General features: G+C 60.6%; 60 protein-coding genes (2 of these 60 running past the window's edge). 21 read left to right on the top strand and 39 right to left on the bottom strand.

Annotation, left to right across the window (positions count from 1 at the left end; genetic code table 11):
- The 3 genes in view from sdhA to sdhC are tightly spaced (at most 3 nt apart) and all read right to left on the bottom strand, a layout consistent with a single transcriptional unit that may run on beyond the window.
- Positions 1 to 1,577, bottom strand: the 5' portion of a protein-coding gene (gene sdhA / locus HB680_RS27375; RefSeq protein WP_213941503.1) for a succinate dehydrogenase flavoprotein subunit. It extends 199 nt beyond the left edge of the window; only the first 1,577 of its 1,776 coding nucleotides appear in the window; it begins with the start codon at positions 1,575 to 1,577; its stop codon lies beyond the left edge, outside the window.
- Positions 1,578 to 1,580: 3 nt separating this feature from the next.
- Positions 1,581 to 1,949: a succinate dehydrogenase, hydrophobic membrane anchor protein gene (gene sdhD, locus HB680_RS27370; RefSeq protein ID WP_054049453.1), complete on the bottom strand. Its 369-nt coding sequence runs from the start codon at positions 1,947 to 1,949 to the stop codon at positions 1,581 to 1,583.
- Positions 1,943 to 2,329: a succinate dehydrogenase, cytochrome b556 subunit gene (gene sdhC, locus HB680_RS27365; protein WP_178076575.1), complete on the bottom strand. Its 387-nt coding sequence runs from the start codon at positions 2,327 to 2,329 to the stop codon at positions 1,943 to 1,945. The genes sdhD and sdhC overlap by 7 nt, the downstream gene beginning before the upstream one ends.
- 349 nt (positions 2,330 to 2,678) lie before the next feature.
- Here sdhC and gltA point away from each other — a divergent pair, with 349 nt between their 5' ends.
- Positions 2,679 to 3,968, top strand: a complete 1,290-nt coding sequence (gene gltA, locus HB680_RS27360) for a citrate synthase (protein ID WP_213941502.1) — start codon at positions 2,679 to 2,681, stop codon at positions 3,966 to 3,968.
- A gap of 1,121 nt (positions 3,969 to 5,089) precedes the next feature.
- Here the strand turns inward: gltA and HB680_RS27355 are convergent.
- The 3 genes from HB680_RS27355 to HB680_RS27345 all read right to left on the bottom strand — a co-directional run bounded on the left by HB680_RS27355 (position 5,090) and on the right by HB680_RS27345 (position 8,202).
- Positions 5,090 to 6,748: a cation acetate symporter gene (locus HB680_RS27355; protein ID WP_213941501.1), complete on the bottom strand. Its 1,659-nt coding sequence runs from the start codon at positions 6,746 to 6,748 to the stop codon at positions 5,090 to 5,092.
- A complete protein-coding gene (locus tag HB680_RS27350; protein WP_213941500.1) occupies positions 6,745 to 7,056 on the bottom strand; it encodes a DUF485 domain-containing protein in 312 nt (103 codons plus the stop codon). The genes HB680_RS27355 and HB680_RS27350 overlap by 4 nt, the downstream gene beginning before the upstream one ends.
- A gap of 294 nt (positions 7,057 to 7,350) precedes the next feature.
- Positions 7,351 to 8,202 (bottom strand): glycine betaine ABC transporter substrate-binding protein, encoded by an 852-nt coding sequence (locus HB680_RS27345; protein WP_163909103.1) that lies wholly within the window; start codon positions 8,200 to 8,202, stop codon positions 7,351 to 7,353.
- Positions 8,203 to 8,489: 287 nt separating this feature from the next.
- On the opposite strand from HB680_RS27345, the gene HB680_RS27340 reads away from it, so the two are divergent.
- Entirely contained in the window at positions 8,490 to 10,085 is a 1,596-nt protein-coding gene (locus tag HB680_RS27340; RefSeq protein ID WP_213941519.1) for a beta (1-6) glucans synthase, read from the top strand.
- A gap of 95 nt (positions 10,086 to 10,180) precedes the next feature.
- Here HB680_RS27340 and HB680_RS27335 read toward each other — a convergent pair whose 3' ends face one another.
- Positions 10,181 to 10,549 (bottom strand): hypothetical protein, encoded by a 369-nt coding sequence (locus HB680_RS27335; RefSeq protein ID WP_213941499.1) that lies wholly within the window; start codon positions 10,547 to 10,549, stop codon positions 10,181 to 10,183.
- A 224-nt stretch (positions 10,550 to 10,773) separates the two neighbouring features.
- Between HB680_RS27335 and HB680_RS27330 the strand changes: the two genes are divergently transcribed.
- A complete protein-coding gene (locus HB680_RS27330) occupies positions 10,774 to 12,072 on the top strand; it encodes a serine/threonine protein kinase (protein ID WP_213941498.1) in 1,299 nt (432 codons plus the stop codon).
- Positions 12,065 to 12,853, top strand: coding sequence for an MlaA family lipoprotein (locus HB680_RS27325; RefSeq protein WP_213941497.1), 789 nt, complete (start codon positions 12,065 to 12,067; stop codon positions 12,851 to 12,853). Before HB680_RS27330 ends, HB680_RS27325 begins: the two co-directional genes overlap by 8 nt.
- Before the next feature lie 184 nt (positions 12,854 to 13,037).
- Here the strand turns inward: HB680_RS27325 and HB680_RS27320 are convergent, their stop codons facing one another.
- A complete protein-coding gene (locus HB680_RS27320; protein ID WP_213941496.1) occupies positions 13,038 to 13,952 on the bottom strand; it encodes a DUF808 domain-containing protein in 915 nt (304 codons plus the stop codon).
- A 134-nt stretch (positions 13,953 to 14,086) separates the two neighbouring features.
- On the opposite strand from HB680_RS27320, the gene HB680_RS27315 reads away from it, so the two are divergent.
- Entirely contained in the window at positions 14,087 to 14,692 is a 606-nt protein-coding gene (locus HB680_RS27315) for a TetR/AcrR family transcriptional regulator (protein WP_123409110.1), read from the top strand.
- A 115-nt stretch (positions 14,693 to 14,807) separates the two neighbouring features.
- Here the strand turns inward: HB680_RS27315 and HB680_RS27310 are convergent, their stop codons facing one another.
- Complete coding sequence (locus tag HB680_RS27310) at positions 14,808 to 15,266, bottom strand: transposase (RefSeq protein ID WP_213941495.1); 459 nt, start codon at positions 15,264 to 15,266, stop codon at positions 14,808 to 14,810.
- 216 nt (positions 15,267 to 15,482) lie between these two features.
- Positions 15,483 to 15,923 carry a heme-binding protein gene (locus HB680_RS27305; protein ID WP_213941494.1) on the bottom strand — a complete coding sequence of 147 codons (441 nt, stop codon included), beginning with the start codon at positions 15,921 to 15,923 and terminating at the stop codon, positions 15,483 to 15,485.
- Between the two features lie 268 nt (positions 15,924 to 16,191).
- Between HB680_RS27305 and gcl the strand changes: the two genes are divergently transcribed.
- From gcl to HB680_RS27265, 8 genes are all read left to right on the top strand, one after another.
- On the top strand, positions 16,192 to 17,967 hold the full coding sequence (gcl, locus tag HB680_RS27300; RefSeq protein WP_054049424.1) for a glyoxylate carboligase: 1,776 nt from the start codon (positions 16,192 to 16,194) through the stop codon (positions 17,965 to 17,967).
- Between the two features lie 157 nt (positions 17,968 to 18,124).
- A complete protein-coding gene (hyi, locus tag HB680_RS27295; RefSeq protein ID WP_054049422.1) occupies positions 18,125 to 18,907 on the top strand; it encodes a hydroxypyruvate isomerase in 783 nt (260 codons plus the stop codon).
- Positions 18,908 to 19,055: 148 nt separating this feature from the next.
- Positions 19,056 to 19,949, top strand: a complete 894-nt coding sequence (locus HB680_RS27290) for a 2-hydroxy-3-oxopropionate reductase (RefSeq protein WP_213941493.1) — start codon at positions 19,056 to 19,058, stop codon at positions 19,947 to 19,949.
- A 152-nt stretch (positions 19,950 to 20,101) separates the two neighbouring features.
- Entirely contained in the window at positions 20,102 to 21,382 is a 1,281-nt protein-coding gene (locus tag HB680_RS27285; protein ID WP_213941492.1) for a glycerate kinase, read from the top strand.
- Positions 21,372 to 22,787: a pyruvate kinase gene (pyk, locus tag HB680_RS27280; protein WP_213941491.1), complete on the top strand. Its 1,416-nt coding sequence runs from the start codon at positions 21,372 to 21,374 to the stop codon at positions 22,785 to 22,787. Before HB680_RS27285 ends, pyk begins: the two co-directional genes overlap by 11 nt.
- Before the next feature lie 120 nt (positions 22,788 to 22,907).
- On the top strand, positions 22,908 to 23,822 hold the full coding sequence (locus tag HB680_RS27275; RefSeq protein ID WP_213941490.1) for an urea transporter: 915 nt from the start codon (positions 22,908 to 22,910) through the stop codon (positions 23,820 to 23,822).
- Between the two features lie 21 nt (positions 23,823 to 23,843).
- Positions 23,844 to 24,668, top strand: a complete 825-nt coding sequence (locus tag HB680_RS27270) for an ion transporter (RefSeq protein ID WP_213941489.1) — start codon at positions 23,844 to 23,846, stop codon at positions 24,666 to 24,668.
- Between the two features lie 208 nt (positions 24,669 to 24,876).
- Entirely contained in the window at positions 24,877 to 25,872 is a 996-nt protein-coding gene (locus tag HB680_RS27265) for a sulfate ABC transporter substrate-binding protein (RefSeq protein ID WP_054049411.1), read from the top strand.
- A 196-nt stretch (positions 25,873 to 26,068) separates the two neighbouring features.
- On the opposite strand, the gene HB680_RS27260 is transcribed toward HB680_RS27265, so the two are convergent.
- Entirely contained in the window at positions 26,069 to 26,698 is a 630-nt protein-coding gene (locus HB680_RS27260) for a DUF5666 domain-containing protein (RefSeq protein WP_213941488.1), read from the bottom strand.
- 235 nt (positions 26,699 to 26,933) lie between these two features.
- Between HB680_RS27260 and HB680_RS27255 the strand changes: the two genes are divergently transcribed.
- Together HB680_RS27255 and HB680_RS27250 are read left to right on the top strand one after the other, a co-directional pair.
- On the top strand, positions 26,934 to 28,139 hold the full coding sequence (locus HB680_RS27255; RefSeq protein WP_213941487.1) for an MFS transporter: 1,206 nt from the start codon (positions 26,934 to 26,936) through the stop codon (positions 28,137 to 28,139).
- 30 nt (positions 28,140 to 28,169) lie between these two features.
- Positions 28,170 to 29,009, top strand: coding sequence for a hypothetical protein (locus HB680_RS27250; protein ID WP_213941486.1), 840 nt, complete (start codon positions 28,170 to 28,172; stop codon positions 29,007 to 29,009).
- Positions 29,010 to 29,068: 59 nt separating this feature from the next.
- Here HB680_RS27250 and HB680_RS27245 read toward each other — a convergent pair whose 3' ends face one another.
- Together HB680_RS27245 and HB680_RS27240 are read right to left on the bottom strand one after the other, a co-directional pair.
- Positions 29,069 to 29,473, bottom strand: a complete 405-nt coding sequence (locus HB680_RS27245; RefSeq protein WP_213941485.1) for a type II toxin-antitoxin system HicB family antitoxin — start codon at positions 29,471 to 29,473, stop codon at positions 29,069 to 29,071.
- Positions 29,473 to 29,685, bottom strand: a complete 213-nt coding sequence (locus HB680_RS27240) for a type II toxin-antitoxin system HicA family toxin (protein ID WP_163909086.1) — start codon at positions 29,683 to 29,685, stop codon at positions 29,473 to 29,475. Before HB680_RS27240 ends, HB680_RS27245 begins: the two co-directional genes overlap by 1 nt.
- Before the next feature lie 222 nt (positions 29,686 to 29,907).
- On the opposite strand from HB680_RS27240, the gene HB680_RS27235 reads away from it, so the two are divergent.
- From HB680_RS27235 to HB680_RS27220, 4 genes are all read left to right on the top strand, one after another.
- Positions 29,908 to 30,564 (top strand): peroxiredoxin-like family protein, encoded by a 657-nt coding sequence (locus HB680_RS27235; protein ID WP_213941484.1) that lies wholly within the window; start codon positions 29,908 to 29,910, stop codon positions 30,562 to 30,564.
- Between the two features lie 48 nt (positions 30,565 to 30,612).
- Positions 30,613 to 31,332 carry an SDR family oxidoreductase gene (locus HB680_RS27230; RefSeq protein WP_213941483.1) on the top strand — a complete coding sequence of 240 codons (720 nt, stop codon included), beginning with the start codon at positions 30,613 to 30,615 and terminating at the stop codon, positions 31,330 to 31,332.
- 158 nt (positions 31,333 to 31,490) lie between these two features.
- The gene (locus HB680_RS27225; RefSeq protein WP_213941482.1) at positions 31,491 to 32,378 is read left to right on the top strand and encodes a LysR family transcriptional regulator; all 888 of its coding nucleotides are present in this window, start codon (positions 31,491 to 31,493) and stop codon (positions 32,376 to 32,378) included.
- Positions 32,379 to 32,462: 84 nt separating this feature from the next.
- Positions 32,463 to 32,930, top strand: coding sequence for a helix-turn-helix domain-containing protein (locus tag HB680_RS27220; RefSeq protein WP_133839097.1), 468 nt, complete (start codon positions 32,463 to 32,465; stop codon positions 32,928 to 32,930).
- A gap of 12 nt (positions 32,931 to 32,942) precedes the next feature.
- Here the strand turns inward: HB680_RS27220 and phnP are convergent, their stop codons facing one another.
- The 23 genes from phnP to ccmA all read right to left on the bottom strand — a co-directional run bounded on the left by phnP (position 32,943) and on the right by ccmA (position 51,250).
- Positions 32,943 to 33,692 (bottom strand): phosphonate metabolism protein PhnP, encoded by a 750-nt coding sequence (gene phnP, locus HB680_RS27215; RefSeq protein ID WP_213941481.1) that lies wholly within the window; start codon positions 33,690 to 33,692, stop codon positions 32,943 to 32,945.
- The gene (phnN, locus tag HB680_RS27210) at positions 33,683 to 34,252 is read right to left on the bottom strand and encodes a phosphonate metabolism protein/1,5-bisphosphokinase (PRPP-forming) PhnN (protein WP_213941480.1); all 570 of its coding nucleotides are present in this window, start codon (positions 34,250 to 34,252) and stop codon (positions 33,683 to 33,685) included. Before phnN ends, phnP begins: the two co-directional genes overlap by 10 nt.
- Entirely contained in the window at positions 34,252 to 35,397 is a 1,146-nt protein-coding gene (locus tag HB680_RS27205) for an alpha-D-ribose 1-methylphosphonate 5-triphosphate diphosphatase (RefSeq protein WP_213941479.1), read from the bottom strand. The genes phnN and HB680_RS27205 overlap by 1 nt, the downstream gene beginning before the upstream one ends.
- The gene (gene phnL / locus HB680_RS27200) at positions 35,387 to 36,106 is read right to left on the bottom strand and encodes a phosphonate C-P lyase system protein PhnL (RefSeq protein WP_213941478.1); all 720 of its coding nucleotides are present in this window, start codon (positions 36,104 to 36,106) and stop codon (positions 35,387 to 35,389) included. The genes HB680_RS27205 and phnL overlap by 11 nt, the downstream gene beginning before the upstream one ends.
- A gap of 29 nt (positions 36,107 to 36,135) precedes the next feature.
- On the bottom strand, positions 36,136 to 36,945 hold the full coding sequence (gene phnK / locus HB680_RS27195; RefSeq protein ID WP_213941477.1) for a phosphonate C-P lyase system protein PhnK: 810 nt from the start codon (positions 36,943 to 36,945) through the stop codon (positions 36,136 to 36,138).
- Positions 36,942 to 37,808, bottom strand: a complete 867-nt coding sequence (locus HB680_RS27190; RefSeq protein ID WP_213941518.1) for an alpha-D-ribose 1-methylphosphonate 5-phosphate C-P-lyase PhnJ — start codon at positions 37,806 to 37,808, stop codon at positions 36,942 to 36,944. The genes phnK and HB680_RS27190 overlap by 4 nt, the downstream gene beginning before the upstream one ends.
- A gap of 13 nt (positions 37,809 to 37,821) precedes the next feature.
- Complete coding sequence (locus tag HB680_RS27185) at positions 37,822 to 38,898, bottom strand: carbon-phosphorus lyase complex subunit PhnI (RefSeq protein ID WP_213941476.1); 1,077 nt, start codon at positions 38,896 to 38,898, stop codon at positions 37,822 to 37,824.
- Positions 38,898 to 39,488: a phosphonate C-P lyase system protein PhnH gene (gene phnH, locus HB680_RS27180; RefSeq protein WP_213941475.1), complete on the bottom strand. Its 591-nt coding sequence runs from the start codon at positions 39,486 to 39,488 to the stop codon at positions 38,898 to 38,900. Before phnH ends, HB680_RS27185 begins: the two co-directional genes overlap by 1 nt.
- Entirely contained in the window at positions 39,488 to 39,934 is a 447-nt protein-coding gene (gene phnG, locus HB680_RS27175; RefSeq protein WP_213941474.1) for a phosphonate C-P lyase system protein PhnG, read from the bottom strand. Before phnG ends, phnH begins: the two co-directional genes overlap by 1 nt.
- Before the next feature lie 14 nt (positions 39,935 to 39,948).
- On the bottom strand, positions 39,949 to 40,653 hold the full coding sequence (phnF, locus tag HB680_RS27170; RefSeq protein WP_213941473.1) for a phosphonate metabolism transcriptional regulator PhnF: 705 nt from the start codon (positions 40,651 to 40,653) through the stop codon (positions 39,949 to 39,951).
- A 36-nt stretch (positions 40,654 to 40,689) separates the two neighbouring features.
- Positions 40,690 to 41,472 carry a phosphonate ABC transporter, permease protein PhnE gene (gene phnE, locus HB680_RS27165; protein WP_123510473.1) on the bottom strand — a complete coding sequence of 261 codons (783 nt, stop codon included), beginning with the start codon at positions 41,470 to 41,472 and terminating at the stop codon, positions 40,690 to 40,692.
- A 161-nt stretch (positions 41,473 to 41,633) separates the two neighbouring features.
- On the bottom strand, positions 41,634 to 42,644 hold the full coding sequence (phnD, locus tag HB680_RS27160; RefSeq protein ID WP_213941472.1) for a phosphonate ABC transporter substrate-binding protein: 1,011 nt from the start codon (positions 42,642 to 42,644) through the stop codon (positions 41,634 to 41,636).
- A gap of 43 nt (positions 42,645 to 42,687) precedes the next feature.
- Complete coding sequence (phnC, locus tag HB680_RS27155) at positions 42,688 to 43,521, bottom strand: phosphonate ABC transporter ATP-binding protein (RefSeq protein WP_213941471.1); 834 nt, start codon at positions 43,519 to 43,521, stop codon at positions 42,688 to 42,690.
- Between the two features lie 368 nt (positions 43,522 to 43,889).
- Positions 43,890 to 44,294, bottom strand: coding sequence for a hypothetical protein (locus HB680_RS27150; protein WP_213941470.1), 405 nt, complete (start codon positions 44,292 to 44,294; stop codon positions 43,890 to 43,892).
- Between the two features lie 14 nt (positions 44,295 to 44,308).
- A complete protein-coding gene (gene ccmI / locus HB680_RS27145) occupies positions 44,309 to 45,508 on the bottom strand; it encodes a c-type cytochrome biogenesis protein CcmI (protein WP_213941469.1) in 1,200 nt (399 codons plus the stop codon).
- Positions 45,505 to 45,975 (bottom strand): cytochrome c-type biogenesis protein, encoded by a 471-nt coding sequence (locus HB680_RS27140; RefSeq protein WP_123409143.1) that lies wholly within the window; start codon positions 45,973 to 45,975, stop codon positions 45,505 to 45,507. The genes ccmI and HB680_RS27140 overlap by 4 nt, the downstream gene beginning before the upstream one ends.
- Entirely contained in the window at positions 45,972 to 46,508 is a 537-nt protein-coding gene (locus HB680_RS27135) for a DsbE family thiol:disulfide interchange protein (RefSeq protein ID WP_213941468.1), read from the bottom strand. Before HB680_RS27135 ends, HB680_RS27140 begins: the two co-directional genes overlap by 4 nt.
- Positions 46,505 to 48,493, bottom strand: coding sequence for a heme lyase CcmF/NrfE family subunit (locus HB680_RS27130; RefSeq protein WP_213941467.1), 1,989 nt, complete (start codon positions 48,491 to 48,493; stop codon positions 46,505 to 46,507). The genes HB680_RS27135 and HB680_RS27130 overlap by 4 nt, the downstream gene beginning before the upstream one ends.
- A 3-nt stretch (positions 48,494 to 48,496) precedes the next feature.
- Positions 48,497 to 48,952, bottom strand: a complete 456-nt coding sequence (ccmE, locus tag HB680_RS27125; protein WP_054615744.1) for a cytochrome c maturation protein CcmE — start codon at positions 48,950 to 48,952, stop codon at positions 48,497 to 48,499.
- Positions 48,949 to 49,125, bottom strand: coding sequence for a heme exporter protein CcmD (gene ccmD / locus HB680_RS27120; protein ID WP_010456915.1), 177 nt, complete (start codon positions 49,123 to 49,125; stop codon positions 48,949 to 48,951). The genes ccmE and ccmD overlap by 4 nt, the downstream gene beginning before the upstream one ends.
- A complete protein-coding gene (locus HB680_RS27115; protein WP_133839105.1) occupies positions 49,122 to 49,877 on the bottom strand; it encodes a heme ABC transporter permease in 756 nt (251 codons plus the stop codon). Before HB680_RS27115 ends, ccmD begins: the two co-directional genes overlap by 4 nt.
- Positions 49,878 to 49,949: 72 nt before the next feature.
- Positions 49,950 to 50,618: a heme exporter protein CcmB gene (gene ccmB, locus HB680_RS27110; RefSeq protein ID WP_007980754.1), complete on the bottom strand. Its 669-nt coding sequence runs from the start codon at positions 50,616 to 50,618 to the stop codon at positions 49,950 to 49,952.
- Positions 50,615 to 51,250, bottom strand: coding sequence for a cytochrome c biogenesis heme-transporting ATPase CcmA (gene ccmA, locus HB680_RS27105; RefSeq protein ID WP_213941466.1), 636 nt, complete (start codon positions 51,248 to 51,250; stop codon positions 50,615 to 50,617). The genes ccmB and ccmA overlap by 4 nt, the downstream gene beginning before the upstream one ends.
- 210 nt (positions 51,251 to 51,460) lie before the next feature.
- On the opposite strand from ccmA, the gene HB680_RS27100 reads away from it, so the two are divergent.
- Both HB680_RS27100 and HB680_RS27095 read left to right on the top strand, forming a co-directional pair.
- Positions 51,461 to 53,026, top strand: coding sequence for a flagellar hook-length control protein FliK (locus HB680_RS27100; protein WP_213941465.1), 1,566 nt, complete (start codon positions 51,461 to 51,463; stop codon positions 53,024 to 53,026).
- A complete protein-coding gene (locus HB680_RS27095) occupies positions 53,023 to 53,352 on the top strand; it encodes an EscU/YscU/HrcU family type III secretion system export apparatus switch protein (protein WP_213941464.1) in 330 nt (109 codons plus the stop codon). Before HB680_RS27100 ends, HB680_RS27095 begins: the two co-directional genes overlap by 4 nt.
- A gap of 116 nt (positions 53,353 to 53,468) precedes the next feature.
- Here HB680_RS27095 and HB680_RS27090 read toward each other — a convergent pair whose 3' ends face one another.
- The 3 genes from HB680_RS27090 to HB680_RS27080 all read right to left on the bottom strand — a co-directional run.
- Entirely contained in the window at positions 53,469 to 53,861 is a 393-nt protein-coding gene (locus HB680_RS27090) for a DUF2802 domain-containing protein (protein ID WP_213941463.1), read from the bottom strand.
- Positions 53,862 to 54,347, bottom strand: a complete 486-nt coding sequence (locus tag HB680_RS27085; RefSeq protein WP_008155806.1) for a chemotaxis protein CheW — start codon at positions 54,345 to 54,347, stop codon at positions 53,862 to 53,864.
- Positions 54,348 to 54,435: 88 nt separating this feature from the next.
- On the bottom strand, positions 54,436 to 55,248 hold the 3' portion of the coding sequence (locus tag HB680_RS27080; RefSeq protein WP_213941462.1) for a CheW domain-containing protein. The gene runs 75 nt beyond the window's last position; only the last 813 of its 888 coding nucleotides appear in the window; its start codon lies beyond the right edge, outside the window; its stop codon occupies positions 54,436 to 54,438.

Here is a 55,248-nt window from a genome sequence, read left to right as displayed (position 1 = left end):
GCCACTTCCAGCAGGTTTTGCAGTTCCAGGGCTTCGATACGAGCGGTGTTGAACGCCTGGCTCTTGTCGTTGATCTTGACGTTGGCGATACGGCCACGCAGGTCAGCGAGCTGGGCAATACCCTTCTGCATGTATTCGCCGGTACGGAACACACCGAAGTAGTTCTGCATGCAGCTTTGCAGTTCTTTACGCAGGGTGGCGACGTCTTCGCCTTCGGTCCGCGCGTTCAGGCCATCGAGACGTGCCAGGGCAGCGTCGATGTCGGACTGGCGTGGGCGAGCGTAGTCGACGCCTTCTTTCAGGGTCTGTTCCAGGAACAGGCCGGCGGCACGACCGAATACCACGAGGTCGAGCAGCGAGTTGCCGCCCAGACGGTTGGCACCGTGAACCGATACGCAAGCCACTTCGCCTACAGCGAACAGGCCTGGAATGATCTGGTCGACGCCTTCAGCGTCCTGAGTGATGGCCTGACCATGAATGTTGGTCGGCACGCCGCCCATCATATAGTGGCAGGTTGGAACGACCGGGATCGGCGACACGGCTGGATCGACGTGGGCGAAGGTCTTGGACAGTTCCATGATGCCTGGCAGACGGCTGTGCAGAACTTCTTCACCGAGGTGATCGAGTTTCAGCATTACGTGGTCGCCATCCGGACCGCAACCGTTGCCGGCGATGATTTCTTTAACCATCGAGCGAGCAACCACGTCACGACCTGCAAGGTCTTTGGCGTTCGGAGCATAACGCTCCATGAAACGCTCGCCGTGCTTGTTGATCAGGTAACCGCCTTCACCGCGGCAACCTTCTGTAACCAGTACACCGGCGCCGGCGATGCCGGTCGGGTGGAACTGCCACATTTCAATGTCTTGTACCGGCACGCCAGCACGCAGGGCCATGCCGACGCCGTCACCGGTGTTGATCAGGGCATTGGTGGTGGACGAGTAGATACGGCCTGCACCGCCGGTCGCCAATACGGTGGCGTTCGCGCGGACGTAGGAGGTTTCGCCGGTTTCGATACAGATGACGATCATGCCGACAAAGGCACCGTCTTCGTTCTTCACCAGATCGACGCCGTAGTATTCGTTGAGGAATACGGTGCCGGCCTTCAGGTTGGCCTGGTACAGGGTGTGCAGCAGTGCGTGACCGGTACGGTCGGCAGCGGCGCAGGTACGGGCAGCCTGGCCACCTTTACCGAAGTCTTTCGACTGACCGCCGAACGGACGCTGATAAATGCGGCCCTGTTCGGTACGGGAGAACGGCAAGCCCATGTGCTCGAGCTCGAAAACCGCTTCCGGGCCTACGGAACACATGTATTCGATAGCGTCCTGGTCACCGATATAGTCGGAACCCTTGACGGTATCGTACATGTGCCAGCGCCAGTCATCGTTCGGATCTGCAGAAGCGATGGCGCAGGTGATGCCACCCTGGGCGGATACGGTGTGCGAGCGAGTCGGGAAAACCTTGGTAACGACGGCAGTCTTGTGACCGCCCTGTGCCAGCTGCAGGGCAGCGCGCATGCCGGCACCGCCGCCGCCAACGATGATGGCGTCGAACGAAAGCGTATTAACTGTAGTAGACATGAATCAGATACCCCAAAGAATCTGCACACCCCAGACGAAGTAGGCGAACATCGCAACGCCGCATACTGCCTGGAAGAGGAAACGTACTGCAGTCGCGGACTTGCCCAGCGCCATCGGCGTCAGGTAGTCGGTCGCGATGGTCCACATGCCAACCCAGGCGTGAGCGCCCAGGGCCACCAGGGCCAGCAGACTGAAGATACGCATCCCGTTGCTTGCAAACAGTTCGTGCCATTGGGCGTAGCCAATGCCAGGGTGCGTAGCGAGGTATCCGATCAGGAAGATGAAATAAGCCGCGAGAACAACCGCAGACACACGCTGGGCCATCCAGTCATAGAGGCCCGAACGCGACAGGTTCGTAACGCTGGTTACCATATCCAAACTCCCGCCAGAACGATCAACACCGCAGACACGGCGATAATGATTTTCGAGCCCAGCTTGCCGCCTTCCAGCGTCTCACCGATGCCCATGTCCATGATCAAATGGCGCACACCGGCTACCAGGTGATACAGCAGAGCGGACAGGAGGCCCCATGCTACGAACTTGGCCAGCGGGCTGGTCAAGGTTGCCTTCACGTCGGCAAAACCTTCCTCGGAACCCAAGGATTTGCTCAATGCGTACAGCATGAAGCCAATGCCCAGGAAGAGGATGATGCCGGAAACACGGTGAAGAAACGACGTAACGCCGGTGATGGGGAGTTTGATGGTCCTTAGGTCTAGGTTTACAGGTCGTTGGCTTTTCACGGCTTTTTTCACACTGAAGAGCCCCTAACAATCAGGGCAAAGTTGTTGGGGAGTGCACTGGTCAGGTAACCACCACCCAGGGATGCGACCCCCAGCAAAGCAGGCCCAAAAGCCCCTGGCGGTCGGTGGCCGAGTATAGACAGTTAGGCTACTAATGACAACGCAATCACCTTCCCCTAATAGCTCATTGCACAAGTCGGATAAAAGGCGTAAATGGCAGGTAATTTCGAGGAAAAAGTCCGGTTAAAGCCTTCTGGAGCAAGACTTTAGGCAAATTGACATTCGAATTTATCTCACTATAGTGGTGCGGGCCCTGCGTGGGGGGTCTGTCTGATGATTTCAAGCATAAATAGGAGGCCACATGGCTGACAAAAAAGCGCAGTTGATCATCGAGGGCGCAGCCCCCGTCGAGCTGCCCATTTTAACCGGCACCGTTGGTCCCGATGTTATTGATGTTCGGGGCCTGACGGCCACGGGCCGTTTCACCTTTGACCCTGGCTTCATGTCGACCGCTTCCTGCGAGTCGAAGATCACCTATATCGACGGCGACAACGGCATCCTGCTGCACCGCGGCTACCCGATCGAACAGCTGGCTGAAAAGTCGGACTACCTGGAAACCTGCTATCTGCTGCTCAACGGCGAACTGCCGACCGCAGACCAGAAGGCCCAGTTCGTCAGCACCGTGAAGAACCACACCATGGTCCACGAGCAGTTGAAGACGTTCTTCAACGGCTTCCGTCGCGATGCCCACCCAATGGCCGTCATGTGCGGTGTAGTCGGCGCCCTCTCGGCCTTCTACCACGACTCCCTCGACATCAATAACCCGCAGCATCGCGAAATTTCCGCGATCCGTCTGGTTGCCAAGATGCCGACCCTGGCAGCGATGGTTTACAAGTACTCCATGGGTCAACCCATGATGTACCCGCGCAACGACCTGACGTACGCGGAAAACTTCCTGCACATGATGTTCAACACCCCGTGCGAGATCAAACCGATCAGCCCGGTACTCGCCAAGGCCATGGACCGGATCTTCATCCTCCATGCCGACCACGAGCAAAACGCTTCGACGTCGACCGTACGCCTGGCAGGTTCTTCGGGTGCCAACCCGTTCGCCTGTATCGCCGCCGGTATCGCTGCACTGTGGGGCCCTGCCCACGGCGGCGCGAACGAAGCGGTCCTGACCATGCTGGACGAAATTGGCGATGTATCGAACATCGACAAGTTCATCGCCAAGGCCAAGGACAAGAACGATCCGTTCAAACTGATGGGCTTCGGTCACCGGGTTTACAAAAACCGCGACCCACGCGCTACCGTCATGAAGCAGACCTGCGACGAAGTACTGAAGGAACTGGGGATCAACAACGATCCGCAACTCGAACTGGCCATGCGCCTGGAAGAGATCGCCCTGACCGATCCGTACTTCATTGAGCGCTCGCTGTACCCGAACGTCGACTTCTACTCGGGGATTATCCTCAAGGCGATCGGCATTCCAACCAGCATGTTCACCGTGATCTTCGCCCTGGCACGGACTGTCGGCTGGATCTCTCACTGGAAAGAAATGCTCTCCAGCCCGTATAAAATTGGCCGTCCGCGCCAGTTGTACACTGGCTATGAGTCGCGTGACATTACCAAGCTGGAAGATCGTAAATAAGACCTGTCTTGCGATAACGTCTTACGCTTTACCGGGAACGGCCTCTTTATAGAGGCCGTTTTTGTTTGTGCTTGCTGGGTACATATCCGTTGCTGCGGTGATGGCGGCTTATGGTTCCGCCCTTACGGCGGGTCACTTTCGAAAAGCGCGAAAGTAACCAAAGCGCTTTTGCCCCTTTCGTTCGGTGCCTCGCTGAGGCTCGGCATGCCCGCGCTCCGGTCCTGCTCCGTGGGCCCGCCGCCATCGGCCATCCATGGCCGGGGGCGGCTAACCCGGCATCCATGCCGGGTTGCCCACTGCGCAGAACCTCCACTCGGCCTCTCGAGGGGGCGTGCATCGCACGGCGAGGCGGCCTGCCGGCCGGCCTGAGTTCCGGTTTTTTGCGCGTACACCCAGCCACCGATCGTTAATGGCCCAATGGACGCTCCACGCTTACTTCCGGGAAGCAGAGCGTATCGGGCTGTATTACCACGCGAAGCATAGGAATGATCGATGCCCCCCCTGTAGGAGCGAGGCTTGCCCGCAAAGCTGTTGATCTTGCCGTGTCGTTGCCGTTGCCGTTGCCTTTGCCGTTGCTTTGGCTTTGGCTTTTGATCTTGACCTTGACCTTGATCTGCCCCGTCGGAAGGCCGAACGCAGATTCTGCGCAGTGGGCACCGCGGCAGGGATGCCGCGGTAGCCGCCCCCGGCCATGGATGGCCGATGGCGGCGGGCCCACGGAGCAGGACCGGAGTGAGGGCATGCCGAGCCTGGGCGAGGCACCGTACGTCAGGGGCGAAAAGCGTTTGGTTACTTTGCGCTTTTCAAAGTGACCCGCTGTAAGAGCGGAACCATAAGAGGCCGTTACCGCAAAAACGGATATGTACCCAATCCAAAAAATAGGCCGATCCAACTGCCCTCATCGCGAGCAAGCTCGCTCCCACAGTTTGATCGGTGTACATCCGCGAAAGACAGGTCGGCTATAAGGCCGCCTTCGCAGGCAAGCCAGCTCACACCATTTTGAGTCGTATACATCCCGCAAGAGAGACGCCGCCATCGCAAAGTCCGATAACCGCCCACAAAAAAAATGCCCCGATCTCTCGACCGGGGCATTTCCATTTAGCGCAGCTTATATAAAAGCCTTAGTGCGAAACCGCCCCGCTCGCCCCCAACCCAGTCTGCGAGCGCACAAATTGCGGGAAGAACAACGCCCGCTCATTGTCGGCCGCAGCAGACTTGTCAGTGATCGAGAAGAACCAGATCCCGACAAACGCAATCGCCATCGAGAACAGCGCCGGGTACTCGTACGGGAAGATCGCCTTCTCGTGATGCAGAATCTGCACCCAGATGGTCGGCCCAAGCACCATCAAGCCCACAGCACTCACCAGACCCAACCAGCCGCCGATCATCGCGCCACGCGTCGTCAGTTTCTTCCAGTACATGGAAAGCAACAGCACCGGGAAGTTACAGCTCGCCGCGATGGAGAACGCCAGGCCCACCATGAACGCAATGTTCTGGCTTTCGAACAGAATGCCCAGACCAATCGCCAACACGCCCAGGGCAACGGTGGTGATTTTCGACACGCGAATCTCATCCTTGTCGTTGGCCTTGCCCTTCTTGATCACGCTGGCGTACAGGTCGTGAGACACCGCCGTCGCGCCCGCCAGGGTCAGACCGGCAACCACTGCCAGAATGGTCGCGAACGCTACCGCCGAGATGAAGCCCAGGAAAATACTGCCGCCCACCGCGTTGGCCAAGTGCACCGCCGCCATGTTGTTGCCGCCCAACAGCGCGCCGGCCGCGTCTTTGAAGGCCGGGTTGGTGCTGACCAGCAGGATCGCGCCGAAGCCGATGATGAAGGTCAGAATGTAGAAGTAGCCGATGAAGCCAGTGGCATACAGCACGCTTTTACGCGCTTCTTTTGCGTCGCTCACGGTGAAGAAGCGCATCAGAATGTGCGGCAAGCCAGCGGTACCGAACATCAGTGCCAGGCCCAGGGAGAACGCCGAGATCGGATCTTTCACCAGCCCGCCCGGGCTCATGATCGCTTCACCTTTAGGGTGAACCTTGATCGCCTCGGAGAACAGCATGTTGAAATCGAAGTTGACGTGTTTCATCACCATCAGCGCCATGAACGAGGCACCGGACAACAGCAACACAGCCTTGATGATCTGCACCCACGTGGTCGCCAGCATGCCGCCGAACAACACGTACATGCACATCAGGATACCGACCAGGATCACCGCCACGTAGTAGTCGAGGCCGAACAGCAGCTGGATCAGCTTGCCGGCACCGACCATTTGCGCGATCAGGTAGAACGCCACGACCACCAGCGAACCGCAAGCGGACAGCGTGCGGATCTGGGTTTGCCCGAGGCGGTAGGACGCCACGTCGGCAAAGGTGTATTTACCCAGGTTACGCAGGCGTTCGGCGATCAGGAACAGAATGATCGGCCAGCCCACCAGGAAGCCGATCGAGTAGATCAGGCCATCGTAGCCGGAGGTGAACACCAGGGCGGAAATACCCAGGAAGGACGCCGCGGACATGTAGTCACCGGCAATCGCCAGACCGTTCTGGAAACCGGTGATCTTGCCGCCAGCCGCGTAGTAGTCTGCCGCCGAATTGTTGCGTTTGGAGGCCCAGTAGGTGATGCATAGGGTCAAGCCCACGAACGCGACGAACATCAGGATCGCGGACACGTTGAGCGGTTGTTTGTGCACTTCGCCGGTCAGGGCTTCAGCCGCCCAGGCGCCAGGTGCAAAGGCTGCGATGCTCAATAGAGCCATTAGACGCCGGATCATTGCTGAGCCTCCTTGAGAATCGCACTGTTCAGGTCGTCGAATTCGCCATTGGCGCGTCGTACATAGATTGCAGTCAGGATAAAGGCCGAGAGAATCAGCCCGACACCAATCGGTATCCCCCAGGTAATCGAAGACTCAGGACTGATTTTCGCCCCGAGAATATGCGGCCCGTAAGCAATCAAAAGGATGAATCCGGAGTAGAGCCCAAGCATGATCGCCGAAAGAATCCAGGCGAACTTTTCTCGCTTTCTGACCAGCTCCTTGAAGCGCGGGCTGTTTTGAATCGAGAGGTAAATGCTGTCGTTCATTGTTTTTATCCTCGCAGCACAGATTATTGTTAGAACGTAGCCACTTTATGCGGCTGCGGGACGGGTTCCAGACGACCTTAGTATTAGAACGACATGACAGAATCGCCATTTTTCAGCATGCATTAAACAATGTGGGAGCGGGCTTGCTCGCGAAGGCGGTGGGTCAATCAACATCTACGCTGACTGACACGCCGCCTTCGCGAGCAAGCCCGCTCCCACAGGGAAAAACAAAAGGCCCCTTGGCAGTTATGCCAAGGGGCCTTGAGAGGTACGGACTAGACGCTTGCGATCAAATCACTTGATCCATTCGGCAACGCGGTCCGGGTGTTTTGCAACCCAATCCTTGGCAGCGGCTTCAGGTTTGGCACCGTCCTGAATCGCCAACATGACTTCGCCGATTTCGTCTTTCGACGCCCACTGGAAGTTTTTCAGGAACTTGGCCACTTCCGGCGCTTTGGTCGCCAGTTCTTTGCTGCCGATGCTGTTTACAGTTTCAGCTGCGCCATACACGCCTTTCGGATCGTCGAGGAAGCGCAGTTTCCACTTGGCGAACATCCAGTGCGGCACCCAACCGGTGACGGCGATGGATTCGTTTTTCTTCTCGGCACGGGTCAGCTCGGCGATCATGCCGGCGCCAGAACTGGCCTTGAGGGTGTAGTTGGTCAAGCCGTAGTCCTTGATCGCCTGGTCAGTCTTGAGCATCACGCCCGAACCGGCGTCAATGCCCACGATGCGGCCCTTGAAGCTGTCATCGGTTTTCAGATCGTCGATGGTCTTGGCTTTTACATACTCCGGCACGATCAGGCCGATTTTTGCGTCCTTGAAGTTCGGGCCGTAATCGACGACCTGATCCTTGTTCTTGGTCCAGTATTCGCCGTGGGTCACTGGCAGCCAGGCCGACAGCATGGCGTCGAGTTTGCCGGTGGCTACACCCTGCCACATGATCCCGGTGGCGACGGCTTGCAGCTTCACGTCATAACCGAGTTTCTGCTTGATCACTTCGGCGGCCACGTGGGTGGTCGCAACGCTGTCGGACCAGCCGTCAACGTAACCGATGCTCAGGGTTTTGCTCTCGGCATTGGCGAATGTGGAGCCGATCGCAAGTACCAAAGCGGCACTCGCGCCTAAAAGTCGTCGCATCTTCATCGTTACTTCCCCGAAAGTGCTGCGCCCGACGGATGCCGAGCGGCGTCAACGTATTGTTATGGTGCACAGCGCCCCCTTCACGCCTCACCGCAAACTCGTTCAAAAATCAGCGGAGTACTGACGCTTCGATAATCAACCTCACGACAACAGCGACCTGTGCTGCCAGCGACCTCAAGGCATCGAGAAACGACATCAGAACGCCATTAATCGTGAGCGCCCTAAACACCCCGCCCGATCCGCCCGAACTTTGCATGTCAAAATCATGCAAGGGCCCAAGCCCGGGGCAAATACAGGTAACATGCGCGCCTTTGCTCCCAGACGGCCTGACCATGCCCGCGACATCACGCTTTCCTTTTCTGGCTTATCTTTTCGCCTGCCTGCTGGGTGTGTTCGCCCTCGGTGGCTTCTGGTACGGCCTCGGCAAACCGGTGATCCTGCCGGACGTAGCCAGCGCCACGCACAAGTTGCAATGCGCGTCCTACACCCCGTTCGACAAAGACCAATCGCCATTCGACCAGCCGTTCAAACTGCGCCCGGAGCGCATGGACGCCGACCTCGCGCTGCTGGCCAAAAGCTTCGAATGCATCCGCACCTATTCCATGACCGGCCTCGAAGCCCTGCCCGACCTGGCGCGCAAGCACGGGTTGAAGTTGATGATCGGCGCCTGGGTCAACAGCAACCCGGTGGACACCGCCAAGGAAGTCGACCTGCTGATCGCCTCGGCCAACGCGAACCCGGATGTGGTGACCTCGGTGATCGTCGGCAACGAAGCGTTGCTGCGCAAGGAAGTCACCGGCGCACAACTGGCGAAGCTGATCAATCAGGTCAAAGGCCAGATCAAACAGCCGGTCACCTACGCTGATGTCTGGGAATTCTGGCTCAAGCACCCGGAAATCGCCCCAGCGGTGGATTTCCTGACCATTCATTTGCTGCCGTACTGGGAAGATGACCCGTCGAACATCGACGCGGCGTTGCAACACGTGGCCGAAGTGCGTCAGGTGTTCGGTAACAAGTTCGCGCCCAAGGACGTGCTGATCGGCGAAACCGGCTGGCCGAGCGAAGGTCGCCAGCGTGAAACCGCGCTGCCGAGCCGGGTCAACGAAGCCAAGTTCATTCGGGGTTTTGTCGCCATGGCCGAACAGCAAGGCTGGCATTACAACCTGATCGAAGCCTTTGACCAGCCGTGGAAACGCGCCAGCGAAGGTGCGGTCGGTGGTTACTGGGGGCTGTTTGATGCCGATCGCCAGGACAAAGGCGTGCTGGCCGGTCCGGTGACGAACGTGCCGTACTGGTCGCAATGGCTGGCGGTGGGCGGCGTGATCTTCCTCGGCACCTTGCTGCTGGGTGGTCGGGTTCGCAGTACGCGTGCAGCGCTAGTCGTGCCGCTGCTGGGTGCGCTGGCAGCCTGCTCGATCGGGGCTTGGGGCGATCTGGCGCGAGTCACCACGCGGTTTGCCAGTGAATGGCTGTGGGTTGGTTTGCTGACGACATTGAATTTGGTGGTGTTGGCCCATGCTGCGTTGACGTTGAGCGCTCGCAGTGGTTGGCGTGAACGCGCGTTCAATGTGCTGGAACGTCGGGCGGGTTGGCTGGTGGCAGCGGCAGGCTTTGCGGCGGCGGTGATGATGCTGGAGTTGGTGTTCGACCCGCGTTATCGCAGCTTCCCGAGCGTCGCGTTTATCCTGCCGGCGCTGGTGTATCTGTGCCGTCCAGTGAGTGTGCCGCGCCGGGAGATTGCTTTGCTGACCTTCATCATCGGCGCCGGCATTGCGCCGCAGTTGTTTCGTGAAGGGTTGCAGAATCAACAGGCCTGGGGGTGGGCGCTGGTGAGTGTGTTGATGGTGGCCGCGTTGTGGCGTTGTTTGCGGGTTCGCAAAGGTTAATCGACAAAGCAAAATCAAAAGATCGCAGCCTTCGGCAGCTCCTACAGGGATACACATTCCATGTAGGAGCTGCCGAAGGCTGCGATCTTTTTCTATCAGGCGCTACGAGAATCCCGTACCAGACGCAGAGCAGCAATCACCACCGCAAACACCGCCAATGTCGTGTTGTACAACGCCAACGCCGGGAACCCCAGCACCAGGGCCAACACCGCCAGCCACCACCCTGCCCGGCCCGGCACCACAAACCCGATGACCGCCGCGGCCAATGCGCCCCAACCCAATACCTTGAAGTGAATCATCAGCCCGAGGTTCGACCGGACCTGGCATTCCCAACGGCTCGCTTCGTCCACGCAGAGGCCGACCCATTGCGCATCCTCCATAAAGCCATAACGCGCGCCATAACTGGCGGCCAGCCATAAAGGCAGCAAAACAAGCAGCAGAATCACGGGCAGACGGCGGGACATGAAGCACTCCAATTAACGAAAACGGCGGCCAGCTTAATCGCCCGGCGGCCTTATACAAGTGTTAACAACAGTTAACTGGGCAGCGAATCACTGCAAAGTGTATCGTCCAGCTACTATTACTCCGAATTAAGCCCTGATTGGTGCCGATCCATGGCACTTTGGCGCAAACCCCGTGGTCATAGCCTGCGAACCTCATTCGGCACCTTTTTCTAAGGGATCTAGTCATGCTCCGTTCCTTGCGCTTCGCCGCCCTGTTTGGCGGCCTTATTTTGAGTGCGTCCGCACTGGCGGTCGACATCGACGCCGCCAGCTATGGCTACCCCTTGACCAACCCGTTCGAGGCGACCATTGCCACGACTCCACCGGAATTGCGCCCGGAGTTGCCGGCCAACGAAGACATCAATCAGCAGGACCGCAGCGTGCGGTTGCGCCCGGAGCGTGAATTCAGCCTGCCGGACAACTTCTGGGCGGTGAAGAAACTCACCTACCGCATCGCCACTCAGGATCACGCCGCCCCGCTGATTTTCCTGATCGCCGGCACCGGCGCGCGCTATGACAGCAGCCTCAACGAATACCTGAAAAAGCTCTATTACAAGGCTGGCTACCACGTGGTGCAACTGTCGTCGCCCACCAGCTTCGACTTCATGAGCGCCGCTTCACGCTTCGCCACGCCCGGTATCACCAAGGAAGACGCCGAAGACATGTACCGGGTGATGCAGGCCGTGCGGGCGCAAAACCCGAAGACGCCGGTCACCGACTACTACTTGACCGGCTACAGCCTGGGCGCACTGGATGCCGCGTTCGTCGCACACCTGGACGAAACCCGTCGCAGCTTCAACTTCAAGAAAGTCTTGCTGCTCAACCCGCCAGTCAACCTCTACACCTCGATCACCAACCTCGACAAGCTGGTGCAAACCGAGGTCAAGGGCATCAACAACAGCACCACCTTCTATGAACTGGTGCTGAACAAACTGACCCGCTACTTCCAGCAAAAAGGCTACATCGACCTCAACGATGCCCTGCTCTATGACTTCCAGCAGTCCAAGCAGCACCTGACCAACGAACAGATGGCCATGCTGATCGGCACCTCGTTCCGCTTCTCGGCGGCCGATATCGCCTTTACCTCGGACCTGATCAACCGCCGTGGCCTGATCACCCCGCCGAAATACCCGATTACCGAAGGCACCAGCCTCACGCCGTTCCTCAAGCGTGCGCTGCAGTGCGACTTCGACTGCTACATCACCGAGCAAGTCATCCCGATGTGGCGCGCCCGCACCGACGGCGGCAGCCTGCTGCAACTGATCGACCAGGTAAGTTTGTATGCGCTGAAGGATTACCTGCATGACAGCCCGAAAATCTCGGTCATGCACAACGCCGATGACGTGATCCTCGGCCCTGGCGACCTGGGTTTCCTGCGCCGCACGTTCGGCGACCGCTTGACCGTTTACCCATTGGGCGGCCATTGCGGCAACCTTAACTATCGCGTCAACAGCGACGCCATGCTGGAGTTCTTCCGTGGCTAAATATCTCCTGCTTATCGCAGCGTTACTCTGTGCAGGCGTCGCCAATGCCGACAACAGCAAAGCTAACGCACCGGTTGTCGTCGGTAGCGACGGGTTCAAAGAACCGCTGAGCAAACTCAAGTTCAACCCGGGCCTGGACCAACGCGAGTTCGAACGCTCGACGCTCAACGCGCTGAACGTCTATGACCCGCTGGAAGAGTGGAACCGTCGGGTCTACCACTTCAACTACCGCTTCGACCAATGGGTGTTCCTGCCCGTGGTCGATGGTTATCGCTACGTCACCCCAAGCTTCGTGCGCACGGGTGTGAGCAACTTCTTCAATAACCTCGGTGACGTGCCGAACCTGCTCAACAGCCTGCTGCAGCTCAAGGGTCATCGCTCGCTGGAAACCACCGCGCGCCTGCTGCTCAACACCACGATCGGCGTCGCTGGCCTGTGGGACCCGGCCACCGCCATGGGCCTGCCGCGCCAAAGCGAAGACTTCGGCCAGACGTTGGGCTTCTACGGCGTGCCGGGCGGTGCCTACTTCGTCCTGCCGATCCTCGGTCCCTCCAACCTGCGCGACACCGCAGGCCTGGTGGTCGACTACACCGGTGAAGCCGCGGTCAACTTCCTGAACGTCTCCGAAGTCAGCTCCAACCACCCGGAAATCTGGGTCCTGCGCGGCGTCGACAAACGCTACCAGACCAGCTTCCGCTACGGTCAGTTGAACTCGCCGTTCGAGTATGAAAAGGTGCGTTACGTCTACACCGAGTCGCGCAAGTTGCAGATCGCCGAGTAACTTCAGCGAAAACAAAAAAGGCCATTCGATGCGAGTCGAATGGCCTTTTTCATATCCCGACCTCGCTACAAATCCCCTGTGGGAGCGGGCTTGCTCGCGAAGGCAGCTTCACATTCAACAGAGATGCTGACTGACACACCACTTTCGCGAGCAAGCCCGCTCCCACATTGGATTGTGGTGACCTTCAGCTTTTCACTGACTTCCAGATCTTGCTTACGAGCATCACACCAGCCAACACCACAGCCCCCGCCGCAATCCCCGCCACCGCATTCAGCAACGTCGGCACGATAAACCCGGCACCACCCGCCCCCGCACTAACGCTTTCAATCCAGTGATGCACCACCGGCACGCCGTGGGTCAGAATCCCGCCGCCGACCAGGAACATCGCCGCCGTACCAATCACCGACAGGCTTTTCATCATGTACGGTGCCGCGCGCAGGATCGCCCCGCCGATGCTTTTGGCCATCTGCCCTGGTTTCTGCGTGAGCCACAGGCCCAGGTCGTCGAGTTTGACGATGCCCGCCACCAGCCCATAGACGCCGATGGTCATGACAATGGCGATGCCCGACAGCACGATCACTTGCTGGGTCAGCGAAGCGTCGGCCACGGTGCCGAGGGTGATGGCGATGATTTCCGCGGAAAGAATGAAGTCTGTGCGGATCGCGCCTTTGATCTTGTCCTGTTCGAACGCCACCAGATCGGTTGCCGGATCAGCCACGGCCTCGATCAGTTGCGCGTGCTCGGCGTCATCTTCAGCCTTGCTGTGCAGGAACTTGTGGGCCAGTTTCTCGAAACCCTCAAAGCACAGGTAAGCACCGCCGACCATCAACAACGGCGTGACCAGCCACGGAATGAACACGCTGATGGCCAATGCCGACGGCACCAGGATCAGTTTGTTGAGGAACGAGCCCTTGGCCACCGCCCATACCACCGGGATTTCCCGCTCGGCGCGAACGCCGCTGACCTGCTGGGCGTTGAGCGCCAGATCATCACCGAGCACGCCGGCGGTCTTCTTGGTGGCCATTTTGGTCATCAACGCCACATCGTCGAGTACCGCGGCAATGTCATCGATCAGCAACAGCAAACTGCTTCCTGCCATGAATCAGGCTTCCTTCTTGAATGGATGCTGCGCAGCATAGCGCGGCCGCGCGTCGCACGGGGCATTCTTGAGCGCCGCGCGAGGCCGGTGCTACCATGCGCAACCGCCAGAACAGGCAAGGAACCACCTGGTTTATGAGCACTATCCGCGAGCGCAACAAAGAACTGATCCTGCGTGCCGCCAGTGAAGAATTTGCCGACAAGGGCTTCGCTGCGACCAAAACCAGTGATATCGCGGCCAAGGCGGGATTGCCCAAGCCCAACGTCTACTACTACTTCAAATCCAAGGAAAACCTCTACCGCGAGGTCCTGGAAAGCATCATCGAGCCGATCCTGCAGGCCTCGACGCCCTTCAACGCCGACGGCGTGCCCAGCGAAGTGCTGAGTGGCTACATCCGCTCCAAAATCCGCATCTCCCGCGACCTGCCCTTCGCCTCCAAGGTGTTCGCCAGCGAAATCATGCACGGCGCCCCGCACCTGAGCGCCGACCTGGTCGAACGCCTAAACGGCCAGGCCAAACACAACATCGACTGCATCCAGACCTGGATCGACCGCAACCAAATCGCCCCTATCGACCCCAACCACCTGATGTTCAGCATTTGGGCCGCGACCCAGACCTATGCCGACTTCGACTGGCAGATCTCGGCGGTGACCGGCAAAGCCAAGCTGGACGAAGCAGATTACGAGGCGGCGGCGCAGACGATTATTCGGTTGGTGTTGAAGGGGTGTGAGCCGGACTGATAGACCGCAGCGCGGCTGTTCGCGAGCAGGCTCGCTTCCACACTCGATCTCCGCAACACTGAAGATCCCTTGTGGGAGCGGGCTTGCTCGCGAAGGGGGCACCTCGGTCCAAAGCCTAAAGCCAAATAGCATCCCACAACGGATAATCGCCATACCGCTTCACTAAGCCCACCCGCAATGGGTTGGCCACCACATACCGCGCAACCTTCACCAAACACTCCTCTCGCCGCAAAGCACGATCATGAAACCCCTGCTGCCAGAGACTGCCTGTTCTGCCCGCGGCCTCATTGATTGCTCGTGCACTCAAAGATTTGGTCTGGCACATCAACTGGCCCAGTGACCCTTTTTGCAGCTGGATCAACCAATGAAAATGGTCAGGCATGACGACAAAAGCCAAAGTGTCGGCAAACCCCTGATCCTGTGCTTGCTTGAATTGGTGCACGACCATCCGGCCCAGGATGTAGTCCCTGAAAACAGGTTCTCGCATGAGAGTGTTGGCAGTTAGAAGGTATATGCGGTTTTGCTCGGCGTAGCGGCCGATGCGCAGACGGTGTGAAGCTGACAGCTCAGGCATTCCTTTGCCCCTTTCATGATTGAGTCATGAGAAGGCTAGACCTGAGGTCAGGAGATGGTGGTTCAGACTTTTAGCTGGATGTGTCTGGAGGATCGCCTTCGCGAGCAAGCCCGCTCCCACAGGGGGATTTGTGGTATTCACACATTTTGTGTCCACCACCGAACCCTTGTGGGAGCGGGCTTGCTCGCGAAAGCGCCAGATCAATCAACAAAGATCTTAAGCACTAACCCCCGCATCCGCCCGCAACCCCTGCGCTTCAATCGCGCTAATCGCGCACTGTTCATCCACATCCGACAGATCGCCGCTGATGCCGACAGCCCCCAGCACGTTCCCCTCCGAATCCCGAATCAACACACCACCCGGTGCCGGCACCACACTGCCTTGCCCCAGGCTATTCAGCGCGGCAATAAACGCCGGTCGTTGTTGCGCATCCAGCGCCAGCAGACGCGAGCCTTTGCCCAGGGCAATCGCGCCCCAGGCTTTGCCGATGGCGATGTGTGGGCGTAGCAGGCTCGCGCCGTCTTCGCGTTGCAAAGAAATCAGATGGCCGCCGGCATCGAGTACCGCGATGGTCAGGGGTGCGGCGGAAACTGCACGCCCGGCGGCGATGGCCTGGGTCGTCAGGTTGACTGCGTCTTTCAAGGTTAAAGCGCTCATGGTGCCGTCCTCATTTTGTTATTGGGAAAGCGGTGGGCCTGCGGTTTTGTGCCGCAGTCCGATGCAACAAATAGAACACAATAGATTATTTATTTGTATACAATAATTCTCGAAAAGCGCCACATGCGACGAAAAGCCACAGCAGAACGGGCTTCCGACGAATGAAACAGTCGCTTGAGAAAATGGATTGACCTGCGCCGTCCGCCGTGAATACACTCTGCGCAAAGCCACTTGTATACAATTACAAAACGTAAGAGGCACCAAAACCATGAGCAAAATGAGAGCAATCGAAGCCGCCGTTCTGGTGATGCGCCGCGAAGGGGTTGATACCGCTTTTGGCATCCCGGGCGCCGCGATCAACCCGCTGTACTCCGCCCTGCAGAAGGTCGGTGGCATCGATCACGTCCTCGCTCGCCACGTGGAAGGCGCTTCGCACATGGCCGAGGGTTACACCCGCACCAAGGCCGGCAACATCGGCGTGTGCATCGGCACTTCCGGCCCGGCCGGCACCGACATGGTCACCGGCTTGTACAGCGCCTCGGCGGACTCGATCCCGATCCTGTGCATCACCGGCCAGGCACCACGGGCGCGCATGCATAAAGAAGACTTCCAGGCCGTCGACATCACCGCCATCGTCAAGCCAGTGACCAAGTGGTCCACCACCGTCATGGAACCGGGCCAGGTGCCATATGCGTTCCAGAAAGCCTTCTATGAAATGCGCTCCGGCCGTCCAGGCCCGGTGTTGATCGACCTGCCATTCGACGTGCAGATGGCCGAGATCGAATTCGACATCGACGCCTACGAACCGCTGCCGCTGGCCAAACCCACCGCCAACCGCGTACAAATCGAGAAGGCCCTGGCCATGCTCGACCAGGCCGAGCGTCCATTGCTGGTGGCCGGTGGCGGCATCATCAACGCCGACGCCAGCGAGTTGCTGGTGGAGTTCGCCGAGCTGACCGGTATTCCAGTGGTCCCGACCCTGATGGGCTGGGGCACGATTCCAGACGATCACCCGTTGATGGTCGGCATGGTCGGCCTGCAAACCTCGCACCGCTACGGCAACGCGACGATGCTGAAGTCGGACGTGGTGCTGGGCGTCGGCAACCGTTGGGCCAACCGTCACACCGGCTCGATCGACGTCTACACCGAAGGCCGCAAGTTCATTCACGTTGATATCGAACCAACCCAGATCGGCCGCGTGTTCACCCCGGACCTGGGCATCGTGTCCGACGCCGCTGCCGCGCTGACCGTGTTCATCGAAGTCGCTCGCGAATGGCAAGCCGCCGGCAAGCTGAAAAACCGCAGCGCCTGGCTGCAAGACTGCCAGCAGCGCAAGGCCAGCCTGCACCGCAAGACCCACTTCGACAACGTGCCGGTCAAGCCGCAGCGTGTGTACGAAGAGATGAACCAAGTGTTCGGCAAAGACACGTGCTACGTCAGCACCATTGGTCTGTCGCAGATTGCCGGCGCGCAGTTCCTGCACGTCTACAAGCCGCGTCACTGGATCAACTGCGGCCAGGCCGGCCCGTTGGGCTGGACCATTCCGGCGGCGCTGGGCGTGGTCAAGGCTGACCCGACCCGCAAGGTCGTGGCTCTTTCGGGCGACTACGACTTCCAGTTCATGATCGAAGAATTGGCGGTGGGCGCGCAGTTCAAGCTGCCGTACATCCACGTTGTGGTAAACAATTCGTACCTGGGGCTGATCCGTCAGGCCCAGCGCGGTTTCGACATGGACTACTGCGTGCAGCTGTCCTTCGATAACCTGAACGCTCCGGAGCTCAACGGTTACGGTGTCGATCACGTCGCCGTCGCCGAAGGCCTCGGTTGCAAGGCTCTGCGTGTCTTCGAACCGGGTCAGATCCAGCCTGCCCTGCGCAAGGCTCAGGAGCTGATCGAAGAGTTCAAGGTGCCGGTGATCGTCGAGATTATCCTGGAGCGCGTGACCAACATTTCCATGGGCACCGAGATCAACGCCGTCAACGAATTTGAAGACCTGGCGCTGGTCGGTAACGACGCACCAACGGCGATTTCGTTGCTCGATTGAGAATGACCTGAACCTGTAGCAGCTGCCGAGGCACGAGGCTGCGTTGCGTGTCCGCAGGACCGCCATCGAAGGGCCGCCATCGGGGGCCGCTTCGCAGCCCAACGCAGCCTCGTGCCTCGGCAGCTGCTACAGGTCCTATATTTTACGGGAGACCACCATGCCGCGTTTCGCAGCCAACCTGTCCATGCTGTTCACCGAACAGGATTTTCTCGCCCGTTTTGAAGCGGCCGCCAAGGCCGGCTTCAGTGGTGTCGAGTACCTGTTCCCCTACGACTTCAGCTCCGCTGAGATCAAGGCCAAGCTCGATGCCAATGGCCTGACCCAGGTGCTGTTCAACCTGCCGGCCGGCGACTGGGCCAAGGGCGAACGCGGTATCGCGTGCCTGCCGGATCGGGTCGAAGAGTTCCGCGCCGGAGTTGATCTGGCCATCGCTTACGCCAAGGTGCTAGGCAATACCCAGATCAACTGCCTGGCGGGTATCCGTCCACAAAACGTCGACGACGCCACCGTGGAAAAAACCTTTGTCAGCAACCTCAAGTACGCCGCCGACAAGCTGCAAGCGGCGGGCATCAAATTGGTGATGGAAGCGATCAACACCCGCGACATTCCCGGTTTCTACCTGAACAACACGGCGCAAGCCCTGTCGATTCGCGAACAGGTCGGCAGCGCCAACCTGTTCCTGCAATACGACATCTACCACATGCAAATCATGGAAGGCGACCTGGCCCGCACCCTGCAATCGCACCTGGGCGAGATCAACCATGTGCAGTTGGCGGACAACCCGGGGCGCAATGAGCCGGGCACCGGTGAAATCAACTACCGCTTTCTGTTCGAACACCTCGATCGCATTGGTTATCAGGGTTGGGTTGGTTGCGAATACAAGCCGCTAACCACCACCGAAGCAGGCCTCGGCTGGCTGAAAACCCATAACGCGATCTGATCCAAGACCGCGTCATCGTTCTTCGCGGGCAAGCCTTGCTCCTACAGGGGCCGGGCTGTCTGTAGGAGCGAGGCTTGCCCGCGAAGGCGCCCTCGCTGACACCCCACGAATTTTGCGACCAGAGCAATAAAAACAAGAGGATTTTCTCATGGCTAAAATCGGATTTATCGGCACCGGCATCATGGGCCACCCAATGGCGTTGAACCTGCAGAAAGCCGGTCACAGCCTGTTCCTGTCGGCGCATCACGATGCTGCTCCGGCTGATCTGATCGCCGGTGGCGCCGTCGCCCTGGCCAACCCGAAAGAAGTCGCGCAAGAAGCCGAATTCATCATCATCATGGTGCCGGATACCCCGCAGGTCGATGACGTGCTGTTCCGCGCCGACGGCATCGCTGCCGGTGTCGGCAAGGGCAAAGTCGTGATCGACATGAGCTCGATCTCGCCGACCGCCACCAAAACCTTCGCCGCCAAGATCAACGAAAAAGGTGCCCAATACCTCGACGCGCCGGTATCCGGCGGTGAAGTCGGCGCCAAAGCTGCGAGCCTGAGCATCATGATCGGCGGCGATGCCGACGCCTTCGAACGCGCCTTGCCACTGTTCCAGGCCATGGGCAAAAACATCACCCTGGTCGGTGGCAACGGCGACGGTCAAACCGCGAAAGTGGCGAACCAGATCATCGTCGCGCTGAACATCCAGGCCGTGGCTGAAGCCCTGTTGTTCGCCTCGAAAAACGGTGCCGATCCAGCCAAGGTGCGTGAAGCGCTGATGGGCGGTTTCGCGTCCTCGAAGATCCTCGAAGTGCACGGCGAGCGCATGATCAAAGGCACCTTCGATCCAGGCTTCCGCATCAGCCTGCACCAGAAGGACCTGAACCTGGCCCTGCAAGGCGCCAAGGAACTGAACATCAACCTGCCGAACACCGCCAACGCCCAGCAAGTGTTCAGCACCTGCGCGGCCATCGGCGGCAGCAACTGGGACCACTCGGCGCTGATCAAGGGCCTGGAACACATGGCGAATTTCTCGATTCGCGATAACAAATAAGCCCTGCACAAAACCCTGTGGGAGCGGGCTTGCTCGCGAAGGCGCCGGCACAGTCAATATTGATGTCGCCTGACATACCGCTTTCGCGAGCAAGTCCGCTCCCACAAGGAACCGAGTTGCCCTCCAAATAACAAGAATTCCGGGAGCCCGCCATGTCGGTCGATCCGCAACACCTGCTGCGCGAACTGTTTGCCACAGCCATCGACGCGGCCCATCCGCAGCAAGTCCTTGAAGCCCATTTACCCAAAGATCGCAGCGGTCGCGTGATTGTGATCGGCGCCGGCAAAGCCGCAGCCGCCATGGCCCAAGTGGTCGAGCGCTGCTGGCAGGGCGAAGTCTCCGGCCTGGTGGTGACCCGCTACGGCCACGGCGCCCCTTGCGAAAAAATCGAAGTGGTCGAAGCCGCGCATCCGGTACCGGATGCGGCCGGATTGGCCGTGGCCAAACGGGTGCTGGAACTGGTCAGCAACCTGAGCGAAGACGACCGCGTGATCTTCCTGCTGTCCGGCGGTGGCTCGGCGCTGCTCGCCCTGCCGGCGCCAGGCATTACCCTCGCCGACAAGCAATCGATCAACAAAGCCCTGCTCAAATCCGGCGCGACCATCGGCGAGATGAACTGCGTGCGCAAGCACCTCTCGGCGATCAAGGGCGGTCGTCTCGGCAAGGCCTGCTGGCCGGCGACTGTGTATACCTACGCGATTTCCGATGTGCCGGGCGATCTCGCGACCGTCATCGCTTCCGGCCCGACCGTGGCCGATCCGAGCACGTCCGCCGAAGCCCTGGCGATCCTCAAACGCTACAGCATCGAAGTCCCGGCCTCAGTGCGCACCTGGCTGCAAAGCCCGGAATCGGAAACCGTCAAACCCGGCGATCCGAGCCTGACACGCAATCACTTCCAACTGATCGCCCGCCCACAGCAATCCCTGGAAGCGGCGGCGGTGAAATGCCGTCAGGCGGGTTTCAGCCCGCTGATCCTCGGCGATCTGGAAGGTGAATCCCGGGAAGTGGCGAAAGTCCACGCCGGCATCGCCCGGCAAATCGTCCTGCATGGCCAGCCCTTGGCGGCGCCGTGCGTGATTCTCTCCGGCGGCGAAACCACGGTCACCGTGCGCGGCAATGGACGCGGCGGGCGTAACGCCGAATTCCTGTTGAGCCTGACCGACAGCCTCAAAGGCCTGCCAGGCGTCTACGCCCTGGCCGGTGACACCGATGGCATCGATGGCTCCGAAGACAACGCCGGCGCAATCATGACCCCGGACAGCTACGCCCGCGCCATTGCCCTCGGTCTGAGCGCCAGCGACGAGTTGGACAACAACAATGGCTACGGCTATTTCGAGGCGCTGGATGCCCTGATCGTCACCGAGCCGACCCGCACCAACGTCAACGACTTCCGCGCCATCCTGATCCTCGAGAGCACAAAAAATGACGCCTGATAAAAAGGTCAAAATCCTCGCCACCCTGGGTCCGGCGACTGACGGGATCGAAGACATCCGCGAGTTGGTCGAGGCCGGGGTCAATATCTTTCGCCTGAATTTCAGCCACGGCGATCACGCTGACCATGCCCAGCGTTATCAGTGGATTCGTGAAGTCGAACGTCAACTGAATTACCCGCTCGGCATCCTGATGGACCTGCAAGGCCCGAAACTGCGGGTCGGCAAGTTTGCCGAGGGCAAGGTGCAATTGCATCGCGGCCAGGCCCTGCGCCTGGACCTCGATTCGACGCCGGGAGATGAACGCCGGGTCAACCTGCCGCATCCGGAAATCATTGCCGCCCTGGAGCCGGGAATGGACCTGCTGCTGGACGACGGCAAGTTGCGGCTGCGGGTGGTGACCAAGTATTCCGACGCGATCGACACCACGGTGTTGAATGGCGGCGAATTGTCAGACCGCAAAGGCGTGAACGTGCCGCAAGCGGTGCTCGACCTGAGCCCGCTGACCGCCAAGGATCGTCGCGATTTGAGCTTCGGTCTGGAGCTGGGTGTGGACTGGGTGGCGCTGTCGTTTGTGCAGCGCCCGGAAGATATCCAGGAAGCCCGGGCGTTGATCGGCGACAAAGCGTTTTTGATGGCGAAGATCGAGAAGCCGTCGGCGGTGACTCATCTGCGGGAAATTGCTGAGTTGAGCGACGCAATCATGGTCGCTCGCGGAGACCTGGGCGTGGAAGTGCCGGCCGAGAGCGTGCCGCAGATCCAGAAAAACATCATCACCGTTTGCCGCGAACTCGGTAAGCCGGTGGTGGTGGCGACACAGATGCTGGAATCGATGCGCTTCTCCCCGGCCCCGACCCGCGCCGAGGTCACCGACGTGGCCAACGCCGTAGCGGAAGGCGCGGATGCGGTGATGCTGTCGGCGGAAACCGCGTCCGGCGAATACCCGCTGGAAGCGGTGCAGATGATGAGCAAGATCATCCGCCAGGTGGAGAACGGTCCGGATTATCAGACGCAATTGGACGTGAGCCGGCCGAAGGCTGAAGCCACGGTTTCAGATGCGATCAGTTGTGCGATTCGGCGCATCAGTAATGTGCTGCCGGTGGCGGTGCTGGTGAATTACAGCGAGTCCGGCACTTCGAGTTTGCGAGCGGCGCGGGAGCGGCCGACGGTGCCGATCCTGAACCTCACGCCCAATCTGCAAACCGCTCGCCGCCTGACCGTGGCGTGGGGCGTGCACTCGGTGGTGAATGATCGGCTGCGGCAGGTCGATGAGGTGTGCTCGACGGCGCTGGAGATTGCCCAGGCGCAAGGCATGGCGCAGCGCGGCGATACGTTGTTGATTACCGCGGGGGTGCCGTTTGGGCAGCCGGGGTCGACTAATTCATTGCGTATCGAGACGTTGATTTAGCGCCTGTACCGGCCTCTTCGCGGGCAAGCCTCGCTCCTACAGGGACAGCGTATTTCTGTGGGAGCGGGCTTGCTCGCGAATGGGGCGACTCAGTCTCCCTGACACACCAAAGACTTCATCATGCCTGCCAACCACTTCAACACCCACTGCCCCGACTGGGCCACTGCCCTGCTCAACGGTTTCAGTCAGATCTTCCTCCAGCGCCATCCGCTGTGCGGTCTGCTGTGCCTGTTGGCGATTCTTTTTACCGCGCCGACGCTGCTCGGCGGTGCGCTGCTGGGCGGGGTCGCCGGGTTGCTCACCGCGCAACGTCGCGGCTATGCCAAGGCTGATCGCCAGGCCGGGCTGTTCAGTTACAACGGTGTCCTGCTCGGCCTGCTGCTGAGCCTGTATTTCCCTTGGTCCGCGATGTTGCCCCTGGTCATCATTGCCTGCGGCGGGCTGAGCGCGATGATTACTCAACAGTGGCTCAAACGTGCACGGGTCAGCCAATACCTGCCTGCCTATACGGCGCCCTTCGTGGGGATGAGCTGGTTGCTGCTGTGCTTCGCCACACCGTCGACAACCGCGCACTTGATCGAAGTCAGTGCGCTGAACATGCTCGCCGCGCCCCTCAAAGGCCTCGGCCAGGTGATGTTCCTCGGCCATCCGCTGGCCGGTGCGATGATTGCCGTGGGTTTGCTGATCGCTGATCGCCGTGCCTTCTGCTGGGCGTTGCTGGCGTCCGTCGCGGGCATGGCCTGGAGCCTGCTGCATCATGACTTCTATAGCGCATTGATCGGCCTCGGTGGTTACAACGCCGTGCTCGCCGCCCTCGCCTTCAGCTCCCAGCGCCAGCAGCCGTGGCTGCCTTTGGTCGGCATCGCATCGGCGCTGTTGCTGACGCCGGTGTTTGCCGCCATCGGTCTGCCGACGCTCACCGCGCCGTTCATCCTCGCCGGCTGGCTGATCCGCACGGCGGTTCAAACATTTGGCAAGACCACGGCCGCCGGTACGCCTTGCGCTCTGGAGGAGAATCACCCTAGGCTTCGCTGATTCTCGGTTCAGGCGTTATCCATGGACATCAGCAAAAACTGGCGTGAAGAGCTTTACGTCATGGTTTTCCAGAGCGACACCAAGGCCGGGCGCCGTTTCGACGGCATCTTGCTGTTGATCATCCTGGCCAGCATCGTGATCGTGATGCTCGACAGCATCGACGCGATCCACCAGAACTACGCCAACCTGCTGGCGTACATCGAGTGGGGCTTCACCGTCATCTTCGCCATCGAATATGGCCTGCGCCTGTACTGCTCGCCCAAACCGTTGCGCTACGCGTTCAGCTTTTACGGGCTGGTGGATTTGCTGGCGATCGTGCCCGGTATCCTCGCGCTGTATTACGCCGATGCGCAGTACCTGCTGATCATCCGGATCATCCGGATGCTGCGGATTTTCCGCGTGCTCAAGCTCAGCCCGTACCTCAAGCAAGCCAACTATTTGATGTCGGCGTTGCGCGGCAGCAAGCAGAAAATCGTGGTGTTCCTGGTCAGCGTCTGCACCCTGGTGACGGTGTTCGGCACCTTGATGTACGTGATCGAAGGCCCGGAGCATGGTTTCACCAGCATCCCCAAAGGCATCTATTGGGCTATCGTGACGCTGACCACCGTGGGCTTCGGCGACATCGTGCCGAAGACGCCCCTGGGTCAGGTGATTTCGTCGCTGGTGATGATCACCGGTTACTCGATCATCGCCGTGCCGACAGGGATTTTCACCGCTGAACTGGCCAACGCCATGCGCGGCGAACAACTGCAACACGACTGTCCGGTGTGCAAGAAAAACAGCCACGAACATGGCGCGGCATTTTGTTCGCGGTGTGGCAACGCGTTGTTCAAGAAACTGGAATAAGCAAAGTGCTTTTTAATCTTTAAAGGACTATGCGAGCCCGGCTATAGTCGCTGGCAAAACGATGGCTATACCTCCAATAACTGAAAATAACCCGTAGGAGCTGCCGAAGGCTGCGATCTTTTGATCTTGATCTTCAACGAGTCTGATGACGTTGAAGGTCAAAAGATCGCAGCCTTCAGCAACTCCTACGCAAAACAAGGAATGCGCAGTGAAAAAACTCTTTGGCGCCTCACTTCTGGCCGCTGGCCTGGCACTGACCAGCGTGGCTCAGGCCGCACCGACCCTGCTTAACGTTTCCTACGACGTGATGCGGGATTTCTACAAGGACTACAACACTGCGTTCCAGAAACACTGGCAAGCCGAGCACAACGAAAACATCACCTTGCAGATGTCCTTCGGCGGCTCCAGCAAACAGGCGCGCTCGGTGATCGACGGCCTGCCGGCTGACGTCATCACCATGAACATGGCCACCGACATCAACGCCTTGGCGGACAACGGCAAACTGGTGCCGGACAACTGGGTCACCCGCTTGCCGAACAACAGCGCGCCGTTCACCTCGGCCACGGTTTTTATCGTGCGCAAAGGCAACCCGAAAGCCCTCAAAGACTGGCCCGACCTGCTCAAGGACGGCGTGCAAGTGATCGTGCCTAACCCGAAAACCTCGGGCAACGGCCGCTACACCTACCTCTCGGCCTGGGGCTATGTGCTGAAGAATGGCGGCGACGAAAACAAGGCCAAGGCCTTCGTCGGCAAACTGTTCAAACAAGCCCCGGTGCTGGACACCGGCGGCCGCGCAGCCACTACCACCTTCATGACCAACCAGATTGGCGACGTGCTGGTGACCTTCGAAAACGAAGCGGAAATGATCGCCCGCGAGTTTGGCCGCGACCAGTTTGAAGTGATCTACCCGAGCGTGTCCGCTGAAGCCGAACCGCCGGTGTCTGTCGTCGATAAAGTCGTCGACAAAAAAGGCACCCGCGCCGCTGCGGACGAATACCTGAAATACCTGTGGTCGCCAGAAGGCCAGGAGATTGCAGCGGCAAACTACCTGCGTCCGCGTGACCCGGCGGTGTTGGCCAAGTACACCGATCGTTTCCCGAAAGTTGATTTCCTCTCGGTAGAGAAGACCTTTGGTGACTGGCGCACCGTGCAGAAGACCCACTTCAATGATGGCGGGGTTTTTGATCAGATTTATGCGCAGTAACCGCTGAGCAGCCATGAAAAAGGCGACCTGCAGAGGTCGCCTTTTTTGTGCCCGAACATCAGATTTATATTCACTGAGGATTCCCCTGTGGGAGCGGGCTTGCTCGCGAAGGCGGTGTGTCATTCAACACCTCTTTTGAATGTGAAGCCGCTTTCGCGAGCAAGCCCGCTCCCACAGGGGGATTGGGAGTCGGCGCTTACATCGGCGGCGTCACGCCATCCTTACCGGCCGAGATGGACTGCGCTGTCAGCGTTCCATCCGCGCTCTGGGTCACGAACGTCACGATCTTCACCCCGACCTTGAGCAAGCTGCGATCCCCCGGCATCAGGTTGACGATCGGCACATCCTCTGGCACCAAAATCTTCTGTTGGCCGCCCTTGTAGTTGACGGTCAAAGTGCGGCCATTGCTGACCACCAGATCACCGACACTGCCGTTGGTCATGCTGCTGCCCTTGGCCAGGTCGAAAGGCCGATGGCCATCGCCGCTGCCGGCCAGTTCCGGCGGGAAGACGTGAACTTCCAGCGCCTTGAGGGTGCCGTCATCCTGCGGAATGGCCGCCGAGCCGATGTAGCTGCCGGGTTTGATGTCTTCGATATTGGCCAGGGTAACGGCGCGGACCTTGGTGTCCGGGGCCAGGTTGATGACCACGTTTTCGCCGCGGTTGGTGTGGACTTTCAAGCTGTCGGCGCTGACGCCGGTAATCTCGCCGCGCACGCCGATGCGCGTGCCCGGGGCGTCGGCAGCCTGGGCGGCAGTTGCTGTGAACAAGCTGATCAAGGTAACCACTGACGCACCCCGAATCAGCTGACGAAACATCGCATTCATGGAAGTGCCTTCCTGTTATGAAACGTGAAGAGAGAACATAAGCACGCTATCGAACAAGATGTAAGTGAATGTATCATCTGACCTCAATGTTTTGACGCAAGGTTCATCGGTGGACATCACGCGCGTCCGTCACTCATTCCGCAATGGAATGATTACTATCACTCCAACCTCTCTTCCGCCGTTCCGGTCAGCCGATTAGCCTGCGCGCATTCTCTTTTGCTCAGCGAGACACGTTATGAACCCAGCGACCCAGGTGCCCCACGGCGCCACGACAATGACCCGCGGCATGGTGCTGCTGTTCGCCTTCTGCTGCGGCGCCATTGTGGCCAACATCTATTACGCCCAGCCGATCATTGGTTTGATCGCGCCGGATATCGGCCTGACCAGCACCATGGCCAGTTTCATCGTGTCGCTGACCCAGATTGGTTATGCGCTGGGCCTGTTCTTCCTGGTGCCGCTAGGTGACCTGCTGGAGAACCGCAAGCTGATGATCATCACCACGCTGGTGGCAATCGCGAGCCTGCTCGGTGCCGCGTTTACCGATCAGCCGAATGTGTTTTTGCTGATCTCGCTGCTGGTGGGTTTCAGTTCGGTATCGGTACAGATCCTCATTCCTTTGGCCGCACATCTGGCGCCGGAAGAATCTCGCGGCCGGGTGGTCGGCGGGATCATGGGCGGTTTGCTGTTGGGGATTCTGCTGGCGCGGCCGGTGTCCAGCGTGGTGGCTGACCACTTCGGCTGGCGCGCAATGTTCATCATTGCGGCGGCGCTGATGGCGGCGATCAGCATCGTGCTGGCGTTGACGATTCCCAAGCGCCAGCCTGATCACAGCGCTTCTTACGGTCAGTTGCTCGGTTCTCTGTGGACCTTGCTGCGTCAACAACCGGTATTGCGTCAGCGGGCGTTTTACCAGGGTTGCATGTTCGCCACCTTCAGCCTGTTCTGGACCGCCGTGCCGCTGGAACTGGCACGCAATCATGGCCTGAGCCAGACCCAGATCGCGATCTTTGCCCTGGTCGGCGCCATCGGTGCCATCGCCGCGCCGATTGCCGGACGCCTGGCGGATGCCGGCCACACCCGCATCGCATCGCTGCTGGCCCTGGTGTTCGCCAGCCTGAGTTTCCTGCCCGCGTTCATCCACCCGGCCTACAGCGTCATCGGTCTGGCCGTCACCGGCGTGGTCCTCGACTTCTGCGTGCAGATGAACATGGTCCTGGGCCAACGCGCGGTCTACGCCCTCGACGCCAAAAGCCGCAGCCGTTTGAACGCGCTCTACATGACCAGCATCTTCATCGGCGGCGCATTTGGTTCTTCGGTGGCCAGCGCGGTATATGAACACGGCGGCTGGTTGTGGATCGTGATTGTGGGCAGTGCGTTTCCGTTGTTGGCGTTGGTGCGGTTTTTGAGTGTTTCGCGCGTCGCAGAGCCCGTGCCGGCCTGATCGAGCCCCCTATCGACGCAGCGGGCGTGGATGTTTATCCTCACGCCCGCTCAGGTGCCTGTAATCATCCAGGCACACACGGAGCTGCCGTCGAACAGCGCAATCAAGGAAGATTTCCCCCTCATGACTTCGAAAAACCCTGAGCGTCTGCGACGCCAGCGTAAGGCGTTGCGCGATAAAGAACGCAAAGCCAACCCTCCTCCCGTGGCTGAAACCGACTTTACGCAAGTTATCGCCGAACTGAAGGAAGAACAACGAACCCGGCACGAGAGTCGTTTTGCCACCAACTTTGTGGTGTGGACGTTGGCAGTGGTGTTCTACGCCCTCGTCATGCTGGTGATGATCTACAACCCGGGAATCTGGCTTGGTAATCAGAGCTGGGCCTGGAAGATTGGCAAATACTTTCTGCCGATGATGACCTGGCCTTATCTGCTGAACTTGTTGTTTTCCAGAGTGGGGGTGGTGCGCGCCTGGGGCCTGTCCGTTCTCGCCAGTTGCATATGGTGGTTCGGCTGCCTGTTTCTGCAGTTCGGCGAGAAGGCGGTGGTGATGTACAACGAAGCGTCGCCGGCGCAGACCGTTACAGCGTGCATGGACTCCATTAGGAGAACCTATTCCTTCGACTTTATGAGCACCCGGCAAAGGAACAAGCCAACCCCAGGCATCCCCTACACAACCTTTCGCCTCAGCCCTCAGAACAGCAGCATCAGCCCGCTCACCAGTGCAGACACACGGGGACATGTTGACGAGTCCTACACCGGCGAAGTTGAAATAGCCCTGAGTCAAAGTGCACTGGGAACGTCGATCAGGGAGCTCATCAGCCACCATGGTATGACTGACCTTTGCAGACCTCCCGATCAAGCGCGATGACACGTTGATCGCTCACGGGCATGCCCTTTGCCGGCTTGCCCGTGAACATGTTGTTTCATTCAATGCCGAACCAATTTTTCCATCGCCGCATCCGCCAAAAAGGAGGAGCGGCTTTTGACGTTATGTTCCCGCACATAGCGGTCGATACGCTGGATGACATAGCCGGGCAATGTCACGTTGACCTTCTCGGTTTTGCCCATGTAAGGCGCAATGTCCAGCTCCAGCATTCCCCAGCCCATATCAGCAAACTCGGGATTGCCACGGTGTGCGGCCGCTGAAGTCGGCATTGGAATCGGCTCCCCGTCAGCCGCAATCTCCTGCAGCATGATGTGAGCAATCTCAATCGCCGCGTTATAGGCGTCTTCAAACGTATCCCCGGCAGTGACTGCGCCCGGAATATCGGGGATCTGAATACCGATGGCGGTGTTCTCGTCGCCCCACTCGATACAGATGGGATATTGCATTATGGATCTCCTGTGTAACTGGCAGGCGGGCAATACAGCCCGGCTCGCCTCCTGATGCTTTTAACCGTCCCGATCGGTAAATCTTTTTTCGGGTGCGGGACGGGAATCGTGTATGGGTTGTAACGGTGAGTGAAGATGTGATGACTGCCGGTGACCCGATCCAGTGTCCAGCCCGCCTCCTCCAGCTCCTTGATCAATAGCCTGCTTTGCACCACCAGCCTCCTTGCTCCGGCCAAACAAAAGTAACTCTAGAGTTATCTTTATTCAAGCATGAAAACTGGAAGTACGACGTTCGGTTGTTTTACAGAGTGTGATTCGAGACACGACATTCCCCCAAAGAATGAATCCTATGCCCCCCACCCACGTTCCGCCCTCTCCCGCCCAAGGTCACCATTGATCCCAGCCAACCGGCTTCCCCACCAAGGATTACGATCATGACCCTGCAAGCACAACTCGATGCCTTCAAAGCCGATTTCAAGGCCGGTAAACCGCCCTACAACGCTCCGGCGGAAATCCACCCGATCATGGAGCGCGCCACCGCTGAGTTGATCGCTTCCGGCGCGGCCGGCAAAGCCCTGAAGGTCGGGGACAAGGCGCCGTTGTTTACCCTCAAGGATCCCGATGGCAAACCCGTGTCTTCCGCCGATTTGCTGGCCAAGGGTCCGTTGGTGCTGACGTTCTATCGCGGGGTCTGGTGCCCATACTGCAACATGGAGTTGCAAGCCCTGCAGGCCTTCCTGCCGACGTTGCAAGAGGCTGGCGCTAACCTGGTGGCGATCTCGCCGCAGATCGCCGCCAACAGCCGCAAATCGGTGCGCACCAATGGGCTGGAATTCCCGATCTTGAGCGACACTCACAACGATGTGGCGCAGGCTTTTGGCCTGCGCTTCGAGTTGCCGGATTACCTGGTCGAGTTGTACAAGAACCTGCGTAACGATTTGCCGACCTTTAACGATGATCCGTCCTGGACCCTGCCGATGCCGGCGCGTTATGTGATCGGTCAGGATGGCGTGATTCGTTACGCCGAGGTCAACCCGGATTACACTCAGCGGCCAGAGCCTGAAGCGATGCTGGATGCGCTTCGCGGCTGAACCGATCAAGTGCCGCCTGACCCGCGGCACGTCCTGAAAGGAATTGTCATGACCCGACGCACATTTCTCATCACCGGCGCCAGCAAAGGCATTGGCCGTGCTGTGGCCGAGCACCTGGACCGTGCCGGTCATCGCGTGGTCGGCATTGCCCGGACACCCGACCTGACGTTCCCCGGCACGCTGTTTCCACTGGACCTGAGCGACCGGGCGCTGACCCGGGAAGTGCTGGCGGATCTGGCCGCCACGTATGAGTTCGACGGCCTGGTGAACAACGTCGGCCTGGTTCGGCCGCAGGTGTTGGGGGAAATCGACCTTGATGCTTTCGACGACGTGATGCGGGTCAACCTGCACTCGGCCCTGCAAGCAACCCAGACGCTGCTGCCGAATATGCGCGCCAAAGGCTGGGGTCGGGTGGTGAATATTTCCAGCCTCACAGTGCTCGGGATCACCCAACGCACCGCGTATGCGGCGGCGAAAGCGGCACTGGTCAGCTTCACCCGATCCTGGGCACTGGAACTGGCGCAAACCGGGATTACGGTCAACGCCGTGGCCCCCGGCCCGACGGAGACGGAACTGTTCCGCGCCAACAACCCGGTTGGCAGTGAAGGTGAAGCGCGTTATCTGGCTGGCGTGCCGATGGGCCGGTTGGGGCAGCCGGAAGAAATCGCTTCGGCGATTACGTTTCTGTTGTCCGAGCAGAGCGGCTTCATCACCGGGCAGACGTTGTTTGTCGATGGCGGGGCTTCGGTGGGTAAAGCAGCGTTTTGATAACGATCTGCCCCCCCATCATTCTCTTGTGGGAGCGGGCTTGCTCGCGAAGGCGGCTTCACATCCAACAGAGATGTTGACTGACCGACCGCTTTCGCGAGCAAGCCCGCTCCCACAGGGGATCCCCTGCAACAGTCAGACTTGCACAAGGACTTCAGATGGACCGCCTGGCCGCAATGGAAACCTTCGTCTACGTCGTGGAAACCGGCTCGTTTTCCGCAGCGGCGCGGCGTCTGAATATCGGCCAGCCCGCCGTGTCGAAAACCATCGCGCAACTGGAAACCCGGCTGTCGGTGCGGCTGTTGTTGCGTTCCACCCGCGGCCTGACCCCCACCGAAGCCGGGCTGGCCTTTTTCGACCGGGCCAAGCGCGCCATCGAAGAAGCCAACGAAGCCGACAACGCGGCGCGCGGTGCCGCCAGTGGTTTGACCGGCAACCTGCGGATCTGCGCCGCGGTGACTTTCGGCCGGTTGCACATCGTCCCGCACCTGGGGCCGTTTCTTGAGCAGCACCCGGAATTGAACATCGATTTGATGCTCGACGACCGCAACGTCAACCTGGTGGAAGAAGGCGTCGACATCGCCCTGCGCATGGGCGCCCTGAGCGACTCCGGCCTCACCGCGCGCAAAGTCGCCGAATGCCGGCGCCTGGTGCTGGGCACGCCGCAGTACTTTGAACAACACGGCAAACCGGCCTGCCCGGCCGAGCTGACTAAACATCAGGCGGTCGTCTACAGCCTGGGCGGCGGCGCCCATTGGCCGTTCAAGAAATCCGGCGAAGAGCACCCGGTGATCATCAGCGGCCGAATCCGCGTCAACGCCGCCGAAGGCCTGCGCGAATCCGTGCTGGCTCACCTGGGGCTGACCATGGCGTCCGAGTGGATGTTTGCGCCAGAACTGGCCAGCGGTGCGGTGGTGGAAGTGATGCGCGATTGGACCTTGCCGAATCAGGACCTGTGGGCGGTGTTTCCGACGGGGAGAATGGCCAGTGCCAAGGCGCGGGCGTTTGTTGATTACGTTCAGGCGTTGATGGCAAAAGAGTCTTAAACAAGCGCTGTTTTCGTTTATTGCGATTTTCGTTTGATTCGAATAGCCTCTCCAACATTGCTACTCAGAATGTTGGAAACCATCATGTCTTTAGTCATCCATCCACCGATCAACCTGCCCATGGCCCGCGAAGTTCAGGCCGCCATCGAAGGCCAGCGTGCCCTCACCGCCTATCTCGCGACGCAATTCGAAACCCAGCGCATCCAGATTTTCGACGAGCAGAACGAGGCCCACAGCGTCGAACTGCCGACTTCCGCCCTTCGATTGCTGGTCGACATTCTGGCCGCGCTGGCAGAAGGCAATGCCGTCAAAGTCGTTCCCGTTCACGCAGAACTGACGACCCAGGAAGCGGCGGACCTGCTCAATGTCTCACGCCCGCACCTCATCAAGCTGCTGGAGTCCGGCGAGTTGTCCTACCACAAAACAGGCAAGCACCGACGTGTGCGCTTTGCCGATTTGATGGAATATAAAAACCGGCGCGACACCGCCAGCGAGCAAGCAATGACGCTTCTCGCCGAGCAAGCACAAGCGTTAAGGACAGGATACGAGTGAGGCACTCCCCTTTCAGATCACCTCCCCATCAAATCCAACCCCGACATTCCCCGGCAATTCATCACGATGCTCCAGCAACCACACATCCAGCGTATGGCCAACATGGGTCAGCACCGCTTGCTGCGGGTTCAGTTCGTCGATGCAGTGCAACGCCAGGGTCAGGTCGTTGTGATTGCGCGGTGCCTGGGGTTGTGGCGGTATCGAGCAGTCGAGTACCAGTACATCAAGGGGTGTGCGTTGCAGCCATTGGCGGGTGGCGGGTGGCAGGCCGACGGTGTCGGTGAGGTAGGCGATGCGTCGTCCTTCGCCTTCCAGCAGGTAGCCGAGGGTGGGTCTGGAGTGTTGCAACGGTAGCGCGGTGACGCTGAGCGGGCCGAATTGCCGGGTTTCAAAATGGGCAAACGGTTGGCTGAAGTCGAGAATGCCGGGGTGTTTGTAGAGGTCTGCCAGGCCTTCCGGATCCACCGGGCCGTGCACCGGAATCACCAGGCCCTGGCCCCAGCGCAGGTGCAGCAAGCCTTGGGCGTGATCGGCGTGGTAGTGGGTCTGGAAGATGCCGTTGAAGCTGTGGGGCGGGAAGCGTTCGGTGAGGTCGGGCAGGCCGCTGTCGATCAACCAGCGCTGATCGCCGCATTCGATCAACGCGCTGCAGGGCCGACGTCGGCGTCGCTCATCGCGGCGAGCCAGGTCGCAGGCGACACAGGCGCAGCCGTAGACCGGCACCTGTCGCGCATCACCGGTGCCCAATAATGTCAGGCGCATACGGTTTGCCCATCGACGCAGGCCAGTAAGCGCTCGACCGTGAGCGCCAGCGGTCCGGAGTTGTCGAGCAGGTGCAAGGCGGGGTCGTGGTCGGCCAGCAGGCGCTCGCTGAAACGTGCATTGCGCGCCAGTCGCGCCTCGATCTCGGCGACGGATTCACGCCCTCGCGCCAGCAGCCGTTGACGCAAAACCGCCTGATCAACACTCAGTAGCAGGACCAGCAACTGCGGGTAGCGCTGCCGAACCCGCGGCAGATGCCCCCGCGAACCATTGACCAACACATCCTGCCCCGTTGTCAGCCAATCATCGATTTCCCGGGGGATGCCGTAGGCCAGACCATTGGCCTGCCAGCTCAGGGCAAACGCACCCCGGGCCTCCATTTCGGCGAATTGGTGCGCACTGACGCCCAACGCCGACTCGCCGACCGCTTCCGCCGAACGGGTGATCACTCGTCGCACGATGCGACAGCCGCGTTCGGCCAACGGCACGCGTGCGGCATCCAGCAGGCTGTCCTTGCCCGAACCTGAAGGCCCGATGAGATAGATCAACCTGCCCGCCATCAAAACACCCTCTTCGCTTGTCGCCACACTTGTTGCACCACCGGCAACCCCTCCCGGGTCCTGGCCTGTACCAGGTCCGCCCGCAAACCCACCGCAATCTCGCCGCGGTCGCTCAACCCCGCCGCCCTGGCCGGCGCCAGGCTGACCATGCCGACCGCCTGCGCCAGATCGCAGTCATTGTCCTGGGCCGCCAGCAAAAACGCCGCTTGCAGCAAGCTCGCCGGGTAGTAATCACTGGAGAGGACATCCAGCAAGCCTGCGCCGGCCAGATCAGCGGCGGCCACGTTACCCGAGTGGGAGCCGCCACGGACGATGTTCGGTGCGCCCATCAACACTTTCATGCCCAATTGCTGACTGCCACGCGCCGCCTCATGGGTCGTCGGGAACTCGGCGATGGTCATGCCGTAGCGCGCCGATTCCTCAACGTGGGCCAGGGTCGCGTCGTCATGACTGGCCACGGACAGGCCCAGGGCCAGGCAATGCTCGACAATCGCCGCGCGATAGCGGGTGCTGTACTCCCGGGAGTTGGCCATTTGCAGGACGATGAACTCGTCCATCTGCGTGGTCGTCAGGTGATATTTGCCCATGTAGTACTCACGGTACTTGGACTCCAGGACAAATTGACGCTGGCCTGGCGAGTGGTCCATCACCGACACCAATTGCACCAGCGGATGCTGCACCAGGTCACGAAACACGCTGAGGGTATCCGGATGGCACAGCTCGCAACGCAGGTGCAGACGGTGTTCGGCACGGGTCAGCCCGGCATCGGAAGCGCTGGAAATCGCCTCCAGCATCGCCGGCAGTTTCTGCATGCGATTGCCTTTGGGGTTCACGTCGCCGATGGACACCGCGTCGAACACCGTAGTGATGCCGGCCGCGATGATTTGCGCGTCGTGACTGAGCACCGCCGAGGTCGATGGCCAGTCCACGCCGGGGCGGGGGGTCATGTGTTTTTCCAGGTTGTCGGTGTGCAACTCCACCAGGCCCGGCAACAGGAAATCACCATTGAGGTCCTGGGCCTGGGGCAGTCGGCTCGGGCCTTCGGCGACCTCGGCGATCAGGCCGTCGCGCAGCACCACACTGCCGAGGAACACACGGTCAGCGGTGACCAGCCGGGCATTGCTGAGGATCTGTTCAGCGGACATGGGCGAATGCCTCTTGGTTGACAGCGGCTGGGGTCATGTCGAGATGGCGATCAGCAACCGCCTCGCGGGCGGTGCGGTCGTGGAAGATGCCGATCAACGCGGCACCTGCCGCTTTCGCTTCGTTCATCAGTTCCAGCACCACTTGGCGATTGGTGTCATCCAGGGATGCCGTGGGTTCATCGAGCAACATCACCGGCCAAGCCACCATAAAGCCGCGAGCGATATTGACCCGCTGCTGCTCGCCTCCGGAGAACGTGCTGGGGGCCAACTGCCAGAGGCGCTGCGGGATGTTCAAGCGGCTGAGCAGCAGCTCGGCGCGAGATTGCGCGAGCGACCTGGACCAGCCACGGGCCAAAGCTGGCTCCATCACCACGTCCAGGCACGCGACACGCGGGATCACCCGCAGGAACTGACTGACATAGCCCAGGGTGCGCTGGCGCACCTGCAAAATGTCTCGCGGCTCGGCGCCCACCAGCTCCAGCCAGTGACCGTCGTGCTGCACGCGAATGCTGCCGCCGGCCGGCAGATAGTTGCCATACAGGGTGCGCAGCAAGGTGCTTTTGCCGGCACCGGACTGGCCGTGCAGCACCAGGCACTCGCCAGCGGCCACGTTGAAATCCACCCCGCTCAGCACATTCAGGACCACGCCGTGCTGTTGATGCAGGGTGAAGGTTTTCGAGAGGCCACGGACCTCGATCAAAGTATTCATCGCTCGGATTTCCACAGATGGACGGGGCTTCACGGCTGCAATACCGAAGACACCAGCAGTTGCGAATAAGGGTGTTGCGGGTCGTCGAGGATCTGATCGGTCAAACCGGTTTCCACCACCCGCGAGCGGCGCATCACCATCAAGCGGTCGGCCAGCAAACGGGCGACGGCCAGGTCGTGGGTGACGATCACCACCGCCAGGTCCAGTTCACGTACCAAGCCACGCAGCAAGTCGAGCAAACGCGCTTGCACCGACACGTCGAGTCCACCCGTCGGTTCGTCCATGAACACCAGGCGCGGGCTCGACACCAGGTTGCGGGCGATTTGCAGCCGCTGCTGCATGCCGCCAGAAAAGGTCCGGGGCAAGTCGTCGATGCGCTGCGGATCGATTTCCACCTGGCTCAGCCAGTCAATCCCGGCCCCGCGCAGTTGCTGGTAATTGCGTACGCCCTGGGCCATCAGGCGTTCGCCGATGTTGGCGCCGGCGGAAACACCCATGCGCAAACCGTCTCGCGGGTTCTGTTCGACGAAGCCCCATTCGGTGCGCAGCAAGGTCCGGCGCTCGGCTTCGCTGGCGCTGTACAGATCGAGCCATTCGCCCTGTTTGTCGCGGTAGCCGATGCTGCCGCGCTGAGGCGGCAAGCGCCCGCTGAGCAAGGAAAGCAAGGTCGATTTACCCGAGCCGGACTCGCCGACAATCCCCAGCACTTCGCCGGGGTACAGGTCAAAACTGACGCCCTGGCATCCCTTCTCCAGGCCATACAGCAGCGACAGATCACGCACCCGCAGCAAAGGCTCGACGGTGACGTTGGCGTGTTGGTTTTTCAGCACCTGGTTCATTGGCCCTGCTCCTGCTGGCTGATGCGCTGGGCGCAGTAATAGGTGTCGGAACAGACGAAGCTTTGGGTGCCGGCGTCGTCGATGATCAGCTCGTCGAGGAAGGATTCGCGGCTGCCGCAGATGGCGCAGCACTCGTCCCACTTCTGCGCTTCAAACGGGTGATCCTCGAAGTCGAGGCTGGTGACCCGCGTGAATGGCGGCACCGCGTACAGACGCTTTTCGCGGCCGGCGCCGAACAGCATCAGTGCCGGGCTCATGTCGAGTTTCGGGTTATCGAATTTGGGAATCGGCGACGGGTCCATCACGTAGCGCTCATCGACCATCACCGGGTAGGCGTAGCTGGTGGCGATGTGACCGAAAGTGGCGATGTCTTCGTAGAGTTTGACGTGCATGACCCCGTAATCATTCAGGGCGTGCATGGTCCGGGTTTCGGTTTCCGACGGTTCGATAAAGCGCAGCGGCTCCGGGATCGGCACCTGATAGACCATGATCTGATCGGCGTGCAGCGGCGTTTCCGGGATGCGGTGACGGGTCTGGATCACCGTGGCGTCCGGCGTACTTTCAGTGGTCGCTATGCCAGCGGTGCGGGCGAAAAAACGCCGGATCGACACGGCGTTGGTGGTGTCGTCGGCGCCCTGATCGATGACCTTGAGCACGTCATCCGCCCCCAGAATCGCCGCGGTCAATTGCATGCCACCGGTGCCCCAGCCATACGGCAACGGCATCTCGCGGCCCCCGAACGGCACCTGATAACCGGGGATCGCCACAGCCTTGAGCAAAGCGCGACGGATCATGCGTTTGGTCTGTTCATCGAGGTAGGCGAAGTTGTAGGCCGCGTCCCGTGGCGGAGCCCCGCCCGTCATGGAGTTGCTCATGTCATTCATGGCTGTGGCCCTCGGCAGGCTTGCGCAGTTTGCGGATCAGTTCCAGTTCGGCCTGGAAGTCCACGTAGTGAGGTAATTTGAGGTGCGCGACAAAACCGGCCGCCTCGACGTTGTCGCAGTGCATCAGCACGAACTCTTCCTGCTGCGCCGGGGACACGATCTCTTCGTTGTACTCGTCGGCCCGCAATGCGCGGTCGACCAGCGCCATGCCCATGGCTTTGCGCTCGGCATGCCCGAACGCCAAACCGTAGCCGCGGGTGAACTGCGCCAGCTCCGTGGCCGAGCCGACGAACTGGTTGACCATCTCGCACTCGGTCACTTCGATGCTGCCCAGATTGATCGGGAAGCCCAGCTCTTCGGGATCGATCCACACGTCCACTTCACCGATGCGGATTTCCCCGGCAAATGGATGGTTGCGTCCATAACCGCGCTGGGTGGAATAACCCAGCGCCAGCAGAAAACCTTCATCGCCACGGGCCAGCACCTGTAGACGCTGGGCACGGCTGGCGGGCAATTCCAATGGATCGCGGGTGATGTCCGCCACGGGTTCGCCGGTATCGGTTTCGGTCTTGATCAAACCTTCCTTGGCCAGCAAACCCAGAACCCGTGGGCACGCTTCGAGGCTGGCATCCGCGGTGGTTTGCGGCCCTGGGTATTCGCCTTCGGCCAGCAGCGCAAAGTCCAACAGGCGATGGGTGTAATCGAAGGTCGGCCCGAGCAATTGCCCGCCCGGCACATCCTTGAACGTGGCGGACAATCGCCGGCTGAGTTGCATGTTCGACGTATCGATCGGCAGGCTCGGGCTGAAACGCGGCAACGTGGTGCGGTAGGCCCGCAGCAGGAAGATGGCTTCGACCAGATCCCCCGCCGCTTGCTTGATCGCGAGTGCGGCCAGTTCTTCGTCGTACAGCGAGCCTTCACTCATCACCCGCGCCACCGCCAGCGGCAATTGCTGACGGATTTGCTCGACGCTCAGTTCAGTGACCGAGGTATCGCCCCGGCGTTTTTTCGCCAGCAGACGGTGGGCATTGTCGATGGCCTGTTCGCCACCCTTGACGGCTACGTACATCAGACACGCTCCTGTGCGATGCGGGTGCTGCGCGGCAGGCCGATCAGGTCATGGCCGGCGGTGAAAAACAGGTCCAGCCCACGGGGGAATTCGTTGCGCTGTTCACGCTCGCGCCAGAAACCATCGGCCACCGGCAGACTGACCGGGTTTTCGAGTTCGATGCCCGGCCCGCGCCAGCTCAGCCCTGCCCCGCCGTCGAGGCGCGAAAGCTGAACCAGCACGGTGCAGGACTGATCCGGGTAGCGATCATTGCCAGTGTCGAAGCCGCTGAGGTCGAGCACATCGTCGGCGGCGAGCAAGGCAAAACTCGCGGCGTCCCGGCTTGAGGCCAGCGGACAGCCGCAATGGAACATCAGGTTGGCGCGGATCACCGGCGTGTTGAAGGACGGCGCCAGCCACAGCGGCGTGTCGACATCCAGTAGCGCCAGGCACAACGCGTAAGTGGCCGGGGCCAGCCCTTCAATACTGGGGAGGTCGTGCAACTTCTGGATCAGTCCAGGACCGGACAACGCCTTGAGCGCCGCGCGAAAACCGCGCTGGGCATCCAGCACCGGATCGGCAAAAGCCGGTTGCAACAGTTGTGCGCTCATCAGTTTTCTCCTCGCACAAGGGTGAAAAACTCGACTTTGGTGGCGGCGGTTTCTGCCGCTTTCCGGGCCTGGCGTTCGGCCTGAGCTGTCGCCAGTGGCGTGATCATTTCCGTCAGCCAATGACCTTGCTGCGCACCTTGCAAATGCGCGTCGGCCAGGGCGGCCAACTCGGCGTGGACCTTGTCGCGGCCTGCCAAATAGCTGTAACCGGTACGGCCATCGCTCAGACGCACCACGCAGCGGGTCACGCTCATTTCGCCGACGTTGAACGGTGCGCCGTTGCCGCCCATGCGCCCGCGAACCAGGGTCATGCCGATTTCCGGGGCGCGGACCAGTTGGTACTCGATGTCGCGCAATGCGGCTTCATGGGGCTGCAATTCGCTGCGACGGGCACGGGCCAGCACGCCGATCCAGTGCTGCCGCGCGGTGTGAGAAGCAGGGTTCATCGTTGAGTTCTCCATCAGGTGACGACCTGGTACTGGAAGCGATCCGAACGGCTGGTGGACTGGGCCAGCTCCACCGGGCGGCCGTCGCGATCGCGGGAAAGGGTGAACACACTCAGCGCCGGCAAATGCCGGGGCATCATCAGCAACGCGGCTTCTTCGCGGCTGGGTAAGCGGGCGCCGATCAGGCTCAGGGTGCGGGTCAGTGGCATAGCGCGTTCACGGAGGTACTGGCGCAACGAACCGCCGACGTAGTCCGCCAGCAACGGCGCGTGACTGGCGCAGTAGCGATGACGGATCAGGCTGACCGGTTGGTGGTCGAGCTTGCGCAGGGTCTGCAACTCGATCATCGGCGCCTTCTCGGCGATGCCCAGATGCTGCGCTTCTTCACGGCTGGCGTAGCAGTAACGGCGTTTGAGCAACAGCGCTTCGACCCCCAGCCCCTGGGCCGACAGCGACTGGCTGTAGGCACTGTCGGCGGCCATCGGATAAATCAGCGGCCGTTCCAGCACCTGCGTGCCTTTGCCCTGGCGGCGCAGCAGACTGCCTTCGAACACCAGCTCATCGATGGCGCGGCGCAGGGTGTGGCGATTGACGCCAAAGCGCTCGGCCAGTTGCACCTCCGCCGGCAGGAAGTCCCCGGCCTGATAATCGGCCAGCTCACGGCGCAGGATGTCGGCCAATTCGCGGTACACCGGCTCATCTTGTCTAGACAACTGCATGCTTAAAAAAAGCGCCCAGCGGCACCCCTCCGAAAATCAGATGAACTGCTTGCGCAGGCGTTGCGACAGGATGTCGATCAGGCTGACAACGACGATGATCACCAGCAGCACCGCGCAGGTCTGAACAAACTGAAAGGCGCGGATGTTCTCCCACAGAATCACGCCGATCCCGCCGGCCCCGACCATCCCGACCACCGTCGCCGAGCGCACATTGGCCTCGAAGCGGTAGAGCGCGTAGGACACCCACAGCGGCATCACTTGCGGGATCACGCCGTAGATCACTTCCTGCAAGGCGCTGGCCCCGGTGGCGCGAACCCCTTCGACCGGGCCTGGATCAATGGCCTCCACCGCTTCGGCGAACAGCTTGGCGAGTACGCCGGTGGTGCTGATCCACAGCGCCAGCACCCCGGCGAACGGGCCCAAGCCGACCGCCACCACGAACAACATCGCGAAGACCATTTCGTTGATCGAGCGGAAAGCATCCATCACCCGCCGCAGCGGCTGGTGAATCCACCACGGGGTGATGTTCTCGGAACACAGGATGCCCAGCGGCACCGAGCAGACAATCGCCAACACCGTGCCCCAGAGGGCGATTTGCACGGTGACGATCATTTCCTTGAGGTAGGAACGCCATTCATGAAAATCCGGCGGGAAGAAATCCGCGGCGAAGGTCGCCATGTTTCCGGAGTCGCGGTACAGCGCCATCGGGTTCATCTCGGCGCCGTGCCAGGCCCAGGCCAGCAGGACCAGAAACAGACCCCAGCCGACGTATTGCGGCCAGGTGTGCTTGCCGACGGCTTCAGCGTGAAGAGTGGTCATGGATTCTCTCTAAATTAACGCGTGACACGAAAGTAATGCCGGGTGCAAAACCCCTTGTGGGAGCGGGCTTGCTCGCGAAAGCGGTGGGTCAGTCAACATCGATGGCGCCTGTGCCGCCGCCTTCGCGAGCAAGCCCGCTCCCACATTTGCCCCTCGGTGAATCAACCGGCGTTGGCAGTCTTTTTGTCGGTTTTCTCAAGCAAGGTGATGCGCTCTTGCAGCTTCGCCAGTTCAGCGTCGATATCCGCAAGCTTCTTGGCCTTGTCCGCCGCTTCAAGCTTGGTATCCGCACTGATCGTGGTGCGTTGCTTGAACAGTTCGAGCTGACGGATCGGTAATAACTGGTCGTCGCTGGAGGCCAGGAACTTGCCCAGTTGCATGCCCTTGAGGACCGCTTTCTCGGAATCGGTATCGCCATAGCTGAAGATGAAATCGCGGATCCTGGTCTTCTCGCTGTCGCTCAGGGCCTTGCTCCACACCAGCGGGTCGGCGGGGATCAGCGGCGATTTCCAGATCACTTTGAGCTGCGCAGCCTTGTCCGGCTGGGTGACTTCCAGGCGATCCCAGCTTTCGGTGTTGAAGGTCGCGACATCCAGTTGCCCCTTGGCCACGCTCAGCGCGTTGACCTCATGACTGGAGTTGAGCGTGCGTTTGAATGCGGTGGCGGCGTCGACGTTGTTCTTGGCGAAGACGTAGTAGCCCGGCACCAGGTAGCCCGAGGTGGAGTTCGGGTCGCCGTTGCCGAAGGTCAGGTTCTTGGCGTTTTTCAGCATGTCATCGACAGTGTTGATCGGGCTGTCCTTGCGCACGATCAGCACGCTCCAGTACCCGGCGGCGCCGTTGGCGGCGGCGGTCTGGGCGAAGATTTCGCCGTTGGAACGGTCCACCGCTTCCATGGCGGCCTTGTTGCCCAGCCACGCGACGTCGACTTTGTTGAAGCGCATGCCCTGGATCAGGCCGGCATAGTCGGAAGCAAATGTGGCGTTGATCTTCAGCCCGGTTTTCTTCTGCATGTCATCCAGAAACGGCTGCCAGATGCTTTTCAGGTTCTGCGAAGACTCGGTGGACATGATGCCGAAGTTGATGGCTTTTTCTTCAGCCTGGGCGGTGCCCAGCACACTGCTGGCAATCAGGAGTGCGCCAGCAAAAACGCGACCGATACGGTTCAACATGGAAAGGATTCCTTGGGGTGCGCCATTGGAAAAAACGGGTTGTTCAAACGCGCGCCAGCACCAGCCGAGGGGCGGGTTCGGGGCGGCGGGTCTGGTCGGAAAACATCAGGCTGGTGTCGATGTCGGCACCGTACAAATCGTTGAGGAACTGGCTGCTCAGATCGGCGGCGAGACCGTCGAAATGAATCCGTCCGCCCTTGAGCGCCACGGCGCGGGGGCAATAGCGGGTGGCGTAATCGACTTGATGCAGGGTCACCACCACGGTCTTGCCGTCGCGGCGGTTGATGTCGGCAAGGATTTCCATGACCTTGCGCGCCGATTCCGGGTCGAGAGAGGCGATCGGCTCATCCGCCAGAATCACCTCGGCGCGCTGGGTCAGGGCCCGGGCAATCGCCACGCGCTGTTGCTGGCCGCCGGACAACGTGGAGGCACGCTGGGCCGCCAGATCCGCCAGACCGACGCGGTCCAGGGATTCGAGGGCAAACTGTTTTTCCTGGGCATTGAACAGGCTCAAATTGCCACGCCATCGCGGCATGCGCCCCAGGCAACCGAGCAGCACGTTGTCGAGCACGCTCAGGCGATTGACCAGGTTGAACTGCTGGAAGATGTAGCCGATATCGGCGCGCAAACGTCGCACCTTGCCATTCAACCGGCCGGACGCCTGCACTTCCCGGCCCAACACCTTGACGCTGCCGCCATTGTTGCGATCGCAACAGGCCAGGCCCGCAAGGTGCCGTAACAGGGTGGACTTGCCGGAGCCGGAAGCGCCAATCAGCGCGACCATCTCACCGGTAGCAATGGTGAGTTCGAGGTCGACCAGTGCAGTCTTGCGCGCAAAGGTCTTGTTCAGATGATCGACATGGATAGCTGTGTTCATGGGCTTCTCTGTCTGGTTGAACAGCCGTCCCTGGCCGCTTTGGAGTTCAACCGACTTTAGGCACCGGGCATGTCAGCGCTATGACTTGCACAAGTCCCTCGAATAACCATTTGATGAAGGTTTGATGAAAGGTTGAGTGGCAGTGGCAGTCTGTACCGCCCCTTGTAGCAGCTGGCGAAGCCTGCGTTCGGCTGCGCAGCAGTCGTGAAATCAGGCTATGCGGTATTCCTGACACACCGCATGTACTGAATTTACGACTGCTGCGCAGCCGAACGCAGGCTTCGCCAGCTGCTACAGGTTTGGTGTGTTTATCAGCTTCGCGAGCAGGCACAAAAAAGGCGACCCGAAGGTCGCCTCTGCTTTTTGCGCTATTGCCCGAATTGCCGTCCCAGGCCGCCCGGCACGCCATGAATGTCGGTGTCTTCCCATGGCCCGTTCGGGCTGATCGAGCGGCTCCAGCCGTTGTTCCAGCGGTAGTAGGTGCGCTGGCGGTAGAACGTGTTGGGCTGGTCGTCGAGCACGTAGACGCCCATCTTCGCATCCCAATGGCTGTTGCCCCCCGGTGGCGGGGCGAAGCTGGCAGAGGTGCGCGGCAGCGGTTTCGCGGGTTTGGCCGGGATGCCTGGCTTGCTCGGCGTGGGCGTCGGGGACGGCGTCGGGCTGGGCTGCGACGGCGGGATCGGCGGCAAGGTCTGGTGAGGTGGCCGTTGGACCGCACAAGCGCTTAACCCCAGGACGAGACTGAGCAGGGTGATCCGAGCGATGGCGGTCATGGCGGTGCTTCCTGTTATTTATCCGGGCTGTCGATGGTCAGTTTTTGTGGCGCGGTGGTGCTGCTGGCCAGGGGCTGGCTGCGACCGATCCACTCGCCGGCTGTCGGTTGGCCGGCGCGGGAGATGCGCGCAACCAGTTGGACTTCAGGGAAGTTCGACAGTTTCAACTGCGGCATCATTGCGTCGGCATCGCCCAGTTCGACGGTGGCCGGCAGGTCAGCAACGGTCAGACGTTTGGCGGCCAATGGCGCCGGTGGGCCGGAAGTGGCGCGGGCAAAAATGAACACGCTGTCGCCTGGTTGAACCTTGCCTTTCAAGTCGGCCGCGAGATCGACACGCACCTTGAGCAACGCACCTTTGGTGACCGGTGCCTGGGCCACTTTGCCGCCGCTGGCCTCGAGTTTCTCGGTGGCACGGGCGATTCCGCCTTGCAGTGCGCCACGGGAATTGTCGTCCGGTGGCAGTTGCGCCAGCAGGCGATTCCAGTAGTCGATGGCGTCCTGATAGCGCTGAGCTTCAAACGCGGCGATGCCGAGCAGACCAAGGCTGGTGACTTCTTTCGGATCGGCTTTCAGCGCTTCGTCGGTCAGGGCCTGGATCTTGTCCGACCATTTCTTGCCATCGGCAAAGTACTGAGCCTGGGCCCACTGGCCGAGCAATTCCGGCTGGCGCCCGGCAAGGTTCACGGTGCGTTCGAAAATCTTCGCCGCGTCGGCCGGACGGTCCTGAGCCATGTAGGTGCGGCCGAGGAAGTACAAACCTTCCGCCGAATCCGGTTGAGCGGCCACTGCACGTTCCAGGCGACGGGTCATTTCTTCCATCGACTGCGGCGCCTGGGAGAACTCCCGGGTCAGTTCGACTTTATCGCTGGCGCCGAAATGCAGGTACAGGCAAAGGCCCAACACCGGCACAAGGATCGCCGCCAACAACGGAAACGCTTTACCCAGACGCGACACACGCGGCGCGCCAACCCCCTCGGTGTCCGCCAGCAACTCACGCGCCGCTTCAGCGCGGCCAGTGTCCAGTTGCGCGGCGTTGAGTACGCCCTCTTCCTGCTGAGTCTGCAACTCAGCCACGCGCTCCTGGTACAACGCGACGTTCAGGGCAGTACGATCCTCTTCGAGCTGGGCGCGACGACCGCGCAGAACGGGGATCAACAGAAAACTCAGGGCAACCAGAAGTAGCAGACCTGCAGCGAGCCAGAAATCAATCATTCTTGGTTTTTATCCAACAGGTGGTCGAGGCGCTCGCGCTCCTCGGCGGAAAGCGTGTCCGGGGTGTCAGCGCGTTGCACGCGACGACGGCGGACGATCACGGCGATCACCACGAAACCGCCCAGCAGCAGGCCGGCAGGGCCGAACCAGAGCAGAGCGGTCTTGGCGTTCAGAGCGGGTTTGTAGCGGACGAAATCACCGTAGCGATCGACCATGAAATCGATGATCTGCTGGTTGTCCTTGCCCTCGCCGAGCATGCGGAAAATCTCTTTGCGCAGGTCGGCGGCAATCGGGGCGTTGGAATCGGCAATGTCCTGATTCTGGCACTTGGGGCAACGCAGCTCTTTGGTCAGCTCGCGGAAACGCTCACGGTCACCTTCTTTGGCGAACTCGTAGGTGTCGATGGCCGCGTGCGCCACGCCAGCCATGCTCAAGCCCAGTACAGCGGCGGCGATCCAGCGCTTCATGGCTTGGCCTCATCGACCAGCGCCTGATACTTGGCCGCGAGTTTTTCGCGCCAGACTTGCTCATCGATCACCCCGACGTATTTGTCGCGGATGATGCCCTTGGCGTCGATGAAGAAGGTTTCCGGCGCGCCGTACACACCGAGGTTCAGGCCCAACGTGCCTTCGTCGTCGCGGATGTCCAGTTGATACGGGTTGTGGAATTCCACCAGCCACTTCAAGGCGTCGGCGTTGACGTCCTTGTAGTTGATGCCGTAAATCACCACGCCCTTCTCCGCCAGTTTGTTCAGCACCGGGTGCTCGACCCGGCAGGAAATGCACCAGGTACCCCAGACGTTGACCAGCGCCGGTTTGCCGAGGATGTCGGCCTTGGTCAGGGTCTTGTCGCCCTGCACCGCGGGCAGGGAAAACTCCGGGAACGGCTTGTTGATCATCGCCGAGGGCAGCTCGGCCGGGTCCAGGTACAGACCGCGATACAGGAAAACAGCCACCACCAGAAAAATCGCCAGTGGCAACAGCATCAACCAACGTCTCATGCAGTGGCTCCCGTCATGCCGAGCGCTTCACGCACGCGGCTTTTCACCTTGACCCGATAACGCCGATCCAGCGCCGCCAGCAACCCGCCGAAACCGGTGAGCAAACCGCCGAACCAGATCCAGCGCACAAACGGTTTGACGTGCACGCGCACAGCCCAGGCGCCATCGCCCAGCGGTTCGCCGAGGGCGACGTAGATATCACGGGTGAAACCGGCGTCGATCCCGGCTTCGGTCATCACCGAGTTCTGCACGGTGTAGAGACGTTTTTCCGGGTGCAGCACGCTGACTTCCTTGCCGTCGCGGATCACCCGCACGGTGCCCTTGTCTGAGGTGAAGTTCGGCCCTTCGAAGTGCTTGGCGCCTTCGAAGATGAAGTGGTAACCGGCCAGGTCCATCGATTCGCCCGGCGCCAGACGCAAGTCGCGCTCGGCACTGTTCTGGCTCGACAACACGACACCGAGCGCACACACGGCGATGCCCAGGTGAGCGACCTGCATGCCCCAATAGCTGCGGGTCAGGCTTGGCAGGCCTTTGATCAAACCTTTGTGGCGGGTCTTGTCGAGGATGTCGCGCACACCGGCCAGCAAAACCCACGCGGCGAGCATGAACGTCGCGATCACTGCCCAGTTGAAATCGCCGTAAGCGACGCCGGCCACCACGGCCAGCGCGGCGCTGCCGAGCAACACCGGGGTCAACATGCCCAGCAGCCATTTGACCGGCGTGTCTTTCCAGCGCACCAGCATGCCGACCGCCATCACCACCATCAGCAACGCCATCAACGGAATGAACAGCGCGTTGAAGTACGGCGGGCCGACGGACAGCTTGGCGCCGGTCATTGCATCGAGGATCAGCGGGTACAAGGTGCCGAGCAGGATCATCGACGCCGCCACCACCAGCACCAGGTTATTACCCAGCAGCAGGGTTTCCCGGGACCAGAGGTTGAAACCGACATGACTCTTGACCACTGGCGCACGCAGAGCAAACAGCGTCAGCGAGCCACCGACCACAAACAGCAGGAAGATCAGGATGAACACGCCGCGCTCAGGGTCGGACGCAAAGGCGTGCACCGAGGTCAGCACGCCGGAACGCACCAGGAAAGTCCCGAGCAGGCTTAGCGAGAATGCGGCAATGGCCAGCAACACGGTCCAGCTCTTGAACACGCCACGTTTTTCCGTGACCGCCAACGAGTGAATCAGCGCCGTCCCCACCAGCCATGGCATGAACGAGGCATTTTCCACCGGGTCCCAGAACCACCAGCCGCCCCAGCCGAGTTCGTAATAGGCCCACCACGAGCCCAGGGTGATGCCGATACCGAGAAAGGCCCAGGCGACGATGGTCCACGGACGCGACCAGCGCGCCCACGCCGCATCCAGACGCCCGCCCAGCAGCGCCGCGATGGCGAAGGCGAAGGCCACGGAGAAACCGACATACCCCATGTACAGCATCGGCGGATGCACGATCAGGCCGATGTCTTGCAGCAAGGGATTGAGGTCACGACCGTCCGCCGGAATCTGCGGCAGGATTCGCGCGAACGGGTTCGACGTCAGGATCAGGAACAGCAGGAAACCGGTGCTGATCATGCCCATCACCGCCAAAACCCGGGCGAGCATGACTTGCGGCAACTGCCGGGAGAACACCGACACCGCGAAGGTCCAGCCGCCGAGGATCAAGGCCCAGAGCAGCAACGACCCTTCGTGGGCGCCCCACACCGCGCTGAACTTGTAGTACCACGGCAATGCGCTGTTGGAGTTGCTGGCCACATAGGCGACGGAGAAATCGTCGGTCATGAAGGCGTAGGTCAGGCAACCGAAGGCGAAGACCAGAAACGCAAACTGGCCCCAGGCCGCCGGTTGAGCCAGGCTCATCCACAAGCGGTCACCACGCCAGGCGCCGAGCAACGGCACGATGGCCTGAACCAGCGCGAAACACAGCGCCAGGATCATGGCCAACTGGCCCAGTTCGGGGATAAACAGTGCAGAGGTCATCGATCAACCCTCCTTGGCTTGAGTAGGCGCCGACTGACCGCTGTCTTTCAGGGCCTTGGTCACTTCCGGCGGCATGTATTTCTCGTCGTGCTTGGCCAGCACTTCGTCGGCCACCACCACGCCGTCGGCGTTGAGTTTGCCCAGGGCGACAATGCCCTGCCCTTCGCGGAACAGGTCCGGGAGGATGCCGCGATAGCTGATGGTCACGGATTTATTGAAGTCAGTGACGATGAATTTCACGTCCAGGGAATCACCGGAACGTTGCAGCGAGCCCTTCTCGACCATGCCGCCGGCGCGAATGCGCGTATCTTGCGGGGCTTCGCCGTTGGCGATCTGGGTCGGGGTGTAAAACAGATTGATGTTCTGCTGCAGAGCGCTCAGGGCCAGGCCGACGGCGGCGCCGACCCCGACCAGGATCGCGAGAATGATGATAAGACGCTTTTTGCGCAGCGGATTCACTTGCCGTTCTCCCGGCGCAAACGACGCGCCTCTTGTTGCAGATACCGCTTGCGGGCCAGGATCGGCGCCGCCACGTTGAGGATCAGCACCGCCAGGCAGATGCCGTAGGCTGACCAGACATACAGGGCATGATGGCCCATGGCGAGGAAGTCGCCGAATGAAGCAAAACTCATCGAGCGGCCTCCAGACTGTTCTGCACTTCGGCTTTCACCCAGCTCGCCCGGGCTTCGCGCTTGAGCACTTCCAGGCGCATGCGCAGCAACAGCACCGCGCCGAAGAAACAGTAGAACCCCAGCACCGTCAGCAGCAGTGGCAGCCACATCTCGGCGGGCATCGCCGGTTTTTCGGTGAGGGTGAAGGTCGCGCCCTGGTGCAGGGTGTTCCACCACTCCACCGAGTACTTGATGATCGGGATGTTGATCACGCCGACAATCGCCAGCACCGCGCAGGCCTTGGCCGCGCTGTCACGATTGCTGATGGCGTTGCCCAGCGCAATGAGACCGAAGTACAGAAACAGCAAAATAAGCATGGACGTAAGTCGCGCATCCCAGACCCACCACGAGCCCCAGGTCGGTTTGCCCCAGATGGCGCCGGTAACCAGCGCCACGGCGGTCATCCAGGCACCGATCGGGGCCGCGCATTGCAGGGCGACGTCGGCCAGTTTCATCTTCCACACCAGCCCGACCACGCCGCACACCGCCAGCATCACGTAGCAGGACTGGGCCAGCATCGCGGCCGGAACGTGGATGTAGATGATGCGAAAGCTGTTGCCTTGCTGGTAGTCCGGTGGCGCGAAAGCCAAGCCCCAGACCACGCCGACACTAATCAGCAGCAACGCCGCGACGCTCAGCCACGGCAGCAGTTTGCCACTGATGCCATAAAACCATTTGGGTGAGCCGAGCTTGTGAAACCACGTCCAGTTCATACTGTTTCCATCACGGTTGCCCTTCGCTGTGAAGGGCTGGGTCTTTACTGGTTAAATTTTAACCAGACCTCATTATTCGCCGACGCTGATCTTCAGGCCAGCAGCTATTGCAAAAGGTGTCAGGGTTATCGCCAGGGCGGTCAGGCTACCAAGCCACAAGAGATAACCGGTCGCCGGCATCCCCTGCAAGGCTGCCTGCAAGGCGCCACTGCCGAGAATCAACACCGGGATGTACAACGGCAGAATCAGCAGCGCCAGTAACAGGCCACCACGCTTCAATCCCACCGTCAGCGCTGCGCCCACCGCACCGAGCAGGCTCAGCACCGGTGTACCCAGCAATAAAGAAAGCAGCAACACCGGCAGACAAGCGGCAGGCAAACCGAGCATCAACGCCAGCAATGGAGCGAGCAAAACCAGTGCCAGGCCGGAGAAGGCCCAGTGTGCCAGTACCTTGGCCAAAACCAGAAGAGCCAGGGGGTGCGGCGAAAGGACCCACTGTTCCAGCGATCCGTCTTCGAAATCACTGCGGAAGAGCCCGTCCAGCGAGAGCAAGACCGATAAAAGCGCCGCCACCCAGACCAGTCCCGGAGACAAGGTTTGCAACAATTGAGACTCGGGTCCGACCGCCAAAGGGAACAGCGACACCACGATGGCGAAGAATACCAGCGGATTGGCCAACTCCGCCGGACGGCGAAACAGCAAGCGCGCTTCACGGGCGACCAACAGGCCGAACACACTCATACGGCCCAGTTCCCCAGATCAATGTCGCGATAGCCGGCCGGCATGCGGCTCAGCGTGTGGTGAGTGGTCAGAATCACCATACCGCCGCGCTCGCAGTGGCCAGCCAGGTGTTCTTCGAGTTGCGCCACGCCCTGTTTGTCGAGCGCGGTGAAGGGTTCGTCGAGGATCCACAACGGCGGGCTGTCGAGGTAAAGCCGCGCCAGGGCCACGCGGCGTTGCTGACCGGCGGACAAGGTGTGGCAGGGAACATCCTCGAAACCGCGCAGTCCGACAGCCGCCAGCGCTTGCCAGATCGCTTCGTGGGTCGCCGGTTGGTGCAAGGCGCAGAGCCAGCTAAGGTTTTCTTCCGGGGTCAGCAAATCCTTGATCCCGGCGGCGTGGCCGATCCACAACAGGTTGCGCGCCAGTTCGCTGCGTTGCTCGTTCAGCGGTTGGCCATTGAGCAACACCTGACCGGCCGTCGGTTGCATCAGCCCGGACAACAGGCGCAGCAAACTGGTCTTGCCGCTGCCGTTGGGGCCGCTGATCTGCACCATTTCGCCACTGGACAGTCTCAATTCGAGATTTTCGAAGAGCAGCCGAAGGTCTCGCTCACAGGCGAGGTCGACGGTTTGCAGGAGTGGACTGTTCAAGAGATCACGAGCCTTTTCGTTTCAAATCGGCGGTTCAAGTCGGCAGTGGCGCGGCCGCTAAAGAGATGCAGCATAGATGCATTGGCGGCCGGTTTTAGAGAGCTGCGTCAAAACAATTGCAATGTTTTTACCGCTCGCTGAAAGACGGGCGGCATTATACATGCCATGCCTTACTCTAAAGAGCGCATTTTCCGAAGGTTGTGACCGCGTATGACAGGCGAAATGAACATCCTCCCAGTCCCCCAGACCACGCCGACGGCCACGCGCCCGCTGGTGGTCAGTGGCGACCTGCTCAAGCTGCTGACGCCGATGGAAGGCCTGATCACGGCCGGTCAAACGGCCAAGGCTGAGGTGCTGTCACTGAAGCAGGCGGATCAGACCTTTCAACTGTTGCTCAAAGTCACGGTCGATGGCGGCCGCCAGACCACGGTGCAGGCCACCAGCACGCAACCGTTGCCCACCGGCACCAGCCTGGCGATCACCCAGCCGTCCGCCAGCAACCTCGCGATCACCGTGCAACAGGCGATCGCCTCCACCGTCGCCACCCTCACCCGCATCGACACCGCACAACTGCCGGTCGGCACCCTGCTGCAAGGCAAAGTGCTGACTTCCCAGGTATTGCCGCAGACGCCGGGGCAGCCCACGGTATTTCGTTCGCTGGTGAGTTTGCTGAATACCGCCCTGAGCGGCAGCACCCTGACCATCGACAGCCCGCAACCGCTGCGCATCGGCACTTTGCTCAGTGCATTGGTGCAGGACACGCAGACCTTGAAGTTCCTGCCGCTGAGCAATCGCCAGGACCAATTGGCGGTGTCGCAGCAACTGACCACTCAGCAGAGTCGCCAGGGTTCGCTGGACGGCCTGCTCAGCGCCTTGCAGAACCTGCCACAGTCCGACGAAACCTCCGCCGACCTGCAAGCCGCCGTGAACAAATTGCTCGCCGGCCTGCCGGACGTACAGCAATTGAGCACGCCAAAAGGCCTGGCCTTGGCGTTGGCCAACAGCGGTCTGTTCCTCGAAACCAAATTGCTGACCGGTCAGACCCCGGCGCTGGCCCCGGACATGAAAGCCGACCTGCTCAAACTGATCGCGCAGTTGACCCCGCCCAATACCAACCTCGGCGCGATCATCGCCGCCAACACCCTGGCCCAGGCGATGCCGAGCTTCGTGCGCAGTGCGTTGGGCATGCTCGGCCAGGTCAGCGCCAAACCGTCACCCACCAGTTTTCCGCTGCCTGATCGGCTGTTGCAGAGTCAGGACGGCGAAGGTGACCTGGAACACTTGCTGCGTCTGGCCGCTGCGGCGGTTTCGCGCCTGCAAAGCCATCAACTGTCTAGCCTGGAACAAACCGGCGTCACCGACGATGGCCGCTTGATGAGCACTTGGCAGCTGGAAATCCCGATGCGCAACATGCAAGACATCGTGCCGTTGCAGGTCAAGTTCCAGCGCGAAGAGGCGCCGGAAAAAGAACAGCAAAACGAACGCCGTGACGAGCGCGAACCGAAACAGCAACTGTGGCGGGTCGAGCTGGCGTTCGACATGGAACCCCTGGGCCCGTTGCAGGTTCAGGCGCAGTTGATCCAGGGCAGCCTGTCCAGCCAGTTGTGGGCCGAACGGCCATACACCGCGAGCCTGATCGAAAGCAATCTGGCGGCATTGCGCGAACGCTTGCTGGCGTCGGGCCTGAACGTCGGCGATCTGGATTGCCACCTCGGCACACCTCCCCAAGGCGCGAAAACCCGCCTCGAACAACGCTGGGTCGACGAAACCGCATGAGAAACCCCAACACCCCACGCCAGGCCATCGCCCTCAAATACGACGGCAGCCACGCCCCGACCCTCACCGCCAAGGGCGACGAAGAACTGGCCGAAGCCATTCTCAAAATCGCTCGCGAATGCGAAGTGCCGATCTACGAGAATCCCGAGCTGGTGCGGCTGCTGGCGAAGATGGAGTTGGGGGACAGTATTCCGGAAGAGTTGTACCGCACAATTGCGGAGATTATTGCGTTTGCGTGGAATTTGAAGGGCAAGTTTCCCGAGGGACAGGACCCGAATGCGCCGCAGGTGGAGAAGGATGTTACTGATCGCGGGGATGATTATTGATGTGTGTTGAATGCAAAAGATCGCAGCCTCGTTTCACTCGACAGCTCCTACAGGGTGTATGCCATCCCAATGTAGGAGCTGTCGAGTGAAACGAGGCTGCGATCTTTTGATCTTTCTCAGTTCTTGTGCAACTTACGCATCAACTCCGCCTCAGCCTGGGTCAACCCGCAGGACTGAGTCAGTTCATCCACGGTGGCGCCCATGCCGACCAGTCGCGCCGCTTGGGCAAACGACAGGCTCGACGGGTCGCGCTGTTCCAGCTGCGCCAGTTTGTCCGGCAACGGCGAAACCACCGCGCGCAGTTCGTGCAGGTCTTCGCCCATGCGCACGTTGCCGTTCTGGTAGTTGTCGACGCGCTTGGCCAGGTCTTTGATGCGCTGATCGCGCAGCGCATCGCCCTCGGCCTGTTGCGCCGCAATCATGCGCTGACTGCGAACGTACGCCAGGAACATGGCCAGCGTGCCTGCCCAAAACAGGAACAGGACAATGACTGCAACCTCAAGAATCAATCAGATGTTCTCCAGATCCGACCATTCTTCTTCGCTCATCATCTTGTCCAGCTCGACCAGGATGAGGAGTTCATTGTTCTTGTTGCACACGCCCTGAATGAACTTGGCGGATTCTTCGTTACCGACGTTCGGCGCGGTCTCGATTTCCGACTGGCGCAGGTAAACCACTTCGGCGACGCTGTCGACCATGATCCCGACGACTTGTTTGTCGGCTTCGATGATGACGATACGGGTGTTGTCGCTGATCTCGGCGTTCATCAGGCCGAAGCGCTGACGGGTGTCGATCACGGTGACCACGTTACCGCGCAGGTTGATGATGCCCAGCACATAGCTCGGGGCACCCGGGACCGGGGCGATTTCGGTATAACGCAGGACTTCCTGAACGCGCATCACGTTGATGCCGTAGGTTTCGTTGTCCAGTTTGAAGGTCACCCATTGCAGGATCGGATCTTCAGAACCTTTTGCATTCGTCGCTTGATTACTCATACCCTGACCCCTCGAAAAACCGCTTCTGGCGGTGTGTGTTCTGTTGGCGGCGTTCAACAACGCCGTCGCATACTTGTTATGTCGGCCGCTATGTCGGTTTGTGTAGCGGCTTGCCGCCGCTCATGTGCTTTGCCCCACCGCTGGCGATCAATTCGGCCAGTGCGGAAACGTCCAGCAACGCACACATGTGCTCAATCACCGTGCCGGCGAGCCATGGCCGCTGACCTCGATGAGTTCTCCATTTGATTTCGTTCGGGTCCAGGCGCAACGAGCGGCTGACCTGATGCACCGCCAGCCCCCACTCATAGCCCTGCACCGAAATAACGTATTGCAGGCCCTGGCGGAAGTCATCGCGATAGCGATCCGGCATGACCCAACGTGCGGTATCCAGCACTTTCAGGTTGCCGGCCTGGCTCGGCAGGATCCCGAGGAACCATTCCGGCTGACCGAACAACGGCGTCAGCTCGTGGCCGGTCAGGGAATAAATCGACCCCAGGCACACCAGCGGTACGGCCAGGGTCAGCCCGGCGACGTCGAACAACAGGCATTCGAACGGCTCGGCGGCCCAGGCCGGACGACCATCGGTTTCCACCGGTGGCGGCGTGTTGCTCGGCGGCAGGTGGACTTCGACCACCGGCGGCACCAAGGCTTGCAACAGGGGCGCGATGGTCGAGACCGGCGCCAGGATCGGTGCCGGGGCTTCGATCACGGCGACAGGTGCTTTCGCAACGACCAGCGCAGCCACTGGCGCGGCGACGGCGGCCGGTGGACGGGCATCACGGGCCTGTTCTTCGAGCACCGCCAACTGGAATTCGTCCAGCGCGGCTTCCACCTCGACCGTTTCAACGACCTCGATAACCTGCGCCACCGCTTCGACTTCCAGCGGCAACTCTTCGGTCGC

It is taken from the genome of Pseudomonas sp. dw_612 (genome assembly GCF_018449725.1).
Lineage (GTDB): Bacteria > Pseudomonadota > Gammaproteobacteria > Pseudomonadales > Pseudomonadaceae > Aquipseudomonas.
The sequence above is the reverse complement of the archived record's forward strand: the minus strand, read 5'-3'. Positions and strand labels throughout refer to the sequence as shown.

Coding starts and splice junctions, on each gene's coding strand:
- sdhD (WP_054049453.1), bottom strand. CDS start 1,949: ATGGTAACCAGCGTTACGAACCTGTCGCGTTCGGGCCTCTATGACTGG.
- gltA (WP_213941502.1), top strand. CDS start 2,679: ATGGCTGACAAAAAAGCGCAGTTGATCATCGAGGGCGCAGCCCCCGTC.
- HB680_RS27355 (WP_213941501.1), bottom strand. CDS start 6,748: ATGATCCGGCGTCTAATGGCTCTATTGAGCATCGCAGCCTTTGCACCT.
- HB680_RS27350 (WP_213941500.1), bottom strand. CDS start 7,056: ATGAACGACAGCATTTACCTCTCGATTCAAAACAGCCCGCGCTTCAAG.
- HB680_RS27345 (WP_163909103.1), bottom strand. CDS start 8,202: ATGAAGATGCGACGACTTTTAGGCGCGAGTGCCGCTTTGGTACTTGCG.
- HB680_RS27335 (WP_213941499.1), bottom strand. CDS start 10,549: ATGTCCCGCCGTCTGCCCGTGATTCTGCTGCTTGTTTTGCTGCCTTTA.
- HB680_RS27330 (WP_213941498.1), top strand. CDS start 10,774: ATGCTCCGTTCCTTGCGCTTCGCCGCCCTGTTTGGCGGCCTTATTTTG.
- HB680_RS27320 (WP_213941496.1), bottom strand. CDS start 13,952: ATGGCAGGAAGCAGTTTGCTGTTGCTGATCGATGACATTGCCGCGGTA.
- HB680_RS27315 (WP_123409110.1), top strand. CDS start 14,087: ATGAGCACTATCCGCGAGCGCAACAAAGAACTGATCCTGCGTGCCGCC.
- HB680_RS27310 (WP_213941495.1), bottom strand. CDS start 15,266: ATGCCTGAGCTGTCAGCTTCACACCGTCTGCGCATCGGCCGCTACGCC.
- HB680_RS27305 (WP_213941494.1), bottom strand. CDS start 15,923: ATGAGCGCTTTAACCTTGAAAGACGCAGTCAACCTGACGACCCAGGCC.
- gcl (WP_054049424.1), top strand. CDS start 16,192: ATGAGCAAAATGAGAGCAATCGAAGCCGCCGTTCTGGTGATGCGCCGC.
- hyi (WP_054049422.1), top strand. CDS start 18,125: ATGCCGCGTTTCGCAGCCAACCTGTCCATGCTGTTCACCGAACAGGAT.
- HB680_RS27290 (WP_213941493.1), top strand. CDS start 19,056: ATGGCTAAAATCGGATTTATCGGCACCGGCATCATGGGCCACCCAATG.
- HB680_RS27285 (WP_213941492.1), top strand. CDS start 20,102: ATGTCGGTCGATCCGCAACACCTGCTGCGCGAACTGTTTGCCACAGCC.
- pyk (WP_213941491.1), top strand. CDS start 21,372: ATGACGCCTGATAAAAAGGTCAAAATCCTCGCCACCCTGGGTCCGGCG.
- HB680_RS27275 (WP_213941490.1), top strand. CDS start 22,908: ATGCCTGCCAACCACTTCAACACCCACTGCCCCGACTGGGCCACTGCC.
- HB680_RS27270 (WP_213941489.1), top strand. CDS start 23,844: ATGGACATCAGCAAAAACTGGCGTGAAGAGCTTTACGTCATGGTTTTC.
- HB680_RS27260 (WP_213941488.1), bottom strand. CDS start 26,698: ATGAATGCGATGTTTCGTCAGCTGATTCGGGGTGCGTCAGTGGTTACC.
- HB680_RS27255 (WP_213941487.1), top strand. CDS start 26,934: ATGAACCCAGCGACCCAGGTGCCCCACGGCGCCACGACAATGACCCGC.
- HB680_RS27250 (WP_213941486.1), top strand. CDS start 28,170: ATGTTTATCCTCACGCCCGCTCAGGTGCCTGTAATCATCCAGGCACAC.
- HB680_RS27245 (WP_213941485.1), bottom strand. CDS start 29,473: ATGCAATATCCCATCTGTATCGAGTGGGGCGACGAGAACACCGCCATC.
- HB680_RS27235 (WP_213941484.1), top strand. CDS start 29,908: ATGACCCTGCAAGCACAACTCGATGCCTTCAAAGCCGATTTCAAGGCC.
- HB680_RS27230 (WP_213941483.1), top strand. CDS start 30,613: ATGACCCGACGCACATTTCTCATCACCGGCGCCAGCAAAGGCATTGGC.
- HB680_RS27225 (WP_213941482.1), top strand. CDS start 31,491: ATGGACCGCCTGGCCGCAATGGAAACCTTCGTCTACGTCGTGGAAACC.
- HB680_RS27220 (WP_133839097.1), top strand. CDS start 32,463: ATGTCTTTAGTCATCCATCCACCGATCAACCTGCCCATGGCCCGCGAA.
- phnP (WP_213941481.1), bottom strand. CDS start 33,692: ATGCGCCTGACATTATTGGGCACCGGTGATGCGCGACAGGTGCCGGTC.
- phnN (WP_213941480.1), bottom strand. CDS start 34,252: ATGGCGGGCAGGTTGATCTATCTCATCGGGCCTTCAGGTTCGGGCAAG.
- HB680_RS27205 (WP_213941479.1), bottom strand. CDS start 35,397: ATGTCCGCTGAACAGATCCTCAGCAATGCCCGGCTGGTCACCGCTGAC.
- phnL (WP_213941478.1), bottom strand. CDS start 36,106: ATGAATACTTTGATCGAGGTCCGTGGCCTCTCGAAAACCTTCACCCTG.
- phnK (WP_213941477.1), bottom strand. CDS start 36,945: ATGAACCAGGTGCTGAAAAACCAACACGCCAACGTCACCGTCGAGCCT.
- HB680_RS27190 (WP_213941518.1), bottom strand. CDS start 37,808: ATGACGGGCGGGGCTCCGCCACGGGACGCGGCCTACAACTTCGCCTAC.
- HB680_RS27185 (WP_213941476.1), bottom strand. CDS start 38,898: ATGTACGTAGCCGTCAAGGGTGGCGAACAGGCCATCGACAATGCCCAC.
- phnH (WP_213941475.1), bottom strand. CDS start 39,488: ATGAGCGCACAACTGTTGCAACCGGCTTTTGCCGATCCGGTGCTGGAT.
- phnG (WP_213941474.1), bottom strand. CDS start 39,934: ATGAACCCTGCTTCTCACACCGCGCGGCAGCACTGGATCGGCGTGCTG.
- phnF (WP_213941473.1), bottom strand. CDS start 40,653: ATGCAGTTGTCTAGACAAGATGAGCCGGTGTACCGCGAATTGGCCGAC.
- phnE (WP_123510473.1), bottom strand. CDS start 41,472: ATGACCACTCTTCACGCTGAAGCCGTCGGCAAGCACACCTGGCCGCAA.
- phnD (WP_213941472.1), bottom strand. CDS start 42,644: ATGTTGAACCGTATCGGTCGCGTTTTTGCTGGCGCACTCCTGATTGCC.
- phnC (WP_213941471.1), bottom strand. CDS start 43,521: ATGAACACAGCTATCCATGTCGATCATCTGAACAAGACCTTTGCGCGC.
- HB680_RS27150 (WP_213941470.1), bottom strand. CDS start 44,294: ATGACCGCCATCGCTCGGATCACCCTGCTCAGTCTCGTCCTGGGGTTA.
- ccmI (WP_213941469.1), bottom strand. CDS start 45,508: ATGATTGATTTCTGGCTCGCTGCAGGTCTGCTACTTCTGGTTGCCCTG.
- HB680_RS27140 (WP_123409143.1), bottom strand. CDS start 45,975: ATGAAGCGCTGGATCGCCGCCGCTGTACTGGGCTTGAGCATGGCTGGC.
- HB680_RS27135 (WP_213941468.1), bottom strand. CDS start 46,508: ATGAGACGTTGGTTGATGCTGTTGCCACTGGCGATTTTTCTGGTGGTG.
- HB680_RS27130 (WP_213941467.1), bottom strand. CDS start 48,493: ATGACCTCTGCACTGTTTATCCCCGAACTGGGCCAGTTGGCCATGATC.
- ccmD (WP_010456915.1), bottom strand. CDS start 49,125: ATGAGTTTTGCTTCATTCGGCGACTTCCTCGCCATGGGCCATCATGCC.
- HB680_RS27115 (WP_133839105.1), bottom strand. CDS start 49,877: ATGAACTGGACGTGGTTTCACAAGCTCGGCTCACCCAAATGGTTTTAT.
- ccmB (WP_007980754.1), bottom strand. CDS start 50,618: ATGAGTGTGTTCGGCCTGTTGGTCGCCCGTGAAGCGCGCTTGCTGTTT.
- HB680_RS27100 (WP_213941465.1), top strand. CDS start 51,461: ATGACAGGCGAAATGAACATCCTCCCAGTCCCCCAGACCACGCCGACG.
- HB680_RS27095 (WP_213941464.1), top strand. CDS start 53,023: ATGAGAAACCCCAACACCCCACGCCAGGCCATCGCCCTCAAATACGAC.
- HB680_RS27085 (WP_008155806.1), bottom strand. CDS start 54,347: ATGAGTAATCAAGCGACGAATGCAAAAGGTTCTGAAGATCCGATCCTG.